The organism is Vibrio sp. J2-4 (genome assembly GCF_021728155.1).
In the GTDB taxonomy this organism is placed as follows: Bacteria; Pseudomonadota; Gammaproteobacteria; order Enterobacterales; family Vibrionaceae; genus Vibrio; species Vibrio diabolicus.
Genome location: NZ_JAKKCN010000001.1, coordinates 488,563 through 546,233 on the forward strand (window position 1 = coordinate 488,563; position 57,671 = coordinate 546,233).

Here is a 57,671-nt window from a genome sequence, read left to right on the forward strand (position 1 = left end):
GGTTAGCACGAGCACCAAAGAACTGCATTTGCTTACCAACAACCATTGGAGATACACAACATGCGATTGCGTAGTCGTCAGAGTTCATGTCTGGACGCATTAGGTCGTCGTTTTCGTACTGGATTGAAGAAGTATCGATAGACACTTTCGCACAGAACTTCTTGAAGCCTTCAGGTAGTTGCTCAGACCAAAGAACAGTGATGTTTGGCTCTGGAGAAGGACCCATTGTGTATAGTGAGTTTAGGAAACGGAAGTTTGTACGAGTAACTAGCGTACGACCGTCAAGACCCATACCACCCATAGACTCAGTTGCCCAGATAGGGTCGCCAGAGAATAGATCATCGTACTCAGGAGTACGTAGGAAACGAACCATACGTAGTTTCATTACGAAGTGGTCGATCATTTCCTGCGCTTGTTCTTCTGTGATGCGGCCAGCAGCGATATCGCGCTCGATGAAGATGTCTAGGAACGTAGAAGTACGGCCTAGAGACATTGCCGCGCCGTTTTGAGATTTAACAGCAGCTAGGTAACCGAAGTAAGTCCACTGGATAGCTTCTTGTGCAGTTTCAGCAGGACGAGAAATGTCACAACCGTATTTTGCAGCCATTTCTTTGATTTGACCTAGAGCACGGTGTTGCTCTGCGATCTCTTCACGAAGCTGCATTGTCATTTGTAGGTCTTCGCCGTTCTCGAAACGCTCTTGTAGAGAAGAGAACTGTGCGAATTTATCCTTCATTAGGAAATCAATACCGTATAGAGCAACACGACGGTAGTCACCGATGATACGACCACGACCGTATGCATCAGGAAGACCAGTCAATACGCCAGACTTACGACACGCCATGATTTGTGGAGTGTAGATGTCGAAAACGCCTTGGTTGTGAGTTTTACGGTATTCTGTGTAGATTTTCTTAACTTGTGGGTCAAGCTCGCGGTTGTAGGCTTTGCATGAGCCTTCAACCATACGGATACCACCGTTAGGGATGATCGCACGTTTTAGAGGAGCGTCAGTTTGAAGACCTACGATAGTTTCTAGGTCTTTTTCGATGTAGCCTGCATCGTGAGCAGTGATGGTAGAGATAACTGAAGTATCAAAATCAACAGGAGCGTGAGTCGCGTTCTCTTGTTTGATGCCTTCCATTACCTTAGCCCAAAGCTTGTTAGTCGCTTCAGTACCTTCAGAAACTAGGAAAGATTCGTCGCCTTCGTACGGAGTGTAGTTCTTCTGAATGAAATCACGAACGTTTACTTCGTTTTGCCAGTCGCCTGCAGCAAAACCTTCCCAAGCTTTAGCAAATTGCTCTGCCATGACATACCTACCTTTTTAGTAGAAAAAAATACGTACTGCTTCGCCGTTGAGCCAGCTATCCCCAAGTTAAAGAGGGGAACAGTACACTCTTATGAATAACAATATTTATAGTCTTAAATTTAAATGTTCGAGTTACAAAACTATAAATATTGTCACTAGTTTTAACGTTTCTCTTTTTAAGCAACAGTTAGAGGTTAAACTAAAATTTTTTTGCAAACCTTAAACTAAATCAATAAATCCTCAAAAATCTCGATAAAAATGGGGTAGCGACTAGCGCTACCCACACATTTTCTGAACTGTCAGCTTTACAGCCAAGCTTGGATGCCATATTGGCCTTCAAGCATACCAACTGCAAGCATAGCAACTAAACAGATAATAAGTACGCTTACTGGGATCACAATCTTGTCTACAAACGACAAGCGAGACGCGCGCTCTTTATCACCAATTAAGCCGTTGTTATCTAAAAGCATAGTTAGTGCCCAAGCTAGAACAGGGTTAACGACTGCTGAACCAAAGATACAGATGCCTGCTGCTTGTGAATCTTTTGAGTCTTTCACCATCTGCATGCCTGCTTCAAGTAGTGGCAGAGATACACCAACGAGAAGAGCAACGCGCATAACTGGTGGCCATACTGCAACATCCATAGGGAAACCAAGGATTGCAACAATAATACATAGAGAACCTAGTAAGATTGCACCGCCAGGAATAGGGCGCTTCGCGATTGCTGCAGGGATCATGTAAGTCCCCCAAGATGATGTGATGTTACCACCACCGACAGCGGTACCGACCATTTGGCGCACAGAACACATTGTCATTGTGTCATCAACGTCCATCAGTACTTTTTCACTCTTACGTGGGTAGTTCATTTCTTGGAAGATGCGGTGACCCAAGAAGTCAGGAGACCACATTGCTACAGCAAGAATTGCGAATGGTAGAGAAGCGATGAAGTGTTCCATATTAGGAAGACCAAGCATCCAACCTTCTTCTGTTGAACCCCACCAGTAGATTGGGTTTAGGTTTGGAAGACCCGTCTCGGTTACGAATTTAATATCGAAGCCTGCGCCAAGAACAAGTGCGATTGCAAGGCCAGTGAAGGCACAAACAGGGATTGCTAGCCAGCGTTTGTTCACTTTAGCAAGAAACGCGTACAGGCCAATGGTAACCGCAAGAACGATTAGACCGATGTAACCCATGCTACCTGCGGCAACTGTGTCGGATTGCAAACCAACAGCCCAAGCTTGAATGGAATTAATTTGGCTCATCGTTCCGGTTAAACCCAAGAAGATGAGAAGGCCACCAGCCGTACCTTCAGAGGTGAGGTTAACCAGTTTTGAACCACCTTTTAACAGGCTCAGAATTAAACCAAACACACCAATAAGAATTGCCAATGCAAGAGGGTGAGCACCAGCAAGCGCGATGGTACCAATAAGAGGGATCATTGGGCCGTGGTTACCTGCTAGGTTGGCTTTAGGGTTAATAAAGCCAGAAGCAAGTACACAGAAAAGAAGTGCAGGTATGAGCATCTCTACACGGGCAACTTCGATGGCGAAATCTTTGCCCAGGTTAACATGGTCCCATGCGGCAGTTAGGCCTTCAGCCCAAGACATCATTACCGCAGAGTACATCGCGATAATACCAATCGTACCGGCAAGTGCTGGAACAAGATCTTCAAGTTCAAAACGGAAGTCACGACCTGGCAAGTTTAAGCCGAAACGACGCGGCTTCATAATTTGTAGTTCGTGGTCTAGGTAGTCTGAACGGCTTGCGAACTCAGATGCTGGACGATGAAGCTCACGGTAGCTCTTGGTCTCGATATCTGAATCAGAGTGCGTTTTGTTAACTGCGTCTGACATAGATTCCTCATATATTTAAAAGTTATGAATTCTTCATTCAATTGTGTTAATCCGCATCCTGCGGCACGCTTATGCTAGCTATTATTAGATTTGTTACACGTCGACATTGTGCCTAAGCATAGCTAATAACTTATTGTGTTGAGGCACAAAAAAATCCTCATCTTTTGGCAGGAGTCTAGCAAGATAGCCATTTAGGGTGATTGATTTAGATCACTTTAAGAATGGTTGTGAAATAAAACTACAGAAAGTTTCTGGCATGCGAATGAGATGGTGAAATCTTGTGTAATTTCATTACACAAGTTGCATAAAATTAGAATTTGTTGCTCTTATCGTTCTGGGATGCAGGGTAAATATCAATATTCATGATGATTATATAAAGCTGGCTTTATTCTTGCTTTCTACAGGGCAAAGACGATTTTTTGGCTAATCATTGCCGCTCAGTTTAGGAAAAAGACATGAAACAGCTTAAAGTACTGCCACTAGTGGCAATCATCTCAGGGTTAATGGTCGGTTGTGGCGGCGGTGGCGGTGGCGGCGGTGGTGCTGCGCCGAAAACAGCGTTTACTTTTGATTTTGCTATACCAGCAACAATGACTGAAAGTGAAGCTACTGCGAAAGGTTGTACGGTGTATGACCACAAAACTGAGCTGAACGGTGATAAAACGGTTTTAACCTATAGCGCAGCGTCAAAAGAGCAAGTGACTAACTATGTTATCGGTTACTACTCTGATGCAGATGGCAAAAGAGCCGGAGACATCATCAAACCAACCACTGATAACTTTAAGTTTTATCTTGAAGATATTCCTGACGGCGGCTTTGTAACGTTTCAAGCAATAGAATTTAACGGTAGAGAAGCTCGCGTAAATACGTTTTCAAAAGAATTCTTACAAGATAAGAAACTACGTAATGCCACGTTTGCCCTTAACCGAGACTCTTTGAACAAGTGCTTTACTGGCGGTAACTTAGCAAGCAATAAGTTTACTAACCTAGATTACCGAAATGCTGAATCAGGTGGTGGAGACTACAACTTTGTCTCGCAAACCGATGTTTTCACGTCACCTAACCCTGATATGTTGCCTACCGATGAGCTTATGGGGCTTAAAGGTGAGCCTACGGCGTTGTTCCAGTATGAATCTGGTTCAAGCGACAAAGCGCTTTACCAGTATGGTATTGGTTCGTGGGGGACTGGTGAGATCGCCTTAGTCAGAGCGGATAATACGTCAAACATTTATTCGTCTTCTGATTATACTTACGACACTCTCCACATTGGTTTTATTACTAACGGCTTTGCGTATGATGCGCTGAAGCTAGATAAAACGGCCGTTGAATATAATCGCCCTAGTGCAACGAATAAAGAAACTTGGGTCTACATGGCGTTCTCAGAGAATCAAGTTAATGGTTGGGACTCTCTAATTAACGAAACGGTCTCTGATGGATGGGATATTGACGTTGATCCAAGCTCTTACTTAAATATTGATAACCTGCCAAACACAAAACCAAGTGTATCAACACAAGGAAGTGCAGACTCGGTGATTGATCTGGACATGGGTTTAACATCGTCTACAGAAGGCTTTACTCGTGTCGCTTACTTTGCGGCTTCAGGCGACTATAAAGTCACACATCGTATTTTCACAAAGAGCGACAGTGACTCTGTTGTTGTTCCTGAGCTCCATTACTACAATTTCCCAACATCAGCCGTTAACGGTTTGAAAGTTTCAGCTTCGGACGATTTTAATCGCACTGCTTTGGTATTGAGTGACGATAGCAATATCGACTCTAAAGTTTTCATGAGCTTCTTTTCTAATGGTGAAGCGTCAGAGCCTGAGCTAGATGAAGACTTGGATGGCATCATTACTTCTGAAAAAGAAGGCCTAGAAAATGAAGTGACATTACGTACTTCAAACTCATTGGTAGTCAGTCGTTTTAATTAATTCATTACGACCCTAAATAAGTTTCAATTAACACTTTTGTAAATTTATTAAGCCCCTTCTAAAGGGGCTTTTTTATATTTAATATTCAGCTTTTGAAGAATAAGTTGCTATATATTGCATATTAATTTGGCTATCGTATCTTTCTATTCGAATTATTTAGGTTAATAATTTGTTGCAAGTTTCAGGGTGTGGTGCTAATTTGTTCCGAATTAGAGAGGGCGGAGTCCCTTAATTGCAGTGACAAAAACACAGGGAGTAGAGCGCATGAATGATGTACCAGCGCTAGATATAAAAGACCTGCACAAAACATTTGGACAAAATGAAGTTCTCAAGGGAATTTCTCTTGCCGCGCACAAAGGAGATGTCATCTCCATCATTGGCTCTTCCGGTTCTGGTAAGAGTACCTTTCTTCGATGTATCAACTTGCTAGAAACGCCTACCGCAGGCGAAATTTGGGTGAATGGTGAATTAATCCAAATGAAGAACAACCGAGCAGGGGAATCCGTTCCTGCTAATGAAAAGCAAGTGCAACGTATTCGCTCACGTCTAGCGATGGTGTTCCAAGGTTTCAACTTATGGTCACACCTGACAGTACTAGAAAACGTGATTGAAGCCCCTGTTCATGTTCTAGGCGTACCAAAAGCCCAAGCGATTGAAAACGCAGAAGTCTTGCTTAAGAAAGTAGGCCTATATGAGCGTAAAGACTATTATCCTGGGCACTTATCTGGCGGTCAGCAGCAACGTGCCGCTATTGCCCGTGCGCTAGCAGTTGACCCTGAAGTGATGTTGTTTGACGAGCCAACCTCTGCGCTTGACCCAGAACTTGTTGGGGAAGTATTAGGGGTAATGAGAGATTTGGCAGATGAAGGACGAACCATGCTGGTGGTCACGCACGAGATGGCATTTGCGCGAGACGTATCAAACCATGTGATGTTCTTGCATCAAGGCTTAGTGGAAGAACAGGGAAATCCAGCTAAGCTATTTACAAACCCGGATTCAGAACGATTACAGCAGTTTATCTCATCCATTTACTAATATTTTTAGGCGGCAGACTATTGCCTCCTAAGCCAGCACAACAAACAAAACGAAATAAAATAGCAATCACAGGAGTATGGAAATGAAAAAGTGGTTATTAGCAGCAACGATCGCTGCAACGGCAGTATCTGGTGTCGCTCAAGCGAAAGAATGGAAAACAGTTCGCTTCGGCATTGAGGGTGCTTACCCTCCGTTTAGCTGGACAGAAACTGATGGTTCTCTGAAAGGCTTCGACGTAGACATGGCCAACGCGCTTTGTGAAGAAATGCAAGTGAAATGTAAGATTGTCGCGCAAGATTGGGATGGCATCATTCCTTCTCTATTAGCGCGTAAGTACGACGCAATCATCGCTGCGATGTCTATTACTGAAGAGCGTAAGAAGAAAGTCGATTTCACTGGCAAATACGCACTGATTCCAAACAAATTTATTGCCAAGAAGGGCGCGAATCTGGATTTTGACAACCTAGATGGCAAGAAAATCGCCGTTCAACGTGCAACAACACACGACAAATATCTGACAGATAACTATGGCGATAAAGTAGAAATTGTTCGTTACGGTTCTTTTGATGAGGCTTACCTAGATTTAGCCAATGGTCGTGTTGCCGCTGTATTGGGCGACGCCTCTGCTCTAGAAGAAGGTGTGCTTAATAAAGCGGGCGGCGACGCGTACGAGTTTGTTGGTCCGTCATTGACCGATCCTAAGTGGTTCGGTGAAGGTTTTGGTATTGCTGTGCGTAAACAAGATAAAGATCTAACGAAGAAATTGGACGCGGCGATAATTTCACTACGTGAGAAAGGTGTTTATCAAGAAATTGCTGGTAAATACTTTAACTACGATGTGTACGGTGAATAAACCGTAATTAAGCGACCGTTGGCTTGTTCCTAGAAGTAGTCAACGGTCGATTTTTTGAGTTTAGGGATTAGGAACTCACCTATGCTAGATTTACAAGGATACGAAGCTTCGATTTTAAAAGGGGCTTTAGTAACGATAGAAGTTGCAGTGCTTTCACTCCTTCTTGCCGTGATCTTAGGTATGCTTGGCGCATTAGCTAAGTTAGCACCTTACAAATGGGCAAGGGCGATTGCCACTCTTTACACCACCGTCATTCGCGGCATTCCAGATTTGGTTCTGATGATGCTGATTTTCTTTGGTGGACAAATACTTTTAAACAATAGCCTGTACTCCATTAACGAAACGCTCAATGAGTGGTTTGCTTCGAGCGATCCAAACCATGAATGGACGTCTTACTTACCCGACTATATTGATGTCAGCCCATTTATTGCAGGTGTACTCACGATTGGTTTTATCTTTGGTGCCTACATGGCGGAGACTTTTCGCGGAGCGATCATGGCGGTGGACAAAGGTGAACTAGAAGCGGCGAAAGCTTATGGTATGAGCTCAGCCTTATCGTTTAGAAGAATCTTACTGCCTCAGATGATTCGTCATGCATTACCTGGATTTGGTAATAACTGGTTAGTGTTACTCAAGACCACTGCGTTAGTTTCCATCATCGGCCTGGATGACATGGTGAGAATGAGCTCGTTGGCGGCAGGTACGACGAAAATGCCGTTTACCTTTTACATGGCTGTCGCGCTCATCTTTCTGTTTTTTACCAGCGTTTCGACCGGGCTACTCAAGCTTGTTGAGCGTAAGTTCAGTATTCATGCGAGGTAAGTTATGGATTTTTCTTTGATTATTGAAAGTTTCCCAACTTATCTTCAGGGACTTTGGACGACAGTTTGGCTGGTAGGATTAGCGTTGGTTATCGGTTTGTGTGTCTCGATTCCATTAGCCGTGGCACGTAATAGTACGAATTATGCCTTTAGCTTACCTTCTTGGGGATTCATTTACTTTTTCCGTGGAACACCGTTGTTGGTCCAGTTGTATTTGATTTATTACGGTATGGATCAGTTCTTTCCTGTGAAAGATACCTTGTGGGAAAACGCCTGGTTTTGTGCTTTAGTCGCTTTTATTCTTAATACGTCGGCTTATACAGCAGAAATTATTCGTGGTGCGATTAATGGCTTGCCCAAAGGTGAAGTAGAAGCTGCCAAAGCGTATGGGATGAGTAAGTTTATGACATACAGACGTATTATCTTGCCTAGTGCACTGCGTCGAGCATTACCAGCTTATTCAAACGAAGTGATTTTCATGCTGCACGGTAGTGCGGTCGCGGGTATCGTTACCATTATGGATCTAACTGGCGCTGCGCGCTTAGTTAACTCACGTTACTATGCGCCATTTGAATCTTTCCTTACGGCGGGGCTGTTCTACATGGCACTGACGTTTATGATCTTGTGGTGCTTTAAAGTGGCAGAGAAGCGCTTCTTGGCATACCTACGTCCTTTAAGTTAATAATTAGTGTCAGCAATGGTATCGAAATGGGTACCATTGCTTTTTGATGATTTTGTTATCTTCATTCCTATTTTTCCTACCGATACAAAAGACTATTTCTTTTTATTCATGTACTTACATTAATATTTGATAAACCCATTGTTTAGTAAGTAAAAATGAAAAAAACAATTCTATCGTTGGGCCTTGCCGCCGTTGCCACTGGATGTGGTGGGGGAGAGGGAGAGTCACAATCTAATGCTCAAGTAAAACCAACGCCAGCTCCAGTTCAACAAGCTCTGGAAACTGGTAATGCACTGCTCGTTTCTGATCCGAACGATTTCATCCGAGAAAGTCGGCAAGTTGTGGAAGGGCACAAGAAACAGTCGAATACGATCAAATCTGCAATTGCGAAAAACCTTTCTGGCCTTTATTGGGATCCAACCCATGATGCAGCGATCTTGGCACCTCAGTATGGGTTCAACGACACCATCTTGATGACCAACAAGGCCATGGCTAGCGGTTATAAAGATCAGGCGTTGTCAATTGGCGTTGCTGGAGAAAACGCTAATGGTCAACGTTATGCGCTATTAGGTAGCAACCCATTTAGAACGGCACAACGCTTTCCCGAGTCTTCGAATGCAGCGATGACTCAATGGCTAAGCAACCTGGTCACTTGGTTGTCAGGCGGAGCTACTTCAAACGTTGTCATCGCGCAAATGGATCAGTCTTATTACTTCCCTGATGAGCAAGCGACTCGGAATTGGTTGAAAGACAATGTTTCACAAGAGTTGGCGTTTAACGAGGCCAACCTATGCGATGGTTCGAAGCTACTTAGCTGCTTGCAAACCAATACTCCAAACTTATTGATCTTGTCACAGCATCTGCAATCTGGCGACACCAACCAACAAGTACTCGATGCTCTGGCATACGCTGAGCAAGCCCAAATTCCTGTTCTATACCTACATTGGGATGGAGGACTAACTGAACTTGGCCGAGACATTTTGGAAAAATTCCATGTTGATTATGTGGGAGATAACTATTGGCGTAAGTTAGGCTTGGTTGATTGGGCGCCTTCATCACTCATGAACTTCGTGCCAGACTCTGTTGCTACGCAACAAGCGCTGTTGTCTCGTTTTGAATCTCAAAACTTCAATGTTGACTTGTCACAGTGTGATGACAAATCTTGTCCTGACACTGCGAATATGGAAAGTCAATTTTATGCAGGGGCAAACAGTATTCGCCATCGGTTGAAAAAGCTTGATGAACAAAAAGTAGATTTGTTTAATCAAGATGGCTACCAATACGAAAAACTCATGGTATTGCTGGCTGATCACTATCGTCAAACGGTTGTGTTCCCAATGGACAAACAATCAACCCAAACGACCGAATTCCTAAAATCGTATTTTGCCGATTACGTACAATACAACAGCCGAAGCGTGAACCCAAAACAACCAAATATGGGGAACTTCAGCCGTAGTGAGTTTAGCCCTGAAGTAAAGAGAATCAGCGCAACGATTAATATGGAATCAAAGCGTAACTTCCGCTCTGCTGGTGTGTATGCGCTTCCTGGGGAGACCTTTACGGTCACGCGCAATGACAGTAATGAAGTGACGACTAAAATTGTCATCAACAGTTTAAGAAGTGGCGCAACTCATGAGTTCAGCAAAGATGGATACACGCGACCAAAAATGCTGACTTCTTTCGCCTATGAGGTGAAGCCGGGTGAAACCATCACGCTGACTTCACCTTATGGCGGGCCTATCCAGGTTCACTTTAACAATAATGATGTACCAGTAGCTCTAACATTTAGCCATGTAGCGCAACACCCTGTATGGAGAAGTGAAAAGGATAACGATGCGTTTATTCAGGAGCTTGAAGCGAATTTGTTCGATTGGGCTGAACTGATCACGCCTGGATTTGAGGTACACTCTAAACGTGACAAAATGCTTGAATCTGTCAACGATGAGATGTGGTCGACACCGGCTGAAATGGCGCTGGCGACAGAAGAGTATGTTCATAACTACCCACATGTCTTGGCTGGTTTCCAAGGGCCGGGTATCGATGAGGTTCCGGAAATTATCCAGTATGCCAAAAATCAAGGTTGGGAAATCGCCAATATTGATATGGTGAAGCATATGAACGCTGACCAAGCGACGTGTGGTTACGGCTGTTCTGGTAACCCATACGATGCTTACTGGTCATTCAGCCCACTCGGTCACGGTGATTTACATGAGCTTGGTCATGGCTTGGAAAAAGGTCGATTCCGATTTGCAGGCTGGGAAGGGCATTCAACGACCAATTACTATTCGTATTACAGTAAGTCTCGTTTCTTCCAGAATACGGGGAAAGTTTCAACTTGCCAAAGCTTGGATTTCAAAGGCCAGTTTGAATTATTGCAAGCAAGCCGAACTCAAGCGGATCCAAACGCTTACATGGCAGCGCAAAATCAAACTGGTTGGAGTTGGGGAGCTCGCGTTTACATTCAAATGATGATGGCGACGCAGCATGAAGGTGTACTGCAAAATGGTTGGCATTTATTGGCGCGATTGCACCTGATTGAACGTGAGTTTAACCGCTTGAAATCGGATGATGCGCTTTGGAATGAGAGACGATTGAGTATTGGTTTCGCCAACTACTCTCGTGAAGAGGCAAATAGCATCTCAAACAACGACTGGTTGCTTATTGCTCTGAGCTACATCTCTCAGCGAGACATGACGAGCTATTTAGATATGTGGGGCTTCTCGTTCGCAGAAAAAGCGAAACAGCAGGTTGTGGCGCTGAATCTACCGCCGATGCCTCTCACTTACTTTGCAAGCAGCAATACCGGCTACTGTCTGAACGAATTTGCTCAAACGCCAGTCAGTGTTGATGGTCAAACGGTTTGGCCGCTGAACTAGCTGAGTAGAAAGTAACTTGCATGAAAAAGGGAGACAGAGTCTCCCTTTTTCATGGGTTAAGCTTAGCGTTGAGTCCCGCTTATTGCTCAGTTATGTATTACTTGAACGTCGACCAAATTGGAGCGTGGTCTGAAGGTTTTTCAATACCGCGCAATTCATAATCGATACCCGACTCAATACATTTTTGCGCGAGAGAAGGGGTCGCCAAAATGACATCAATTCGTAGACCTCGGTTATCATCAAATCCGCGAGAGCGATAATCAAACCACGAGAATTGATCGTTCACTTCTGGATATAGCTTGCGGAAGGTGTCCTCAAAGCCCCAATCTAGCAAGGTTTTCAGCCATTCGCGCTCTTCCGGTTGGAATGAACATTTACCTGTTTTTAGCCAACGCTTACGGTTTGGTTCGCCGATACCGATATCTGCATCAATAGGGCTGATGTTGATGTCACCCATAACAATCAATTGCTCGTCACTATTGTGATGATCGTTTAGGTAGGTCATCAGATCTTTATAAAACTGACGTTTGTATGGGAATTTTGTTTCGTGGCTGATGTTATCCCCTTGAGGGAAGTAGCCGTTTAGCACCGTGACCTTTTCGCCGTTTTCATTTAAAAACGTTGCCATGATCATGCGCTTTTGGTGCTCTTCGTTATCCGTCGGGAACCCTTTTTGTACGTGTAGAGGTTCTTGCTTACAAAGCATTGCGACGCCGTAATGCGCTTTTTGACCATGGAAATACACTTTGTAGCCCATGGCTTCGACAGCTTCAATCGGGAATGCTTCATCGTGAACTTTAATTTCCTGAAGGCCAATCACATCTGGTTGGTGTTTGTCGATTAGCGCTTGGAGTTGGTGCAGTCGCGCACGTAGTCCATTGATGTTAAAGCTGATTACTTTCATTGTTTATCCTTTTTGAGGGCGTACTTTTTTATGAATAGTATCATTGTGCAAGAGCACTGAAAACGAGTCTCGGTGAAAGGAGCGAAACGTTGGGCTACTTTGCTTTTAATTTGTTTTCTAAGTCGTTTTGCACGATCTTCAAAGCGTTAAGCGCAACTTCTGGATCTATCTCATTGCTCTCAAGTAAATAGATCAAATCGACAGCCAATTTGATCTCTTCAGGTGCGTCATCTAAAGGCGAGGTTAGTTGATCGGCCATTATTGGTGTTTTTCCCTATGTGTAATTTGGTTCTCTAGTTTCAGAAGCGCTGCCTCACAACGTGCCAAACGTTGCTCGGTCGCTAGTAACACTTTCTGAGCCTCGGCACGCATAAAACTAGGAGCGGTTTCGACAGCACGTTCTTTTTCTAACACCATTTCGCGCAAGCGTCTTGCCCACTCTTGGTGTTGAGCGAGTTCCTGGTAAAGCACGTTAATAGGCTTGCGGAAATGGCTGCTATGTTTGATCTCATTCTTGCGAATTTTGGTGGTAGAAATCTCGCGTTGAATCGCACCGATTTGCGCTACTAACCGTTCAGTGAGGTACTCAGCACGCAAAGCGGTGAGCTTACCTTCATTTTGCTCACGCACAATCGCATCCAGCGTAGCTTTTGCTTCTTTTACGCAAGGAGTAAGTAAGCGAGAGCGACAACCAAATAAGCGCTCATCAAAAAGCGGAACATGGTGTTCGCCTCTTTGACGGTCAAGAACAGCGGCTTGCTTCGCCATTTGTTCTAGGTTTTCCTGGAGTTGAGAAATGTTCATGACAAACCTACAAACCATGCGTCATAAGCCAATTTTATGGCCAGTATACTGACGACAGTAACAAATACAGGGCGAATGAATTTAGAACCAAACCGAATGGCGGAATGCGCGCCAACAAAAGCGCCAGCCATTAAACATACCCCCATTGTTAAGCCTAGCACCCAGTTGATATGACCGAGGACTGCAAACGTAATCAAAGAGGTAAAGTTGCTGGTAAAGTTCATTGCTTTTGCTAAGCCAGAGGCGAGCAAGATATTCAGCCGATACAGAGCCATTGAACTGACCGTCCAAAAAGCCCCAGTTCCAGGCCCTGCGAGCCCGTCATAGAACCCTATGGATAATCCTTGCATGTACTGTTTTCTATGAAGTTTTGGGCAAGGCTCGGGAATTGGACTTTGATGAGGAGAGTGCGGTGTTTTATGGAAGACGGTGTATAACGCCGCCGCTAAAATAACAAGAGGTAACCCTTTTTCTAGCCAATCCGTGCTAATCGCGTCCACAAGTAGGGTACCTAATGTTGCTCCGACAAGCGTCGCTACAAATGCTCTTCCCCAGCATTGGGGCTTGAATAAACGTTTCTTGTAGTACGTAAATGCCGCAGTAGAAGAGGCAAAGGTAGCCGCAAGTTTATTGGTGCCTAGTGCAATATGAGGCGGCAAGCCCAACGATAGTAGAGCAGGTACGGTTAGCATGCCACCACCACCGGCAACTGCATCAATAAATCCAGCGACAAAAGCGACAAGCGCCAACACCAACAGCATAGTTGGCTCAATCATTTCCATAAATGGTGATTCTTCTAATATTCTATTTTACGTTTAAATGGAGGTAGTGAGTCGATTAAGGCTTGTCCGTATCGCTTAGTGACTAGGCGTCGATCAAGAATCGTTACTCTACCAGAATCTCTCTCTTTACGCAGTAAGCGACCTACGCTCTGGATCAGCTTTTTGCTTGCGTCAGGTACAGTTATTTGCATAAATGGGTTCCCACCTTTTTTCTCGATATATTCGGAGTGAGCCTGTTCGACAGGAGAGGTTGGAACACCAAATGGAATTTTTGTAATCACCAAGTTTTCAAGTAATTCGCCAGGTAAATCTAGCCCCTCAGAGAAACTGCCAGTACCAAATAAGATGCTGGTTTTATTTGATTCTATTAGATTTTTATGTTTTTTTAGAATTTCTTGACGTGAGCTTTCACCTTGAACTTGCAACGCCCAGCCTTTTTTTATGAACTCCGAAGACAGCGCCTTCGCAACTTGGTTCATCTGCCAATAGGATGAGAATAATACTAAGTTGGCTTTCTTGTCTTCCAAGTACTTAGGCAATATCTCGATAAGATATTCAGTAAATTGAGGCGCTGGTGGTTCATATTTCATCGCAGGGATGAGCAATTCTGCCTGGTTTTGGTAATCGAATGGTGACGCAAGCGCTAAAAACTGTGTGCCTGATTCTGGTTTTCCATCAATACCAACCTGATGGCAAAAGTAATGGAAGGAGTTTAATGCACGCATCGTTGCGGAAACTAAAATGGCGCCAATGCACCTGCTCCAAATTTGTTGGTCGAGTTGCCATCCAATTTCAAGCGGAGAAACACTCACAATGAAATCACCCTCGCGATCGGGGTGGGTTTCTAACCAGCGAGCCAAAGGCGCACCTTTTTCACGAGTTGGCTCAGCCATCAAGTGCCAGACTTGCGCTAGGTTTTCTAACCTTTGAATGTAGAAGCCGAGCTCTGCAAGCGCTGGTTCAGCCAATCTTGTCGCAAGCTCCCCATCTTTTACTCTTTCCGCAATAAGGTCGGCAATTTTTGCCACACTTTGATTTGCTTTTTTACTGAACTGCTTTAACTCTTTGGATTGGTTCTCTAGCCATTCTGGTAGTTCACCGTGCTCAAAGCGGTAGATACTCTCTTCAAATTGAGCTGGATCGAACTGTTTAGGCAGTTGAGTCAGTGCTGGTATCAAGTTCTGAACCGCGTCTTGAAGGTCGTTGCGAAATCGAGCTACGCGCTTCTCGTCTGCGAGCGACGAAAACTTGCTAATCGACTGATTTAACTTCTCAAGCCATGCTGCCGCACCTTTTAAGCTCGCAGATGCTGAAGCATGATCGCGGGCGACGTGAGGTAAGTGATGTGCCTCGTCAAAGACGTATATCGTGTTTTCTGGCTCAGGTAAGATTACTCCGCCCCCCAAGTCTGCGTCTGCCATGACGAGAGAGTGGTTCGCAATGATGACATCATTCTTATCCAGCTCCGAGCGCGCTTTTTGAAATGGACAGCCGCGATGGCCCGGTAGACTGTTATTGCAACTGTGTTTATCACTGACAATCAGTTGCCAAAGCTTATCATCGATGGTTTTAGGCCAAGAATCACGGTCACCATCCCATTTACCTTGCGCAAGAGAGCGATGCATTGTTTCCAACAGCTCTATATCTTTTTGCTTAGGCTTGGTTTCGAACATGGCTAACTGACCACCATCAGCACCACAAGATGAAGCAAGTTTTTCTGCACAACAATAGCGTTGACGGCCTTTTGCCAAAATAAAAGAAAACTCTCGGTCGGTAATCCGACGAAAAAGAGGGAGGTCTTTATTTATGAGCTGCTCTTGCAGAGCTACGGTCGCCGTTGAGATAACCACTTTTCTATTGTTATGTACAGCCACGGGGATGGCAGCCATTAGATAGGAGAGCGACTTACCAATTCCAGTCCCTGCTTCTGCAACCAGTATTCGGTTAGATTTGTGGTACTGACCGCACAGCGTTTTTGCAATCTCTGCAACAAGGTAGTTTTGTGCTCTTCTAGGTACAAAGTTATCAAGTTGATCTTGCAGGTTTTGATAGCTATTACGAATCGATTTTTGAATGTTACTGGTCAGCATACGGGCCTCAAATGCGTTGGAGGCGAATAGTAGCACACATCACTAGTTGTACAGTAGTTCACAAAACGGAATGCTTTTATGAGGAATGTAGATCTTCTTCACAAAAAAATATTGAACCTTATCTAAATGAAATTAATTTCATTATATGAAAAATATAAAACTCCAAATATGATATTTGTATGGTTTTTTATTCTATATATTGTGTTTTTTAGTATTTGTTTTGGGTTTAAAATCTCATTGTTAATGGTTTTATAAATTATGAAAAATCAAGAGGATTGATTAGATGTTCGTCGAATAAATAAAGATAAATTTTTCAAGTTATTGTTTTTAAATGTTATTTTTGTTTTTTTACATTGGTATTTAGAAAATTTGACAGCCAGAATAATCTTTTGCACTCTTAGCTCCAGATTTTGAGAAGGCGCTGTATAACGTTTTGTTAACGCTCTATCTCAAACATATAAAAAAAGGGAACCGGACAAGGATATCCCGAACTAAGAAAAGGCAGTGGATTAATTATGAAAAAAACTCTATTAGCACTAGCTGTAGTTGCGTCTGCAACTTCAGTGAACGCAGCTGAAGTATTCAAATCTGAAGAAGGTTCTGTAGATTTCTACGGTCAGCTACGTCCAACTCTTCTATTCCTAGACAGCACAGACCACACTGCAGAGCTAAACACTAGCTCTTCTCGTATGGGTGTAAATGGTGTTTACGTTGTAAACGACAACCTAAAAGTTCTAGGTGAAGTTGAAATCGGTGTTGCTCTAGGTGACAACTACGGTGCAGGTGCTGATTCAAGCGAGCGTACTGATGACTCAGTATACGTACGCCGTCACATCTTTGGCTTCGACATGGGCGATATGGGTACACTTCGTTTTGGTAAAGAAGGTACTTGGGCTGATGACATCTACGGAGCTGATTACTCATACTTCTTCGGTGGTTCTGCACTTCTTTACGGACACGCGTGGAACAACTCTTCTCAAATTAAATACGCTTACGAAAATGACGCATTCTGGCTAAAAGCTGGTTACGCGCTAGGTGAGAAAGATCAAAACGAAGAAATCCGCGAAGTATTCGTAGGTAAGTCTTTCAATGACCTATCTGTACACGCTGGCGTTCTTTCTTCTGAGAACAAGATTGCTTCTAAAGGTAACAACACTGAGAACCTATCTTTCGAAGTAACTGCTGAATACGCTCTAGATGAGCACACTCTAGGTGCTACGTACTACTACAACGAAAATGAAGACAAAGCAGCTAACGAGACTATCGATTCTCACGGTATCTCTCTAGCAGGCATGTTCGCTGTAGCTCCTAAAACAACACTTTACTCTGGCTACGAGCTAGTAATGTCATCTTCTGACAAATCTGGCAAGAAAGATGGCGACCAATCTAAGTTTTACGCTGGCGTTGAATACAAGTTCTCTAAATGGGCTCGCGTATTCGCAGAAGCGGGTTACAATTTTGATGGTGATAAGCTAGAAGCTGGTAAAACAACTGCAGAAACTGATTCTAAAACTGACTTCGGTGTTGGTGCACGTTTCTACTGGTAATCAATACCCAGTTTGATATTGTAAGACCCAGCTATATGCTGGGTCTTTTACTATGAAGATAAGGATGAAAAACTCTATGCAGTTATCATTAAAAGTGGCAATGGCGTTGTCTATTCTTGCCAGTACAAACCTTTATGCTGCAACGACTTTAGTGGTTCCAGAAGACGTGAAGTTACTGGCCGTCAATATGGAGAAGCCAAAACTTGAGGGGGGACTTTTCTCTAGTGAGAAGACAATTGAGATCCCCGACGGAACTAACCAAATTGTCTTCAAATATCAACCTGCTTTTGAAACAAACGAAAACCTTAAGACAGTTTACAGTGACGTGATCATCGCTAAGTTTGATGTTGAAAATGAAAAACTAAAGTTTGAACTACCAGAGTTTAAAACTCTTCGTCAAGCGCAAAACAACATCTCACCTTTAGATTGGCAACTGCTGGACACCAAAGGTCAACCTATTGCTTTGGTCGAAGATGTATTAGAGTCAGATGGTGTTCAAATTGGTCGTAATTACCCTCAAGAATCTCGTAACTACAATATTGCTGGCGGTATCGCGAGTGTTGCCGTTAGTTATGTAACTGTGAATCAGCATCAACAATCAGTAAGTGATATCGAGCCTCGAGTTGAGACTAGCGATACCCGAACAATAACAGTGCCTGAAGACAGTCCAATGGTTGATGTATTAAAGACGATGTACAATAAAGCGTCTCCAGCGGAAAAAGAGGCATTTAAAAACTGGCTAGCTGAGCAGTAATCCCTTAATTTGTTAGATAGGGTTTGACGGAAGAAGTTGAAACGCTTCCAAGAATCTAAAAAGCAGGCTTTAAGCCTGCTTTTATCTTTTCTGCCGTATTAGAGAGAGATTTCTCTCCATTCACCAGGCATTAGGTCGTTAAGGACGATATCACCCATCGAATGACGGATGAGGCGCAAAGTAGGGAAGCCAATGTGTGCAGTCATGCGACGCACCTGGCGATTTCTTCCTTCAATAATGGTAATGGCTAGCCAAGTTGTTGGGATATTTGCCCGAAAACGAACAGGAGGGGTTCTATCCCAGACTTGTGGTTCTGGAATCACTTCAACTTCGGCTGGTAGGGTCATACCATCTTTTAGCTCTACTCCCTTTCTCAATTTTTCAAGATCTTGCTCTTGAGGAGCGCCATCGACTTGAACCCAATAAGTCTTCGGCGATTTTGACTTTGGCTGCGTGAGCTTCGCCTGTAAGATGCCGTCGTTAGTGAGCACCATCAAACCTTCGCTGTCTCGGTCCAATCGGCCAGCCGCATAGACATCTTTGATTGGGATATAGTCCGCTAACGTTTTGCGACCATCACCATCGGTAAATTGACTGAGCGTGTCGTAAGGCTTGTTGAAAATAATGACTTTACGGTCTTTTGGATCCACTTTTGGCTTTTGGTTTCTTGCTGAGCGAACAGGGCGACGGTTTGTTTGAGTACGAGTCTTTGAGCTATTGCGAGCTCCTGAGTGTTTAAATCGGCCCGTTTGGGATTGATTGCGACCGCGACCTTTTTCATGACCTGTACGAGATGACATGTTAACTACCCTGCAAAAATGTAAATGAACTGTGTTTGAAAGTTTTAAGTTTTCTCATGATCGGATATGATTTGCGCGCCTAAAACTAACAAACGCGCACAGAATGATAGACTAATTCGTGTTATTTGTTTAATTATATCAGTGCACTCATGGATTCAGAGCCCAGAGCTTCAAACTACAACAAAGAGTGCGAACCGCATGTGGCGTTAGTGAGGAGACATGTACTGCTAACGTGCAGCAATGCGTCAATTAAACCAACTCAGACGCTGAGTTGATCAGCCAACAAGTTGATTAAAAAATAGGGAAATTTCATGCCTACAGAAAAACCTACAATTATCTACACCATCACTGATGAAGCGCCGGCGCTAGCAACTTATTCATTACTACCAATCATTCAATCATTCACAGCATCGTCTGGCATCAATGTAGATACTCGTGATATTTCACTAGCAGGTCGAATTATCGCTAACTTCCCAGAGCATCTAAAAGAAGAACAGCGCATTGGCGATGCGTTAACTGAGCTTGGTGAACTGGCTCAAACTCAAGAAGCAAATATCATCAAGCTGCCTAACATTTCTGCTTCAGTTCCTCAGCTTAAAGCGGCGATTAAAGAGCTTCAGGTGAAAGGTTACGATTTACCAAACTACCCAGAAGAACCGAGCACGTACGAAGAGAAAGCGATTAAAGCGGCTTACGACAAAATCAAAGGTAGTGCGGTTAACCCAGTACTTCGTGAAGGTAACTCAGACCGTCGTGCTCCAACTTCGGTTAAGAACTACGCGAAGAAAAATCCACATTCGATGGGTGCGTGGTCATCAGAATCTAAGTCTCATGTTGCGAGCATGTCAGACAATGACTTCTTTGGTAGCGAAAAGTCTACGACTATCTCTGGCGCAACAGAGGTCAAAATCGAGTTCGTCGGTAATGACGGTACAGTTAAAGAGCTTAAGCCGGCTTTCCCATTACTAGATAAAGAAGTCATTGACACTTCAGTCATGAAGAAGAAGGCGCTGGTTGAATTTTTCGAGAAAGAGATTGCTGAAGCGAAAGCACAAGACGTGCTGTTGTCTCTTCATATGAAAGCGACGATGATGAAGGTTTCTGACCCAGTCATTTTCGGCCATGCAGTAAAAGTTTACTACAAAGACGTTTTCGATAAATACGGTAAGCTGTTTGAAGAACTGGGCGTTGATGTAAACAATGGCATTGGTGATGTTTACTCGAAAATTGAGTCTCTACCTGAAGCACAAAAAGCAGAAATTGAAGCGGCAATTCAAGCGGTTTACCAAACTCAACCAGAGCTTGCGATGGTTGACTCTGATCGTGGTATCACAAACTTACATGTACCAAGCGACATCATTGTAGATGCTTCTATGCCAGCAATGCTTCGCTCTTCTGGTCAAATGTGGGGACCAGATGGTAAACAAAAAGACACCAAAGCGATGATACCAGATCGTAGCTACGCAGGTATTTACCAAGCGGTGATTGATTTCTGTAAAGAGCACGGCGCATTTGACCCGACCACTATGGGTAGCGTGCCTAACGTTGGCTTAATGGCTCAAAAGGCAGAAGAGTATGGTTCTCACGACAAGACATTTATTCTAGACGCAGCGGGTACTGTTCGCGTTGTTGATACTGCGGGTAACGTATTGTTAGAGCAAGCGGTTGAAGAAGGCGATATCTTCCGTATGTGTCAGGTGAAGGACGCACCAATCCAAGATTGGGTTAAGCTAGCAGTGACTCGCGCACGTGCAACAGGTGTTCCAGCCGTATTCTGGCTAGACGAAAACCGTGCGCACGATGCTGAACTCATTAAGAAAGTAAATACCTACTTACCAGAGCACGATACTGACGGTCTAGAGATTAAGATCCTATCTCCTGTTGATGCTTGTAAGTACTCGCTAGAGCGTATGAAAGCGGGTCTGGATACTATCTCTGTAACAGGTAACGTTCTTCGTGACTACCTAACAGACCTGTTCCCAATTCTAGAGTTAGGCACGTCAGCTAAGATGCTATCTATCGTTCCATTGATGAATGGCGGTGGTCTATTTGAAACAGGTGCTGGTGGTTCTGCTCCTAAGCATGTTCAACAAGTAGAAAAAGAGAATCACCTTCGTTGGGATTCTTTAGGTGAGTTCTTAGCACTAGCTGCATCCCTAGAACATCTAAGTGTGGTGGCAAACAACCCGAAAGCGCAAGTTTTGGCGGATACGCTAGACAAAGCGACTGGTGAGTTTTTAGATACCAACAAGTCTCCGTCACGTAAAGTGGGCGAATTAGATAACCGAGGTAGTCATTTCTACCTCGCACTTTACTGGGCGAAAGCACTTGCCGAGCAAACAGACGATGCTGATCTCGCTGCTGAGTTTGCACCGATTGCGAAAGCGTTGTCAGAGCATGAAGAAAAAATCGTCGCTGAGCTAAACAACGCACAGGGTGTGAAAGGAGAACTGGGCGGTTACTATCTGCTAGATGATGCATTGGTTTCTAAGTTGATGCGCCCAAGCGAAACCTTTAACGCGATCATTAACAAGTAAAATAGATGAAAAGAGCACGTCGCTTTCGGCGTGTTTCTTCTTTTATCAATACTTTGTATGTGGTCTATCTGTATTTCATAAGCTACAAATAGTAAGAAACCCGCTATCTTGGCGGGTTTATTTTTCTCTTCAGAACATCAAAATGACGTTTCGAGAGCAATATTTTTATTTTTCGACAGCGCTCTAATTATTTGGCTTGACCTTCAAGAGGCACGACGCTACTCGCGTGACAGCCTTTGGGACCTTTTTCAATCTCGTATGAGACTTGTTGGCCTGCTTTCAGTGTACGATAACCGTCCATCTGGATAGTTGAGTAGTGGGCAAAGATATCTCCCTCTTCTTCATCTGAACAAATAAACCCAAATCCTTTGGCATTGTTAAACCACTTTACTGTACCTGTAGCCATGCTTTTACATCCCTCATGCATTTTTTACTGAGTTGTTACAACAACCAAGTTATACCTTTAACCTGGTACTACTATTGTCAGCGAACGCTAACAAACATCTAGTCAATGAGAAATCACATTCACCAAGCTGCTTAAAAACAAATGGATTCAAAATGACGATTTATGCATCAACACTTTCCACTGTAGTCAATGAATCCCGACAGTCAATAGCATTAAGCAACAAACAGAAACATAATTGAAAACAAATCACTTTTGAGATTAACAAATTTGCAAACAGTTTTTCGTATATACGCGGAAGTTTGGTCAATTAGCCTGCAAAGTAGTATTCACTGGAAAAACCATACTGTTCGTGTTGCTTATGATAGATGAATCCTCTAACTGAATAAAAAATGAAGTTTTCGTGATAATTACCCCATTCTCAGTTAGGAAGTGTGATCTCGGTAGAAGACTGAGAGATGTTTCGCAATAGCTCGGAGGGGGTAAAAAGAAAGTTATTTTATAAGTAAAAATGTGTAACTTATCGACAAGCATCTTTTATTTGCGCCCCCTCAAGACCTGCATTAGTCTCTATATTAGGTAGCAACTTTTATCGATCAAAGATCGAATTCGGTGCCATATCTCACTACACCGCGCTGCACGCTTGTGGTAGATTGTTTTTATAGGTCGAAAACATCAACCCTTTGATACGATATCTTTGAATTGCCATGAGTAAAAATTTTGAATGGGTCACTCCGGACTCTGATCTTCTGGAGCGAGAAAGTACGAAAGTTCAGCCACCTAAGCTGTACAACGTTGTACTAAATAATGATGACTATACACCTATGGATTTCGTCATAGAGGTACTTGAGCGATTCTTTTCACATGACATTGATAAAGCGACTCAGATCATGCTCAAGATTCACTATGAAGGAAAGGCAATCTGTGGCACATACAGTGCAGAAATTGCCGAAACAAAAGTAGCGCAAGTTACGATGTACGCAAGGGAAAATGAACATCCGCTACTTTGCACTATGGAGCAAGCGTAAACAAAGAAGACTTGCTCGAACAACCCAAGTTGTTTTTTCGGGAGGTACTTATGCTAAATAAAGAACTAGAGTCAAGCCTTAACGGTGCATTTGCTCGGGCGAGAGATAAACGCCACGAGTTTATGACTGTCGAACACCTCCTACTTGCATTATTGGAAAATGATGCAGCTAAGGAAGCCCTTTTAGCTTGTAAAGCGGATCTTGACGCTTTACGTAACGAGCTCGATATATTCATCGATCAAACTACGCCTCTTATCCCAGACAGTGATGAGACGCGTGAAACTCAGCCGACTTTGAGTTTTCAACGTGTGCTACAACGCGCCGTCTTTCATGTACAGTCGTCTGGCCGCAACGAAGTAACAGGTGCAAACGTGCTTGTGGCGATCTTCAGTGAGCAAGAGTCGCATGCCGCCTACTTACTGAAGAAAAACGACATCTCCCGATTAGATATTGTTAACTTTATCTCCCATGGTATTACTAAAGCGTCAGGTGCAAGCGAAGACCCATCATCAGATTCGTTCAGTTCAGAGAGTGTCGAAGAGCCGAATTCTGAAGAACGTTTGGAAAGCTTTGCGACTAACCTTAATCAGGTCGCTAAAGATGGCAATATCGATCCACTGATTGGTCGCGATAAAGAGCTAGAGCGCACTATTCAAGTACTTTGCCGCCGCCGCAAGAATAACCCATTACTAGTGGGTGAAGCCGGGGTAGGTAAAACAGCCATCGCAGAAGGTCTTGCTTGGCGAATTGTAGAAGGGCAGGTCCCGGAAGTTATTCAAAACAGCGTGATTTACTCATTGGATATTGGTTCTCTATTGGCTGGTACTAAGTACCGTGGTGATTTTGAAAAACGCTTCAAGGCGATTTTGAAACAGCTTGAAAAAGAAGAAGATGCAATTTTGTTCATCGATGAGATACACACAATCATCGGTGCGGGTGCGGCTTCTGGTGGTCAAGTTGATGCCGCAAACCTTATCAAACCTCTACTAAGTAGCGGTAAGTTGCGTTGTATCGGCTCGACTACATACCAAGAATACAGCAACATTTTCGAGAAAGAGCGTGCGTTGTCCCGTCGTTTCCAAAAGATAGACGTTGTAGAGCCTTCTCTGGATGACACAACTAAAATCTTGATGGGCTTGAAGCCGAAGTACGAAGCACACCATGAAGTACGTTACACTAATAAAGCACTGCGTGCCGCGGTAGAACTTTCGGCGAAATACATCAATGAACGTCATTTACCAGATAAAGCCATTGATGTCATTGATGAAGCTGGCGCTCGCAGTCGTCTTGCTCCTGCAAGCCGCCGTAAGAAAACGGTTGGTGTTGCCGATATCGAAGCGATGGTTGCCAAGATGGCACGAATCCCAGAGAAGTCGGTTTCTTCTTCAGATAAAGACATCTTGAAGAACCTAGATAGCAAGATGAAGATGTTGGTATTTGGTCAAGATAATGCGATTGATGCATTATCCGAAGCGATCAAGCTGACACGTGCAGGTTTGGGCGTGGATAACAAACCAGTTGGTTCATTCTTGTTTGCTGGCCCTACTGGGGTGGGTAAAACAGAGGTGACGGTGCAGCTATCTAAGCTTCTAGGGATCGAGCTACTTCGTTTTGATATGTCGGAATATGGTGAGCGTCACTCCGTGAGTCGCTTAATTGGTGCACCTCCTGGTTATGTCGGTTACGACCAAGGTGGCTTGCTGACAGACGCTGTTATCAAGCACCCACATTCAGTCGTATTGCTTGATGAGATTGAGAAAGCGCATCCAGATATCTTTAATTTGCTATTGCAAGTGATGGATAATGGTACGCTAACGGACAACAACGGTCGTAAAGCAGACTTCCGTAATGTCATCCTCGTTATGACAACCAACGCGGGTGTGGCTGAAACTGAGAAGAAATCAATTGGTTTGATTCAGCAAGACAACAGTCACGATGCGATGGCGGAAATTAAGAAGGTATTCACTCCTGAGTTCCGTAACCGTCTTGATAACATCATCTGGTTTAACAGCCTTGATGAAAGCGTTATCCATCAAGTTGTTGATAAGTTTATTGTTGAACTGCAGGTGCAACTTGATGCTCGTGGCGTATCAATGGAGGTATCGCAAGATGCACGCCATTGGTTAGCGAATAAAGGTTATGATAAGGCGATGGGTGCTCGCCCAATGGGACGTGTTATCCAAGAGCAACTTAAGAAACCTTTGGCTAATGAATTGTTGTTTGGCTCTCTAGTCGACGGCGGCACTGTGAAAGTAACGCTAGTAAACGACACACTTAAATTTGAATATTTGAGTGAGAAAGAGGCTGCGATGCATTAATTGCTCCGTAGGGAAGTAAAAGCGCACGATTTTATCGTGCGCTTTTTGTTTGTCTGAACCTACTCGGAAATAAAAATCATGCAATAAAAAACGGAGCAAACTGCTCCGTTTTTTATTGCATCCGAAAATCAGAGATTAACGAGCGCGGAAGACGATGCGGCCTTTTGACAGGTCGTATGGAGTCATCTCTACAGTTACTTTGTCACCCGTTAGGATACGGATGTAGTTCTTACGCATCTTGCCAGAGATGTGAGCAGTCACAACGTGACCGTTTTCAAGTTCAACACGGAACATAGTGTTTGGTAGAGTGTCAAGGACCGTGCCTTGCATCTCGATTACGTCTTCTTTAGCCATTTAATCCTCTTTAGAAATTAGGCAATATTAGCGGGCTATATTCTGCCGCTAAATAGTAATTATGTAAAGTTGAGGCGTATTCTACCCTCGCCAACGCTGATTTACTAGCCTTTGGTGGCGTTGAAAGCGTGTTTTGTAGTTCATTGCTGGACACTCATCAATCTGATAACCCAAATAAAGCCACTGTTGTTTGTTTTCTTGGCAGTATTTTATTTGATAGAGCACTGCCAAAGTGCCAAGAGATAACGGGTAGTCAGGGTCAAAAAAAGTATAAAACGCACTCGAACATTGAGTCATTACATCCGTTACCGCAATGGCGAGTAATTGATTTGACTCATCGTAAATATGTAAAAATGAAGTGGTCAACCAGCTGGTTTGGGCAAACCGAGAAAACTCATCACGCTTTGGTGGGTACATAGTGCCGTTTTTATGCCGTTTGCAGATGTACCGACTGTAAAGCTCAAACCATTCCTCATCCATTTCAGGTTTCATTTCCCAGCGTAAAAACTGTGCTTTACTGAGCAGCCTCTTCTGGCTTTTTGATAGCGTCACGTCCGGAATCGAGACTCGAATTGGCTGACAAGCATTACAATGCTCACAGTGCGGTTTATATATGGTATCTCCGCTACGACGAAAGCCGTTGGCCATCAGCAGTTGATAGTTTTCTTTAGTATGCAGCCCTGCATCAAGTGCCACCGCCACACGCTCTTGCCGTTCAGGCAAGTAACTGCAAGGGTGATTATTCGTTAATCCAATTCGAATATGTTGTATATCCGTACTCATACTGAATCCTGCAAAACTTGGGGCTTATAGGTATCAAATAGTGTTTGTTTTTCTCTTAAAGATAGTAGTTTTTGCATAAACTCGTTACGCTCTAGTTCAAATGCGCCAAGTGATGCCAAGTGCGAGTTCATAACCTGACAATCGATTAATTGACCTTGCTTTGACGCCAAATGGTTGCATAAGTACCACAATGCAATTTTAGATGCGTTATCTTTTAGGCTAAACATCGACTCTCCGCAAAAAAGTTGACCAACGCAGATGCCATATAGTCCCCCAATGAGCTCGTTGTCATGCCATACTTCTACAGAGTGACAGTGACCAAGTTTAGCTAACTCAATATAAGACGCTTGCATGTCCTCGTTGAGCCAAGTTTCCTCTGCAGGACGTGTTGATGAACATAGTCTAATCACTTCTTCTGTCGCGAAATTGAGCGTTACTTTATAGTTATGTTTACGCTGAAATTTTTTGAGACTTTTAGACGGTTTAAACTCTAAGGGATCAAAAACAGCGCGTGGGGAAGGGCTCCACCATAGAATAGGTTCTCCAGGACCATACCAAGGGAAAATGCCTTGATAGTAACCATTGAGGATTCTCATGGGATCTAAGTCACCGCCAAAAGCAAGCAAACCATTGGGATCGCTGAGTGCTTTGTACGGTGAGGGAAAGTTGAACGTATCATCGAGTTCAGTTAAATAAATAGCCATAAGAAGTCGTTACCAACATTAGAGTCAGAGGAGTTTATGATGACCTGGTCAAGAAATATTGTGAAAGTATGGCTTTGGATCATACTGTTTTTCCCACTTGCCGCCAACGCAGCATATGAAAGAAATGTTGCCAAGCCGGTAAATGAAGTGGTGTATGGGAAGATTGACTCTGTCCGTTATATTACTCAGCAAGAGGTCGTTCAATCGAAAAATAATGGTTGGAAAACGCTACTTGGTGCCACAATAGGCGGTTTAGTCGGCAATCAATTTGGTGGTGGTACTGGACGAGAAGTTGCGACGGCAGTTGGTGCACTTGCTGGTGCAGCGGTTGCACAAAACCAAAGTAATTACCAATACACGGTTGAATATAAGTTAGTTGAGCTACTCATCAAAGTGAAGGGCGACAAGCTGATTAATGTTATCCAAGATGTTGATAAAAATATGCTATTTAGTCGAGGGGATGAAGTTCGTATCTTATATTTTGATGATGGAGTCAGGGTTGATATCGCTTATTAATCCTACGTTATTTTAACCTAAGGTAGCCTAACCAGGCATGCACAGTAGGGCTGGCTTATCGTCAAATAAAATCGAAATAGCTTGCTGTTTCGTCGCGCCTCTTTCGCTCTTATTTACATCGCTGGCTCTGCATCTTTAGGCTACTTGAGTATATTCATAAATTAGCGCCGATTTGCTCTGGTTTTGTCGTGTTTTTTTGGGTAGTCTGAATTCACGAAGAATTGTTTAGCTCTCATAAAAAATCGTATGTTGAGGGCACAAAGGATTATCAACTTTTAATGGAAAGCCTAACGTTACAACCTATCAATAAAATTCAAGGGGAAGTGAATCTTCCTGGCTCTAAAAGCGTTTCTAATCGAGCTCTTTTACTTGCTGCTCTTGCTAAAGGCAGAACTCGCCTTACTAACCTCCTCGACAGTGATGATATCCGTCATATGCTGAATGCGCTGACTAAACTCGGCGTTCAATACCAACTTTCCGAAGATAAAACAGAATGTCTCGTTGAAGGCCTTGGGCGTCCGTTTTCTGTCTCAGAACCGGTAGAGTTATTTCTCGGTAATGCTGGCACTGCGATGCGACCATTAGCTGCGGCTCTTTGTCTTGGAGAAGGGGAGTATGTACTGACGGGCGAACCTCGTATGAAAGAGCGCCCAATTGGTCACCTTGTCACGGCACTGAAAGATGCTGGTGCGAACGTTGAGTACATGGAAAACGAGAACTTTCCGCCTCTCAAAATAGTCGGTACTGGCCTAAAAGCAGGTACAGTTTCTATCGATGGATCCATTTCAAGTCAGTTCTTGACCGCTTTCTTAATGTCTGCGCCATTGGCTGAAGGTGAAATTCGCATCAACATCGAAGGCGAGTTGGTTTCTAAGCCTTATATCGATATCACCCTGCATATCATGAAGCAGTTTGGGGTCGATGTGATCAACAACGATTATCAAGAGTTTGTGATTCCTGCCGGTCAGCAATACATCGCTCCAGGTGATTTCTTGGTTGAAGGTGACGCGTCTTCTGCTTCTTACTTCTTAGCGGCGGCAGCCATCAAAGGCGGAGAAGTTAAAGTCACGGGTATCGGTAAAAACAGCATTCAAGGTGATATTCAATTTGCTGATGCGCTTGAAAAAATGGGTGCAGAAATTGAATGGGGTGATGACTACGTAATTTCACGTGTTGGTCAATTGAAAGGCATCGATATGGATTACAACCATATCCCTGATGCTGCAATGACCATCGCGACAACAGCGCTATTTGCCGAAGGCACTACTGCTATTCGTAACGTTTATAACTGGCGTGTAAAAGAAACAGACCGTTTGTCAGCTATGGCGACGGAATTACGTAAAGTTGGTGCGGAAGTGGAAGAAGGGGACGACTACATCATCGTCAAACCTGTCTCTCAGTTAAAGCATGCTGCGATTGATACTTACGATGATCATCGAATGGCGATGTGTTTTTCGCTGGTGGCACTTAGTGATACGCCTGTGACGATTAACGATCCAAAGTGTACGTCGAAAACGTTCCCTGACTACTTCGACAAACTTAAGGCTTTAAGCTGCTAAATATCCTGACCTGAAACAGGAAAGCCAGAGTGAATAACACTCTGGCTTTTTTTGTTTTCCGCTACTATTTAACCAGCGTAAATTCCTTGGAAAGGTGATGCGCTAAGTATTTGAACATATTGAATACTGCAGTCGTATTTGAAGTTGGTAAACCTTTGTCATCAAGGAAGTATTCACCTTTAAAAACTAAAACACCTTCTTTTTCTTCTACGCTTGTTGCTCGCATCCCTTCGATGTAATCATCGTGCTCTTGGATGATTTGGTTAGCGATCAAAAGAAGGTCGAACTCTTCGATAAACGTTCTATCAGACATACTTTTTCTACCATTCATTTCAGTTGAGAACGCTGAGTATACCTACAACTAAAATGGGTTTGCATGATTAATTCAGTCAATCGTTCACTTAGCCTAAACAGATCAATTTTTAGAGTGTAAGTATGATTAGTTGGAGGAGTATGACAGAGCCACTGAACGAAACTATTTTGTGATGCGTAACAAAATTTATTGCATTGGATTAGCGGATGCTAAGTTTGCCTGTTTAGATATGCCGCTCAATACCTTTCAGAACCCTGTCTCTTTGAAGTATAAAGACGATGAATTGTCAACCAATCGGATCTGAATTTCAAAAAAGCAGTTGATCTTCTTTTCATCTCGCACAATAGTAAAAAAAGAAGCAATGAAATAGAACATTATGCGGGTGGCCTTTAAACAAGGTTTCTACCCGCATTATTATGAAGGACGTTAGAGTCAGTTATGGGTAAATCACTCGTTATAGTGGAGTCACCAGCCAAGGCAAAGACGATAAATAAGTACCTTGGTAAAGACTTTATTGTTAAGTCTAGTGTTGGTCATGTGCGTGATCTGCCTACGGCCGGTCAAAGCACTGGTGAGAAAAAAGCCGCAGCCATCTCAACAAAAGGGATGAGTCCGGAAGAGAAAGCGCGCGTTAAAAAAGAGAAAGACCGCAAAGCGTTGATCAAAAAAATGGGGATTAACCCATATCATGACTGGGAAGCGAATTACCAAATCCTTCCAGGCAAAGAAAAAGTTGTCAACGAACTACAAAAACTCGCCAAAGACGCAGATTGCGTTTATCTCGCAACCGACTTGGACCGCGAAGGGGAAGCAATCGCATGGCACCTTCGTGAGATCATCGGTGGCGATGAAGAGCGATACAAACGTGTAGTTTTTAACGAAATTACGAAAAACGCGATCCAACAAGCTTTCCAGACACCTGGTGAGCTGAACATGGATGGTGTAAATGCCCAACAAGCACGTCGCTTCATGGACCGTGTCGTTGGTTTTATGGTTTCACCTCTACTTTGGAAAAAAGTGGCTCGTGGTTTATCTGCTGGTCGCGTGCAGTCTGTTGCGGTGAAACTATTAGTTGAGCGTGAGCGTGAGATTAACGCGTTTGTACCAGAAGAATTCTGGGATATTCATGCGAATACGAAAACGAAAGACAAAGCGGACTTTAAACTACTTGTTGCTCAGAAAGATGGTTCTGCGTTTAAGCCAGTTAATGAGGCAGAAACCAAAGCAGCGATGTCTGTTCTTGAGAATGCAAGTTACGAAGTATGTAAGCGTGAAGATCGCCCGACGAAGAGCAAGCCTTCAGCACCTTACATCACCTCTACGCTTCAACAGGCAGCGAGTACACGTCTGGGCTACGGCGTGAAAAAGACTATGATGCTAGCTCAGCGCCTCTATGAGGCCGGTTACATCACTTATATGCGTACGGACTCGACTAACCTAAGTGCCGAGGCTGTGGACGCTGTACGTGACTTTATTGGTTCTGAATTTGGTGATAAGTACTTACCAGCGAAACCGCTGACGTATGGCAGTAAAGAAGGGGCACAGGAAGCGCACGAAGCGATCCGTCCTTCAAATGTGGGTGTTAAAGCGGAAGACCTGCAAGGTGTCGATGCTGATGCGCACAAACTTTACGCTTTGATTTGGAATCAGTTTGTCGCGTGTCAAATGACGCCAGCAGAATACGATTCAACAACCATCAGCGTAAAAGCAGCAGAATACACGCTTAAAGCGAAAGGCCGTATCCTTAAATTTGACGGCTGGACTCGTGTACAACGTCCAATGGGCAAAAACGAGGATACAATCCTTCCTGCGGTACAACTTGGCGATAAGCTAAGTTTAGAGTCACTTGACCCTAAACAGCACTTTACAAAGCCACCTGCGCGCTACACTGAAGCAGCACTGGTTAAAGAGCTGGAGAAACGAGGTATTGGTCGTCCGTCGACTTACGCATCGATCATTTCTACGATTCAAGATCGTGGTTACGTGAAAGTTGATCAGCGCCGTTTCTACGCTGAAAAAATGGGTGAAATTGTTACTGACCGCCTTGATGACAGCTTTAACGATTTGATGAACTACGACTTTACTGCGCGTATGGAACAGAAATTGGACCAAATCGCTGAAGGTGAAGTGAACTGGAAAGCTGTGTTAGACAACTTCTTTGCTGATTTTACTGGCGATCTTGAAAAAGCGGAGCTGGATGAGTCAGAAGGCGGTATGAAGTTAAACCACATCGTCATGACGGATATCGAGTGTCCGACGTGTAGCCGTCCAATGGGTATCCGTACTGCTTCGACAGGTGTGTTCTTAGGCTGTTCTGGTTACGCGTTACCACCAAAAGAGCGTTGTAAGACAACCATCAACTTGGGTGACGAAGAGGGTATTATTAACGTTCTAGAAGAAGACGTTGAAACGGCCGCGCTTCGTGCTAAAAAGCGTTGTCCGATCTGTGAAACGGCGATGGACGCATACCTGATTGATGACAAGCGTAAGATGCATGTTTGTGGTAATAACCCGAACTGTGAGGGCTACCTTGTTGAATACGGCGAGTTCAAAGTCAAAGGCTATGATGGTCCAGTTGTTGAATGTGACAAATGTGGCTCAGATATGGTGCTTAAGAACGGTCGCTTTGGTAAATACATGGACTGTACGAGTGAAACGTGTAAGAACACTCGTAAGATTCTGAAGAATGGCGAAGTCGCGCCACCGAAAGAAGATCCTGTTCATTTCCCCGAGTTACCATGTGAAAACTCAGATGCGTATTTCGTACTTCGTGATGGTGCTTCAGGTCTATTTATGGCGGCAAGCAACTTCCCTAAATCGCGCGAGACACGTGCTCCTTTGGTTGCTGAACTGGCACGTTTTGAAGAGCGTTTACCTGAGAAGTTCAAATACCTAGCGACCGCACCGCAAGAAGATCCTGATGGTCGTCCTGCAGTTGTACGCTTTAGTCGCAAAACAAAAGAGAACTACGTTCGTTCGGAAGAGAACGGCAAACCATCTGGTTGGACAGCGCTCTTTGTTGAAGGTAAGTGGGAAGTCACAGATAAGCGTAAAAAAGCGAAAGCATAAAAATGCACCATTAAGGTAATGTAAAAAGGCAGCGATATCGCTGCCTTTTTTGCGTAGGGGCCGACAGTTTTCTCCTGCGCATTCTTCCTTTAATCGACCTTTCCTCACTTTAACAAGCACCATTGTCGCTAGAAAACACCAGAGTCACGATTTATTGGTAGCGAACGTATTTTTTATGTAAAAAACATTCGTCGTAACTTTCATTTTGCGTTCATATATTTGTTATATATTAAGCTCAAAAAGTCGGTGGTGTAGTGAATCCGTTCGTAAATTGTTTTCATAATGTAATCGTTTGCTTTTGCATGTGTGATCTAGATATCGTCTTGAGTAAGCAAGAACTGTATGGAACACAGAATGGCGTATTAAAAATTGTAATTTAGAACCTGCTTAGATAATTTATTACAAAAATTAGTGCAACTGTGTGCATTTTGCGTCGAAAAATAAGAAAAGAGTGGACGTTGCATACTGGAAGTGCCGTAGCTTTTTTATCGTGTTGTAAGAGTTCAAAGAAACTCCTGATACGGTTACTAAATGTATTCGCTTGACTCCCCGAGTATGACTCATTCAAGCGAGTACCAAATCCAAGCTATAACGATATGGAGAACAACAAATGGCTGGTGTTTTGGGAATGATTCTTGCTGGCGGTGAAGGCTCTCGTTTGAGACCTTTAACAGAATCTCGTAGTAAACCTTCGGTACCGTTTGGTGGTAGCTATCGATTGATCGATTTTGCTCTAAACAATTTTGTAAATGCGGATTTAATGCGCATTTACGTCCTCACCCAATTTAAATCTCAATCTTTGTTCCATCATTTAAAAAAGGGCTGGAACATTAATGGCATCACTGACCGCTTTATCGATCCTATTCCTGCTCAAATGCGCACTGGTAAGCGTTGGTACGAAGGAACGGCAGACGCGATCTATCAAAATCTCCGTTTTATGGAATTAGAGGAACCAGAGCAAGTTTGTATTTTTGGCTCTGACCATATCTATAAGATGGATATCAAACAAATGCTGAACTTCCATTCAGAAAAGCAGGCTTCTCTGACGGTATCTGCATTGCGTATGCCACTAAAAGAGGCGTCGCAATTTGGGGTTATCGAAGTGGACAGTGAAGGTCGCATGATAGGCTTTGAAGAGAAACCAGCAAACCCGAAGTCAATTCCTGGCGATCCTGATTACGCTTTAGTTTCAATGGGTAACTACGTTTTTGAGGCTCAGGTGTTATTCTCTGAGTTGGTTGAAGATGCGGATAATGAAGCTTCATCACATGATTTTGGGAAGGATATTATTCCTAAGATGTTCCCTCGAGGTGACGTGTTCGTGTATGACTTCAGTACTAACAAAATCAGCGGTGAAAGAGAAGAGGTGTACTGGCGTGACGTGGGAACCATTGATGCGTACTGGGAAGCGCACATGGATCTGCTAGAAAAAGACGCACCGTTTTCACTATATAACCGTAAATGGCCGCTGCATACTTATTATCCTCCATTGCCGCCAGCGACATTTACAGACTCTGATAATGGCCGTGTTCAGATCATCGACAGTTTGGTATGTAATGGCAGTTACGTCAGAGGCTCAAGAATAGAAAAGTCGGTGCTTGGGTTCCGCAGTAATATTGCATCTGCTTGCGATATCAGCGAATGTATCCTTCTTGGTGACGTGAAAATTGGCGAAGGCTGTGTTTTACGTCGTGTGATTGTCGATAAGGATGCCGATATTGCTCCTGGTACTCAGATTGGTGTGAATCTTCAAGAAGATAAAAAACACTTCCACGTGTCTGAGGAGGGCATTGTTGTTATTCCGAAAGGAGCTCGAGTTGGCTACTAACAACTTATCTATTCTGTTTGTAGCTTCTGAGGTCGAAGGTCTCATTAAAAGTGGTGGCTTGGCAGATGTTGCCAAGGCACTACCGGAAGCCCTTCAAAACCTACAGCAAGACGTAAGAATTACCATCCCCGCGTACAGCAGTATTGATAAACTCGCTGACGCAGAAGTTGTATTAGAAACAGAACTAACATCATGGCCGCATACGGAGTATCGAGTTCTGCGGCTCATGCTAGGTCAAAATCCTGTTTATCTGATTGATTGTCAGCCGTATTTCAATCGACCATCGATGTATGCGGAGAACAACCAAGCGTATACCGATAACGGTGAGCGCTTTGCGTTTTTTAGTGCGGCATGTTTAGACATGTTGCCGAAGCTTGCTTTTCAGCCGGATATCATACACGCGAACGATTGGCACACTGGTCTTGTTCCATTTTTGCTCAAGCACAGGTATAGCAATGATCCGTTTTTTGCTCATACTAAAAGCGTCATTTCAATTCACAATGCGGTCTTTAAAGGCGTATTTAGTTATGAAGACGTGCAGTGCTTGCCAGAGTTTCATTGTCGAAACGTTCCCGATGCTGCGGTGAGTGCAACGCATATTACTATGCTCAAAGCTGGTGTAATGAATGCCGATAAGATAAACGCGGTCAGCCCTACGTACGCAGAGGAACTCAAAACAGAGCTTGGCAGTCATGGAATGGCTTGGGAGTTTCAGCAACGCGCGCAGGACTTAGTTGGTATTTTGAACGGTTGTGATTACAGTGCTTGGAACCCGGAAACGGATACTTACTTGCCAGTTAATTACTGCGCTGACCAACAAAGTATGACGCAAGGCAAGAAAGCGTGTAAACAAGCATTACAACTGCGGCTAAATTTGCCTGAAAAAGATGTAGCCATGTTCGGTATGGTTTGTCGGTTGACCCAGCAAAAAGGTGTGCATTACTTGTTGCCTGCTTTGGCCGATTTTTTGAAGCACGATGTTCAACTAGTTGTCGTTGGGACCGGAGACCCTGTACTAGCCGCTCAGCTAGAAGAGGTTGCTGCACAGTTTTCTAGTAAATTTGTCTTCGTAGAAGCTTATGATAATGAACTTGCGCATATCGTTGAAGCGGGTTCTGATTTCTTTCTGATGCCTTCTGAGTTTGAGCCGTGTGGTTTGAATCAAATCTATAGTATGGCTTACGGTACATTGCCGATAGTACGTGGTGTCGGTGGTCTAAAAGACAGCGTCAACGATTATGATGTGAACTCTTCTGAAGCGACGGGGTTTGTTTTTTTCGAACCGACACCGCAGGCATTGTTGTTAACGATGCTAAGGGCACTATTGCTCTATGCTCAAAACGAACCTGAAGTGAATAAAGTACAGTTGCACGCGATGCAACAAGATTTTTGTTGGCAAAAGGCCGCAGAAGCTTATTTGCAACTTTACAATTCGGCGTTAAATTGACTTAAAATTGTAACGAAAGGCACCGAATGAGGTGCCTTTATTATCTTGAGTAAGGGGAGTGTGGTAGGATGGCTTTTTACTCAATAGCACGACCTTTTTGATACTTGAATATGACCCAGCCGCTACTTTTTCATAAAACCTATTTGCACCCTACTAGTCATGAGTGGGTTGTATTTGTGCATGGTGCTGGCGGTAGCTCTTCTATCTGGTTCAAGCAAATCAAAGCTTACAAGCAACATTTTAACTTATTGCTGATCGATTTAAGAGGTCATGGAAAGTCAAATCAGTTACTTAAAGAGCTCATTGCCAGCCGTTATACCTTTACGGAAGTTACCCAAGATATTTTGAAAGTATTGGACCATTTAAAGATCCAATCCGCTCATTTTGTCGGTATGTCACTTGGTACCATTATTGTTCGAAACCTTGCTGAATTATCAGCAGAGCGCGTGCGTTCAATGGTACTCGGTGGTGCTGTCACAAGGCTCAATACTCGTTCTCAAATATTGGTTAAATTAGGTAATTTTTGTAAGCACATTCTGCCGTACATGTGGCTCTACAAACTTTTTGCGTACATTGTTATGCCACAGAGAAGCCAGCGAGAGTCTCGCCATCTTTTTATTCGTGAGGCCAAGAAGCTTTGCCAAAAAGAATTTAAACGTTGGTTTATTCTTGCTGCTGATGTAAATCCTTTAATGAAGTATTTTAAAGATCGAGAGTTACCCATTCCCACACTCTATTTAATGGGCGACAGAGATTACATGTTTATTAAGCCTGTTAAAGAAATGGTTGCGGCGCATAAGCTTAGTGTTTTACGAGAGATCCCCAACTGTGGTCATGTCTGTAATGTTGAGCGGCCTGAAGATTTCAACCAACATTCCATCGAATTTATTAAGCAGCAAACGGTTTCTGCTTAGCGCTGAATAAATCGATTGAGTAGGAGTAGGGGAGTTATTAAGGCTCCCCTATTTGATGTCCACATTGCCAACAAGCACCAAACTGCCCCTCGTTTACCTCATGGCACTTCGGGCACTGCCAATCTTGATACTCATTTCCATCGGATTGTTTGCGGTAGGCTTGTACTATTCCTTCTGCTTTTACTCGTTGTTTGGCGTCAAAAAGCCAGACATAAGGATCGGTATCATCACTAAACGGCAGCTCTCCTTTTAAACCGAAAATACCTTCTCCGCGGACTTCACAATAGACTTGCTCGGTTTTCAATAATTCGCACACGATATGCGCTTCTGCTGGGTTTTTAGCGATAAATATTTTCATCAAACACGTCCACTTACGAATTATGAGTTTTGCTGACTCGGTGTCGGCCTTACTTTATTCATAACCCATTTAGTGATGATTGGAAACAGCCCCAGTAATGCAAAAGAGGCCAATACCGCAGGTGAAATAATGCCTGACAGGCTTTCAATTGTTGCTAACTGAGTACCGGCGTTTAAGTAAACTGCAGTGCCTGGCAACATACCTACTTGGCTAGTAAGGTAAAATCGACCTACAGACATTGGCGTTAAGCCCATCAACAAGTTGATAAGAAAGAAAGGGAATACCGGAATGAGACGCAAGGAAAATAGATAAAATGCACCGTCTTTTTCGACACCTTGGTTAATTGCGATTAACTTATTACCAAACTTGTTTTGTACCCAGTCACGCAGCAAATATCGGCTGCTTAAAAATGCTAGCGTTGCACCCATAGTACTGGCGAAAGAAACCAGTAATAAGCTCGTCCAAAAACCAAATAGAGCCGCACCAAGTAATGTAACCACAGCAGCCCCAGGAATAGAAAAAGCGGTAATTGCAATGTAGGCAAAAAAGTAAATAGCTGCCGAAAAAACAAAGTTCTGATCGATGTATGTGGTCAGCGCTTCTTGTTGGGCTTTTGCATTTTCCAACGTTAAATACTGACTAAAGTTAACGCCTAAAAAGATAATGATCGCGACCAGGATTAGGCCTAATATCAGTTTCTTATTCATATTTATGATTCCAATTTGGGATATATGTAATAAGACAGAAGGAAAGTCGAAAAAATTTCACAAAAAAACCGCAGATTAGACTGCGGTTTTACAAGATAGTTTTTAAGGCCGACTTTTATTGGAGGCCATTCATCAACTCATCTCGGCGAGCTTGAGGTACAACGCTCCAATGAGTACCGTTAATAGCCCCTTCTAGTGCCCATAACAGTTCAATGTTGACGGTTGCAGAGTGCGTATCTCTTATCGCTTTATAAGCGTTAAGTGCACCTTCCTCTTCCAGTTTTTCTACTGACTCAATGCCTGCTTTTTTCAGCATGCGTTCAGTCGCCAGTCGTAAGTTAGGCAAATCTTTTAAGCGATTAGGCTTTGTAGTTGCTTGCTGTTCTTTTTCAAGCTTTGCCTTTTTCAACGATTGGTTAGCTACTTCGATTAAGCGTTCGCTAGACTCCCATAAATCGTTGGAAATTGCGTAGTACTTAGTAACGACTGGGAAGCCACGTTTTTTATAAACGTAAGGCTTTAGCCCTTGTTTCTCGAAGTCAGATGAAGTTTGTTGGTCTGCTCTTATATGAAGCTGATTATTTACAACTAGTGCAAACATTGTTTCATCAGCGAATAGTCCGAAGCCACCAAACATTGAGCGCGACTTGATATTACCAAGTGCCTCAAATAGCTTCATAGAGTCTTTGAGTATCGGTTTATCCATGTTTTGTTATCTCGGTGTAATTAATATTACGCCACCAAAAGTCAGGTCCGAGAGAGTAGCAAACATGCGCAAAAGCAATGTCATTACAGGGTAAAGTCATCGCTTGCACACTTGCCATCGGTAACCCCGCTACCTTCCATATAGTACTATGGTTCAGGCCGGAGGCTTTGCGTCCCACCCTTTCGAATGGTTTGCCCTGTGCGTGACAGAGTGAGCATACTTCGTATATTGAATTAACATCACGTTTTACCCGCAAAAGTGTGATTTTGGTTCAATAAAAAGTGTCGGTAAGCGCATGTTTGTGCATATTTGAGAATAAGGCGGGATGATCTCGAGGTTGTGAGGGAGTGTGATTTACCTACATATAAAACAGAGACTTAGAGATTCGAGATTTTTTGTCTAACAAACCTAAGTCAGGGAAAAGTTATTTAGAGATAAAAAATAAGCGCCCTTTTAGAGCGCTTATTTGACATCGTTATATTTGGCGAATTTTAGTTCATTTTCTTCACGGTGTTTCGAATTACAAGCTCAGGTTGCATTTCGAAAATTCGCTTTTCGTGTTCTTTATCTTTGATTCGCTCAAGTAGGATCTCGAACGCATTTTTACCCACACGACGTTTAGGTTGGTGGATAGTTGTTAACGGTGGAGAGAAGTATTCCGCAAGCTCGATGTTGTCGTAGCCGATCACTGAAATATCATCAGGAACTTTGATACCGTTTTGTTGTAGGCGGCTCATTAGGCCCAGAGCCATTGTGTCGTTAAAACAGAATACCGCTGTCGGACGTTTGTCCATTGCTGTAATTTTATCTGCGACTAATACGGCCGTATCACATTCAAAGTTACCTTCAAGGATCCAGTCCTCATTTACAGTTAGGTTTGCTTCGCTCATCGCGCGACGGAAACCTGCAATGCGCTCTTGGCAAGCAAGTTTTTCAAAATGACCGCTTAGACAAGCAATATCAGTATGGCCATTGTCGATCAGATGTTTGGTTGCGATGTAGCCACCTTCTTCTGAGTTATCCATGATCTTGTCCGCTTGTGAGCTTTCTGGACCCCAATCCATGACCACTTTAGGAATGTCGGCATGACGGTCAAGCATCTCTTTAAGCTCTTCGGTTAAGTCAGAACACATCACTAGGATGCCATCAACACGTTTTTCAGCCAGCATACGGATGTAATCGCGTTGTTTTTCGTAAATCCCACCCGTATTACACAGAATCAGAGTGTAGCCTTGGCGGTAACAGTAGCTCTCAACCCCGTCAATCACTTCTGAGAAGAATAGGTTGGTTGACTGCGTTACTAACATGCCAATCGTACGAGTTGAGTTGCACTTTAGGCTGCGTGCAACCGCACTTGGCGCGTAATTCAACTCGTCCACGGCTTTCATTACTTTTTCTTGCGTTGCTTCTGCAACGAAACGCGTTTTATTGATAACGTGCGAAACTGTCGTAGTGGAAACGCCGGCTAAGCGAGCAACGTCTTTTATAGTGGCCATAAATGGTGTCCTGTATCGAGCTACTGAAATATGTCGTGTTGGATGTACCTGATGCTCTAATGGTTTTACACCCAGCAATCTAAGGTTGGCGCTAAGTGTTTCGGCAGCGGTTGGTCCAAGTACGACAAAAGGGTACGTAGCAGCATCGGTCGATGAATTTTATCTTTTTTCTATCTGATGAGAAATTGCCATCAACCTGTTAAAAAACACAAAAACCGCTATATTTCAGCGGTTTACATATAAATCATATTTAATCGTTTGCGCTCACATTTTAGCCCTATGTGGACTGGCTAGCAATGTTTTCAGCAAGAGATTTGTGTATTTGAAGTCACATTTTGACTGCTAAATAACCAAGCGTCTTTGAGCTAAGTTAAGGCAAACGAATAATATACCCAACTTACTTACATTCAGTTATTTCAGGTATACAGGAAGCCCGATAGGCGGGCTCCTTAAAAAATAGGCGGCAATTATTCCCCAAGAAGGTAAGCGCTGTCTAGTTTACAAAATGCAACTAATAGTTTCGCGACGCTCGAGTAGAACCCAAATTCGTCGAATTGTTTACATTTGTCTGCAAACTGAGGTAGCCAAGACATCAACTGTTGCTGGATAAAGTCGTTTTGTTTAACGAAGGCTTCTTCCATGTGTTTTTCTTGCTCAAGTTCGTTTGAGCGGATAATCATGTTGCCGAGAAAGTCGAGTTCAACGGCTAAGTGGTCAGCAGGCTCTTTTAGATTTTCATCTACTTGAACGCCAAATTCTGCCATCAACTTTTCCATTTCCTCGGCTGGCTTGTCATTCAGCAAACCTGATTCACCGATGTACATCGATGCGTAAGGAAGAGCGCCGTATTTTTCTGTCTTCAAAAACAGTTCACAAAAGTCAGCAGCAAGCTCCAATTGAGCGTCTTCACGATCTTGCAATCGGTTTAGCGCATCAACGAGGCTATCAACGGCTGGTTTCAGTGACTCATTTTCACCTAAACCTGCTAGAAAACTGCGAATTTCAACACTGTGGTAGGCTTCCAGCTCTTTCTCTGTTAGCTCTTTTGCGAACAAGCTCGAAAACCACCAGTAAATTTCAGCGCGTTTTTCATTAAAAGCTTTCACTTCTTGCATTTTGGGCTCCTGAATGATGCTTCAAGTTGTGCATCACAAAGTCAATTAGGGATATCCCCTAAGTGTAATCAATTAAAATGAATAGCAGTAACTATAATTATTATGTTTTATGGTCAAAAATTAACGTTTATTAATAGCGATGGGTAAGCTTGTTTTGAATCAATAAAAACGCTAAATCTTGCTTTTTAATGTATCTATGACTAGAAATGTTACTAGTTATGAATAGAATACGTCTTGGATAATAAGAAGACAGAAAAGTGGTGTAAATGAGCTATCACGTATTAGTCGTAGAAGATGATGTTGTAACTCGTAGTAAGCTTGCGGGATATTTCCAAAATGAGGGTTACCAAGTCAGCGAAGCAGAGAGTGGCGCAGAAATGCGTGAGGTCCTGCAAGCGGGCGATGTAGACCTGATCATGCTGGATATCAACCTGCCGGGTGAAGACGGCCTGATGCTTACTCGTGAATTACGTAGCCAATCGGATATTGGTATCATATTAGTAACAGGACGCACGGATAGCATTGATAAAATCGTAGGCCTAGAAATGGGCGCTGACGATTATGTGACAAAACCTTTTGAACTGAGGGAATTGTTGGTTCGCGTTAAAAACTTGCTGTGGCGTATTTCAGCAGCGCGTAGCGGTAGCGCGAAAGCGAACGAAACCAGTGAAGAACATATTGTACGTTTTGGAGAGTGGACATTCGACATTCAACGTCGTGCGCTGAGCCGTAACGGCGAACCCGTAAAATTGACCAAAGCAGAATACGAACTTTTGGTGGCGTTATCGTCTTACCCTAACCAGGTGTTAAGTCGCGAGCGTATTTTGAATATGATCAGCCACCGAGTTGATGCTCCCAATGATCGTACTATTGATGTTCTTATTCGACGTATGCGCGCAAAAATGGAGTTTGATCCAAAGAACCCGCAAATTTTTGTGACGGTGCACGGCGAAGGCTATATGTTTGCTGGTGATTAAACTGAACAAACCTAAGTCTTAAAAAGAAAAAGGAGAGCTTCGGCTCTCCTTTTTGTGGTTTCAAGATAGTACTACTTTGCTTCAACCATTGGTGTTTGGCCGACAGTATCACGCAATCTTTGCCAAATGCTGCCCAAGTACTCATGCCAATAAAGCTCCGTTTGTTCTAAGTAACGCGCTTTAGGTGAGTATTTATCCCAAGGTTGACTGATTTCGCTAATAGCTAAGAAGTTGGTCGGGGCTGGGATTGGTTTAATGCCTGCTGCGTTGAACTCATACAATGCACGGCTCATGTGGCTCGCAGAAGTGACTAACACAATCTCCTTTTGTTGAACGAATGCAGCCGCTTGACGCGCCTCTTCCCACGTATCTTTCGCATCTTCTAATAAAATGATATCGGATTTCGCGACTCCCAACGCAAGGGCAACGTTCGCCATCATTCTCGCATGGCTAATTTCAGAACCGCCAGCATAGCCAGACAAAATTAATTTAGCACCTGGATACATTCTTAAAATACGAATGCCTTCAGTTAAGCGCATTAATGCTGCACGGCTTAACTGCGAGGTGGGTGGAATTTCGTCATCGATAACATGACCATTCCCTAAAACCATCACGTAGTCGATGGTGCCAGAAACTGGCAAAAAGGCTTTATGCTCTCGCTCTAATGGCATAAGAAGCTTGGTTGAAACAGGTTGGAAGGCAACAAGAAAAATGCCAACAAAAGAGAATAGAACAACGAAGCAGCCAGTTTTACGTTTTGTGGTAAAACTAATGAGAGCAAGACCCAACAAGCCTATCAGCAGCAATGCCGGAAGTGGCATAAGCAAGGCTGACACTACTTTTTTCAGCTCAAACATACATAAATAGTCCGAAAAAACATCAATTGATAATAAAAATGAGGGTACCCCTCTTTATTCCTGCTTTCCTTGTGCCAGAATAGCGGCACAATCCGTTATGATAACTCAGCAGAAGTGACAGAAGACCGCAATTTCGACGATATCGCCCACAAATTTGCAAAAAATATTTACGGCTCCGACAAAGGGGAGATCCGCCAAATCATTGTGTGGGAAGATTTTCTACAGATTCTAAGTGAATTAGATGCTGACCAGCAACCCCTAGAGGTGTTGGATGCTGGTGGTGGTTTGGCACAAATGTCGCAAAAGCTTGCTAAGCTCGGACATCGAATCGCTTTATGTGATCTATCTTCGGAAATGCTGCAGTTGGCTAAGCAGGATATTGAAAAAAACGGTTTGCTTGAGCAGTATCGCCTGATTCATTCGCCTGTCCAATCCATTGGTGAGCATATGGATGAACAGGTGGATCTTGTTATGTTTCACGCCGTCATGGAGTGGTTGGTCGATCCTAAGGCCGCACTTGAAACGGTACTAGAACAAGTAAAACCGGGAGGCATCGCATCAGTGATGTTCTATAACCACCATGGTTTAGTCTATAAAAACGTGGTTTGTGGCAACATTCCTCATATATTAGACGGCATGCCTCACCGAAAAAGATTTAAACTACAGCCGCAAAAAGGCTTAAAACCTGAAGAAGTCTACCAATGGATAGAAGATTCAGGCTTTAGTATTTGTGGCAAATCTGGTATCCGCTCATTTAGTGATTACATAGGTAATATGCAATACATGGGCGATTACGAGTTTGAAGATGTGTTGGCGCTAGAAAAACAACTTTGTCGACAAGAGCCATACCTCTCATTAGGCCGCTACATTCATGTGTGGGCTAAAAAGAACGATAAACAGGAATAACAATGAGTGAGATGACTCTCAATGCTGCAGAGCAACCAATCGATGAGTTGGTTGGCTGGGTTAAGCAGCACGATTTCTCGTTGAACCTGACCACAGAGCGATTGGCATTCTTGATAGCCATTGCCGTACTGAGTAATGAAAGGTTCGATGAAGAATTGGGTGAAGGTGAATTGCATGATGCGTTTGCCATCGTCACTCGATTATTTGATGAGACTGGCGAAGCCTCCGCTTTTCGTGCGAACAACGCCATCAACGAGATGGTCAAGCAGCGCCTTATTAGCCGTTTTGTCAGTGAGATTACCGACGGAGCGAGCATTTACCGCTTGTCGCCTTTAGCGATAGGAATTACCGATTACTATGTGCGTCATCGTGAGTTCTCGAAACTGCGCCTTTCTATTCAACTGTCTATGGTGGCAGATGAAATGGCGAAAGCGATTGAGGCAGCACAAAAAGGTGGCACACCGGGCCACTGGAAGAAAAACGTATACGGAGTTTTAAAATATTCTGTAGGCGAAATCTTCGATCAAATCGATCTTAACCAGCGTGTGATGGATGAGCAGCAGCAATCTGTAAAACAACAAATTGCCGACCTGCTAAATAAAGACTGGCGCGAAGCGATCAACAACTGTGAAGCGCTCCTATCAGAAACATCAAGCACGTTGCGTGAACTTCAAGATACGCTGCAAGCCGCCAGTGATGAACTGCAAACTCAGATCCTAGATATTCAAGAAATTGTTTACGGCGATCCTGAGCTGGAGTTCATCGAAGAAGCGTTGTTTGGTCTGCAAATGAAGCTGGATCGAATCACAAGCTGGGGCCAGCAAGCGATCGACCTTTGGATTGGTTACGACCGACATGTGCACAAGTTCATCCGTACTGCAATTGATATGGATAAGAACCGTGCGTTTAGCTCGCGTCTACGTCAATCCGTCAAAGATTACTTCGATGCGCCTTGGTATCTGACTTATGCAGATGCGGAAAGGCTTTCTGACCTTCGTGATGAGGCCCTAGTCCTGCGTGATGACGAGGTAACGGGTCAAGTTCCGATGGAAGTAGAATACGAAGAGTTTCAACAAGTCAATGATGAGTTGTCTGAACGAATTGGTGACATGCTAAAAGCGCATAAAGATCAAGGCACGCCAATCGACTTGAGTGTGGTATTGCGAGATTACCTTGCACAGCATCCTTACACTCATCATTTTGATTTAGCTCGCATTATCGTTGATCAAGCCGTACGTCTGGGGTATTCAGAATCGGATTACCAAGCGATTCAACCGGACTGGAAAGCAATCAACGAATTTGGGGCAAAGGTACAAGCGAATGTCATCGACCGATACTAATGAATACATGTCAGATAAACTGGCAAAAGCAATTTCTAACCCTCTGTTCCCAGCGCTAGACAGCATGCTACGAGCAGGGCGTCATATCTCAAGTGAAGATCTGGATAACCACGCGTTGTTATCGGACTTCGAACTTGAGCTTTCTTCTTTCTACCAACGCTACAACACCGAATTGGTGAAAGCGCCAGAAGGTTTCTTCTACCTTCGTCCACGTTCAACGTCTCTGATTGGCCGTAGTGTTCTTTCTGAACTGGATATGCTGGTGGGTAAGGTACTGTGTTTCCTTTACCTAAGCCCAGAGCGTCTTGCGCACGAAGGCATCTTCACTAACCAAGAACTGTACGACGAACTGCTTGCTCTAGCAGATGAAAATAAGCTGATGAAGCTAGTGACGAACCGTGCGACTGGTTCTGACCTTGATAAAGAAAAGCTGTTTGAAAAAGTACGTACGTCACTTCGTCGTCTGCGTCGTCTAGGCATGATCATCAACATCGGTGAAACCGGTAAATTCAGCATCAGTGAAGCGGTATTCCGCTTTGGTGCCGATGTACGTATTGGCGATGATATGCGTGAAGCGCAATTGCGTCTGATCCGTGATGGTGAAGCGGTAGTGCACACCAAAGAGCCAAGCCAAGGCAGCCTATTGTCTGAAGAAGATCAAGACGACCAAGCCCAAGAAGAAACAACAGAAGAGGGTGAAGCATGAGCATGATTGAACGCGGTAAATACCAATCGCTGACCATGGTCAACTGGAACGGCTTCTTTGCCCGTACGTTTGACATCGATGGTCTGGTCACCACGCTATCAGGTGGTAACGGTGCAGGTAAATCAACCACAATGGCGGCGTTCATCACCGCATTGATTCCTGACCAAACGCTACTGCACTTCCGTAACACGACAGAAGCAGGCAGCAGCCAATCGTCTCGCGACAAAGGTTTGTACGGTAAGCTACAGCCGGGCGCATGTTATGCGGCGCTAGACGTGGTGAACTCACGTAACCAACGCCTATTGTTTGCAGTAAAACTGCAGCAAGTTGCGGGTCGTGATAAGAAAGTAGACATCAAACCGTTTGTTATCCAAGGTCTTCCTAGCCATGTGAAACCAACGGATATCTTGGTTGAAAGCGTATCTGCGACTCAAGCTCGTGTACGTCAAATCAACGAAGTAAAAGAATCGATCGCGGAATTTGAAGGTGTTCAATTCAAAGCGTTCTCTTCTATCGTGGATTACCACGCACAAATGTTTGAATTCGGTGTAATTCCGAAGAAACTGCGCAACTCTGGTGACCGCTCTAAATTCTACCGTCTGATCGAAGCATCGCTTTACGGTGGTATTTCAAGTGCGATTACGCGCTCGCTACGTGACTACCTTCTGCCACAAAACGGCGGCGTGAAGAAAGCATTCCAAGATATGGAATCGGCGCTGCGTGAAAACCGCATGACGCTAGAAGCGATCAAAACTACGCAAGCAGACCGTGACTTGTTCAAACACTTGATTACAGAGTCGACCAATTATGTGGCAGCGGACTATATGCGCCATGCCAACGAGCGTCGTAAAAAACTAGAACAAACACTGTCTTTGCGTTCAGAGTTATTTGGTTCTCGCGAGACCTTGATTGAGCAAAACAATCTGCTTAACCGCGTTCAAGAAGAGCTGGAACTGCTGATCGAATCAGAATCTTCTTTAGAGCAAGACTACCAAGCGGCGTCGGATCATTTGCAACTGGTGCAAAACGCGCTGCGTCAGCAAGAGAAGATAGAACGCTACCAAGAAGATCTTGAAGAGCTGAGCGAGCGTCTTGAAGAACAAATGATGGTAGTGGAAGAAGCGCAAGAACGCGTGATGATGGCTGAAGAGCAAGCGACCGTTGCAGAAGAAGAGGTGGACAGCCTTAAGACGCAACTTGCTGATTACCAGCAAGCTCTTGACGTTCAGCAAACTCGCGCGCTTCAATACCAACAAGCCGTTCAAGCGCTGGAGAAAGCGAAGCAGCTACTTGGCGATGACAGCCTAACGGCAGAATCCGCACAAGCGTTAGTGGCGGAGCTTAAAAACAAAGAGTCAGAAAATACCAATACGTTGTTGTCTGTGAAACATAAGCTCGATATGTCATCAGCTGCGGCAGAGCAGTTTGATACTGCATTGAAGCTTGTACAGAGCATCGTTGGCCCTGTTGAGCGCAAAGAAGCCTCTGAGCACGCAAAATCGGCAATCGCTAAAGCTCGAGAATCACAGCAAATTGCACAAAACGAACAGCAATGGCGAGCACAACACCGTGATCTCGAACGCAGCCTTAACCAGCAACGTCAAGCGCGTGAACTGGTTGCTGAATACAAAAAGCAATATCACGTCGAGCTAACCGATGAAGTTACGTTTGAACAAGAACGTGAACGTCATGCGATGCAAATCGAATCACTAGAGATAGCTCAAGAAGAAGTTCGTGATCAGCGTGGTGAACAGCGCCGTCTAGAGCAAAACGCGACGGCAGAAATCAGTAAGCTTGAAGCGATAGCGCCAGCTTGGATTGCGGCGAACGATGCACTAGAGAAATTACGTGAGCAGAGCGGGACAGACCTTGAAGATCGTCATGCGGTAATGAACCACATGCAGGTCGTTCTTGAGCAAGAAAGGGCGCTGTCCTTAGCTAAAGATAAGCTTGCTGAGCGCCGTAGCCAGCTAGACGCTGAGATTGAACGTCTTGCTTCTCCTGGTGGTTCAAACGACCCTCGCCTGAAAGGTTTGGCTGATACTTTAGGCGGTGTATTACTGTCTGAGATCTACGATGACATCACGATTGATGACGCGCCTTACTTCAGTGCGATGTACGGTCCGGCTCGTCACGCTATCGTTGTTTCTGACCTGTCAGGTATCGAAGAGAAACTGGTAGAGCTAGACGACTGTCCAGAAGACTTGTACATCATTGAAGGTGACATCGATGCCTTTGATGACAGCTCGTTCGATGCAGAAGAGTTAGAGGGCGCGGTTTGTGTTCGCATGAACGATCGCCAAATGCGTTACTCTCGCTTGCCTGAGATCCCATTGTTTGGTCGTGCAGCACGTGAGCAGCGTCTAGAGTTGCTGCGTAACGAACGAGAAGAAGTGGTAGAGAAGCACGCAAAAGCGGCGTTTGACTCTCAGAAAATGCAGCGTTTGTACCAAGCATTTAACCAATTTGTGTCTAACCACATTCAAGTGGCTTTTGACGCTGATCCAGAACAAGCACTGGCAACCATTCGTGATAAGCGTAACCAAATTGCTCGCGTGCTGGCGGATCTGGATGCAAAAGAGCAGCAGCAACGCTCTCAGCTTCAAACTAGTAAGCAAGCACTGTCTTCTCTGGACAAGCTAGCATCACACATGGTGCTTGTTGAAGATGAATCATTGCAAGCGCGTTTTGATGAGCTAGAAGAGAAAATCGCTCAGCTTGCAGAGGCGAAAAACTTCTTAAATAATCATGCAAAAGCCGTCGCGCAACTAGAGAATATTGCGTCTGCGCTTGATGCTGACCCAGAGCAATTTGATGCACTAGAAGCAGAATACAAAGCGGCAGATGAACAGTTACAAGATCTTAAGAAGCAAATCTTTGCACTCTCGGACCTGGTTGAACGTCGTCACTACTTCGCTTACTCAGATTCAGTAGACCTACTGAACAAGAGCAGCGAACTGAGTGAGCAGCTAAAAGCTAAACTGGTTCAAGCTGAACAGACTCGTACTCGTTCTCGTGAAGAGTTGAAGCAAGCACAAGGACAAATGAACCAATACAACCAAGTATTGGCGTCTTTGAAGAGTTCGCATCAAACTAAGCAAGAAACCGTACAAGAGTTCAAACAAGAGCTGCAAGAGTATGGCGTAAATGCCGACGAAGGTGCGGAAGAGCGTGCAATGCGCCGTCGTGACGAGCTGCACGAACGCTTACATACTTCACGTAGTCGTAAGAGTGAATACGAGCGCACGATAACGTCGACCGAGCTTGAGATGAAAGGCTTAGCGAAACGTCTGAAGAAAGTGCAGAAAGAATACGCAGAGCTGCGCAAATTTGTCGTTGCAGCGAAAGCGGGTTGGTGTTCAGTACTTCGCTTAGCGCGTGAAAACGATGTTGAGCGTCGTCTACACAAACGTGAACTGGCGTATATGTCGGCAGATGAATTGCGTTCCATGTCGGATAAATCATTGGGTGCGCTGCGTCTTGCTGTTGCAAACAATGATGACTTGCGTGATGCACTCCGTTTGTCTGAAGACAACGCTCGCCCAGAGCGTAAAGTTCTGTTCTACATTGCGGTATACCAACACCTTCGTGAGCGTATTCGTCAGGATATCATCCGTACTGATGACCCAGTTGAAGCAATCGAAGAGATGGAAGTGGAACTGGCGCGTCTAACGGAAGAGCTAACGCAACGTGAAAACCGCCTAGCGATCAGCTCTGAGTCGGTAGCGAGCATCATCAAGAAGACGATTCAGCGTGAGCAAAACCGTATTCGTATGCTGAACCAAGGCTTGTCGAACATCTCGTTCGGTCAGGTCAAGGGCGTACGTCTAAACGTGAAAATTCGCGAAAGTCACGAAGTGCTACTGAACGGTCTAGCGACACAACAAGAGCAGCATAAAGATCTGTTCGAATCGACTCGCTTTACCTTCTCTGAAGCAATGGCGAAACTGTTCCAACGTGTGAACCCACATATCGATATGGGTCAACGTTCTCCTCAGGTTTTGGGTGAAGAGCTACTGGATTACCGTAACTACCTAGAGCTAAGTGTAGAAGTGAACCGTGGTACAGATGGTTGGCTACAGGCTGAGTCTGGCGCGCTATCAACAGGTGAAGCGATCGGTACCGGTCAGTCAATTCTATTGATGGTCGTGCAAAGCTGGGAAGAAGAGTCTCGTCGTCTGCGCAGCAAAGACATTGTGCCTTGTCGTTTGCTCTTCTTGGATGAAGCAGCGCGTCTGGATGCGAAATCGATCGCGACATTGTTCGAATTGTGTGACCGTCTAGATATGCAGCTTCTTATCGCGGCACCAGAAAACATCAGCCCAGAGAAAGGTACTACCTACAAGTTGGTGCGTAAGGTGTTTAAAGACCATGAGCATGTACACGTAGTTGGTCTACGTGGTTTTGGTCAAACGGATAAGCCTAAGACCGAAGCGCAAGAGATGATTGAAGAGTTTGAATCGTAAACTTCGAATCTAGCAAAACGCCCGCATTTATTGCGGGCGTTTTTGTATTTGTTAGAGGGAGGCTTCAAAGCGTATAAAATAAGCCGAGACTGTAGGACGACAGTCTCGGCTTATTAATAGAACTTAGCGGGGAGGCTAAGTTTTATTCCTCTGAAATATCGTCTCTGATATCGATCATTTCAGCAAGCTCTTCAAGTGCTTGGACAGAAAGCTCAGACAAGCGTTGTAAATGCTGGTCTAAGCTCTCTTGTTCTTCAAGCTCTGGTTCATCGTTATCTGTTTCTTTTGTTAGCATTTCTCAACCTCTCAAGTTGAGTAAGGGGAGACCTCATCATACTCAAAAGTTAAAGGAGAAAAGAAACGATCTATGTTGATTCTGTTAGCTCGATCATTGATTCAAGTTATAGGTGAGATAGGTTTGTTTAATAAGACGAGTAGGTAGACGGTTTTGGAAACGGAAACAAAAAACGCCAGCAATCCGAACAATTACTGGCGAATGATATTGTTATTGGCGATTAGAACTGTGGTTTTACCCCAAACTGCTCCGCTGCGTAGGCGACACGTTCAATCGGCTTTGGATACTCGGCAGGTGTGCCGAGGCTCTCTATGTGTTTCAAACGAGGAAGCAAGCCTGCACCATTAGCGATTTGGATTGCTAAGCCAGGACGAGCGTTGAGCTCTAAAACCATAGGCCCTTCTTCTTTATCTAACACCATATCAGTGCCCATGTATCCCAACCCTGTCATCTCCCACGCACTAGACGCAAGCTCAAGCAAGCGCTCCCAGTGCGGGACTTGGAGGGTAGAAAGGTCTTTGCCTGTATCCGGATGGTGGGTGACTGGATGGTCGAATTGCACCGCTCGGATTGCTTTACCTGTGGCGATATCAATGCCCACGCCCACAGCGCCTTGGTGGAGGTTTGCTTTACCGTCCGACGCCGCCGTAGAACAGCGCATCATTGCCATAACAGGGTAGCCTTTAAATACGATGATTCGAACATCAGGCACGCCTTCATAACTGAAGCCATCAAAACAATCATCAAACTTAATCAGGTTCTCAACGACTGCGACGTCGTTTTTACCACCAAGAGAGAAAAGGCCAGCAAGCGCATTACTGATATGACGTTCAACTTCGTCCTTACCAATTGTAGAGCCGGAAGGTTTAGTATAGACCCCATCTTTATGCGAGGTAATAACTAAAATACCCTTACCACCACTACCTTGAGCGGGCTTGATAACAAAACCAGGCCAATCTTGCACCATCTTATGGATGGTCTTTACTTCTGCTTGGTTATGAATAACGCCGATTAGGGCAGGGACTGTCGCCCCTGCTGCCTGCGCAATGATTTTAGTCTTGAGCTTGTCATCAACTAATGGGTATTTAGAACGATCATTGTAACGGCCGATATAACTGTGGTTACGTTTGTTCATTCCCATGATGCCTTTATGGCGAAGCTTAGCTGGCGAAGTAAAACTTTCGAACATCGTTTAGTCCTCCGCTAGTGGTTTGAAACGACGTAACTCAGTTAGACGGTAACCTGTGTAAGTACCTAGCAATAGAATACCGGCCAGAACAATCAACTGTAGACCAATGAAATTAAAGGTTAGGTGCTGAATGTATGAGTTCGTCATCGCTAAGTAAACCAATACTGCGGTGAGCAGTGAGCCCCCACCTTGCAGAGCGACTTCTTTCGCGCCTTCTTCTTCCCATAGGATAGACATACGTTCAATTGTCCAAGACAAGATGATCATCGGGAAGAACGTAATTGTTAAGCCTTCCGTTAAGCCCATCTTAAATGCGACTACTGTGAACACCGAAATGATCATAATAACGGTAATAATGACCGCTGATATCCGTGCTACAAGCAGTAAGTTCAACCTCGATAAGTAACTTCGAATAATCAAGCCTGTGCCAACGATCAGTAAGAAACCGACAATACCCGTTAATAGCTGGGTTTGAACAAACGCAACAGCAATCAGTACTGGCATGAAAGTACCGGATGTTTTTAGACCGATAATCACACGCAAGAACACCACGATAAGGGCACCGATAGGGATTAGCATGATAGTCTTAAACATCGCTTGTTCTTCAAGAGGCAAGCTATGAATTGAAATATTCAGCAGCCCATCAGCTTCTATCTTGTTGTTCGTCGCTTGCTGTGGAGTCATTTCTTGTTTGATCATTGAGAAATGAACTTGGCTATTTTTACCACCAACAAGATCAAGCAGGGATACATTCGACTCATCCCAAACTAATAAGTTTGGTTTCACAGCTTTCTGCTCGGAATTCGGTGAGAACAGCACCCAATCTTTACCTGACCAAACCTGAACCATTGGTTGAATGGTTTGGCGTCGACGGCCATCTTCTAATTCAATCACACCAACTGTTTTGCTTTGGATGCCAGCCGTTAGCAGAATATTGTGCAATGCATCAGTACGGCTGAAGTCATTCAGTAGTAGCGATGAGTTTTGACTGTCTGGGTCATTAAGCGCTTTGATGAGCTCACGAGTAAAGGTCACATTGTCGGCAGAGCGACTCATCGCACGCTCTACAAGGGCATTTGCCGCCGCGGCTTGTGGAGCTGATAGCGTTGGTGGCGTAATGTCTTCAGTTGGTGGTAGAGGCGTAACTTTAGCCTGAGGGTCCACTAAGAACTGCGCTTTGTAGTAAATGGTTTGAGGACCTTTGGCCTGACGAATTGACCACTCGGCACGACGTCCAGAATCAGAATTAATGTAGGAAACGCCATAACCAGAAGAGGAAGCGGATTCACCGATAAGCGTATAACCACTTTGTGTATGAGGTGCTGCGAGTGAAGCTTTGACTTCATTGCCGTTAGCATTGAACTCAATACGTGCCTCTACATCCCATACCTGACGAGTTTCGCCTGGTGTCCAAGGCACGCCGTAGTTTTCATGTCTGAAAACACTCAAAGCAATGCCCGCAATCACCAATAAGATGATTGAAAGGTAAAACGGTATTTTTGACGTCATAATCTACCTTATTATTTTTTATCTTCGTCCGTTTGGATATAGGTACGACTTACATCGACAAGTGCGATGTCGCGCATAAATTCTCTACCCAGTAAAATAGGATGGTTCATATGCGAGCGATCTGCCAACGTAAATTGCGCTTTTTCATGAATTTTTCCAACGCGCACCCAAAGTTCGACTACAGCGCGACGTTCTAGTTCTTCACTGGTAACTTGGCGAATTTTTACGTAACGAATGACTGGCGCTTCGATCCAAGTATTTTTTTCTTCTTCAGATTTACTGGTATCTGCCAGGTGGAATCGAACCCAGTTTTTGCCGTTTCTTTCGAACTCTTCAATATCAACTGCATTTAAAGATGAGGTTGCGGCACCGGTGTCGACACGTGCATCAAAAGTCTGCTTAATGGAGTCGATAGTGACCTTTTCAATTGAGCCAAGGACAATATCATGAGTTGGTGTTGGTTCCACAGGAGCAGGAGATTGGACAATAATCGGCTCTTTTGGCTTTTTCACTTCTGCCATTGCTTCATCACGAAATGTCAGAAGTTCAACCTGTAGTTTATCGACTTGTTCTTCAAGGCTGTCGATATAGTCCGATTGGTTGCTGAGCTGAAGCTCTAAGTTAGTAATGCGATTATTGACATTCGCTTCTGAAGTTTGAATAGCCGCTAACGTTTCTTGGTGGTACTGTTCGCCTTTGGTTAGTGAGCATCCAGATAGTAAGGCGATGGCAACAATCGGGGTCAATCGTAATAACATTGAAAACCTTGGGATTGGATTAAGTTGTTTATTTTTTAGGAGTTTAGCTCATATCGATAAAGCCTCACAAGTAAGAATGTTTCTCTATTACTTATTGTTTGAGGAATAGTGATGAAAAGCTAAAAATCAAGGACATAAAAGCGCATCCTTATTTAGAGCGTGCTTATGTTTTGATGTAACAAATGGACTCGAAAAACAAACACGCTCAGTACGAGGAAAGAGGGTAATGTCTTAACTCGTAAAATGAGTTAAGACAATGTCAGGAATCTCAGCGAATTATGGTTTGCGAGCGACAAGAACCGCGCGGCGAGGGGCAGGGTAACCTTCTACAGTCTTGCTTGGGTTGTTCGGATCTAGATAGTCTGGTAGAGAGTTATGCGTCATCCAATCTGTGGTACGTTGTTCATCAACTGAAGTGACGTTTTCATCAACGATGCGCACATCTTCAAATCCTACCGACTCTAACCACACTTTCAGCGCTTTTGCTGAAGGGAAGAAATAGACATTACGCATTTGTGCGTAACGAGAAGTTGGAACCAACACTGCATTCTCATCACCTTCAATCACGAGTGTTTCCAATACTAGTTCACCACCAGACATTAATTGATCTTTTAGCTGCACCAAGTGATCCAGTGGAGAGCGACGGTGGTAAAGTACGCCCATGCTGAATACCGTGTCGAACGCTTCTAACTTAGGTAGTTGTTCAATACCCAACGGCAGTAGGTGCGCACGTTGGTCATCGCCCATTAGTTTACGAATTGCTTCGAACTGAATTAGGAACAGGTGAGATGGATCGATACCGACGGTTAAGCGTGCACCTTCACCCAGCATGCGCCACATGTGGTAGCCGTTACCACAACCAACATCGAGTACGCTGCGGTTCTTTAATGGAGAAATATGCGGAAGCACACGGTCCCATTTCCAGTCACTGCGCCACTCAGTATCAATATGAATGCCGTGTACGTGGTATGGCCCTTTGCGCCATGGGTGGAATGTGCGAAGTAAGTTCTCTAATTTCTTCAGCTCACCTTCATGGAAAGGAGTGTCGTTGCTGATGGTCACTGAATTCTTGATGTCAATTTGATCCGGTGAGCCTTCTGGGATCTTGTTCAGTGCTTTCAACCAGCGACCAAAGTCACCGTGCTCTGCATTTTGCCAATCCGTTAGCTGTTGTGGTAGCACATTGAGCCAAGGTTGAAGACGTGTGTCTTGGGCAATCAATTGGTAGAAGTTTGCAAAGTTAAACATAGTTAGTTAATCGCTGAGTTGATGGTATTAAAATTATTAAATAACAGCCTAAAGTGGCGTGATTCAGGGCCTTTGTATGCAAGGTTTATTTAATTGCGAACATAGAGCCAAAGTTAAAGCATTGGAACCAAACATCGTAGCTAGAAAAGCCAATTTTAGCGAAACGCTCTTTATGCTCTTTCTTTGAATCTGGGCGCATTACGTTTTCTATCGCGCTGCGCTTTTGGCTGATTTCTAGTTCGCTATAACCATTTGCACGTTTAAAGTCGTGGTGAAGGTCAATTAATAGCTCGTTTGACACTTCATCTTCGAAGACGAATTTCTCCGACAAAATCAAAATTCCGCCAGGACGTAGACCTGCATAGATTCGTTCAAGCAGGGCGTAACGATCGTCTGGAGAAAGAAATTGCAGAGTAAAGTTCAGTACGACAACTGATGCGTTTTCAATATCGATATTACGAATATCCGCTTCAACCACATCTACAGGAGTATCGCTTCGGTACGCGTTGACGTGAAGTTTACAACGCTCAACCATCGCAGGAGAGTTGTCCACTGCGATGATTTGGCAACCTTCTTGTTTGATATGGCGACGCATAGACAATGTTGCAGCACCCAAAGAGCAACCTAGGTCGTAGATGTTTGAGTGAGGTTTTACAAAACGCTCTGCCAGCATACCAATTGCAGAAATAATGTTGCTGTAACCCGGCACCGATCGTTGAATCATGTCAGGAAATACTTCCGCTACGCGTTCATCGAACGTGAAATCCCCAATTTTATCGATTGGAGCCGAAAAAATAGTATCTGGATTGCTCTTAGGGTTCATAACCAAGTCTCTGCATACAAGCCGCCTGAAAACGTCAGGCACCAAAAAAGGCGCGTATTTTATGGGAATTTCACGCCTCTGTCATGTGTTGCGTTAGAACATCTGCAACTGCGAGTTGCCATCGTTAGCCGGGAAAGATGCCAAGTCAGGAAGTGTTATACGCTTTTGTATATCTTTATACAGATTGGCTGCCAACTCCGGCGCAATTATATTGTCCGCAGTATGGATCATGACATACGGCTGTTTACCTTCTGCAATCCATTGCGGCAACTTGCTGAGCCATGGTGTAAAAAACTCGTAATTTTGCTGTTCTTCTGGATGACCAATAAAGCGAACCAAAGGATGTAAAGCGGTAGCAATGGCGTGGACTGGTACTCTTGGTTTTTTCATTTGCGCATCAATGATCGCTTCATTGTCTGGCTTAGCGGCAAAGACAGGGCGGCTATCCATAATAATGCGGTCAATGTTATTTTCTACTAACCATTGGTTAAGCGCTCGCTCTTCTTCACCTTTGGAGAAAAATGCCATATGACGAACCTCAACACCAAGAGGGAAGTTAGGTGGAAAGCTCGCACAGAACTTTTTCAGTCGATCAAGGTGCTCAGGGCCAAATGCGGCTGGCAATTGAATTGTCCATTGCCCCACACGGTCATGCAACGGCTCCATAACTTTCATGAAGTCTCTCAGTTGTTCGCTGCAACCTCTTAGCATTTGCTCATGAGTGATGGCTTTAGGAAGTTTGAAAGTAAAGCGAAAATCATCGTGGGTTGCTGCTCTCCAGTTTTGCACCGTGTTGAGCGTCGGCGTGGCATAAAATGTCGTGTTGCCTTCTACGGTATGGAACACCTGTGCATACTTTTCTAAACGTTCAGCGGGCTTTGTCCCGCTGCCGTAAAAGCTTTGCTGCCATTGATTATGCGACCACATTGTCAATCCAAGTCGAAGAGGTAAGTTATCCATTATTCTTTACTGCTTGCTACTCGTGTGAATACTTTACGAGAGTTTTGCTGAAATAGGTAATTTCACGCTATAATCCCCACCAATTTTTTCGCTTTGGTGCGCTTTTGAACATTTGTTGTACTAAAAAGCACCAGTGAATGATAAAACACACTTAATTGTATGTTGAGTAGTCGATTTTCGTGGACATTCAGCGTATAACTGAATCTTTACTCTGCTTGGCAATGAGGCTGACAGAGCGTAGTTAACAACATTTGAGAGATTGGGAATTTCATTATGCGTACCCATTACTGTGGTCACCTGAACAAGTCCCTTGCAGGACAAACTGTAGAACTTTGCGGCTGGGTTAACCGTCGTCGTGATTTAGGCGGTCTTATTTTTATTGATATGCGAGATCGCGAAGGTATCGTTCAGGTAGTTGTTGATCCAGATATGGCGGATGCG

General features: G+C 44.1%; 49 protein-coding genes and 1 riboswitch (2 of these 50 only partly in view). Of the genes, 23 read left to right on the forward strand and 26 right to left on the reverse strand.

Annotated features, from left to right (window positions below):
* Both pflB and L3V32_RS02235 read right to left on the reverse strand, forming a co-directional pair.
* Nucleotides 1-1,309: the 5' portion of a formate C-acetyltransferase gene (gene pflB, locus L3V32_RS02230; RefSeq protein ID WP_005390666.1), read on the reverse strand. It extends 968 nt beyond the left edge of the window; the window shows 1,309 of its 2,277 coding nt (coding positions 1-1,309); it begins with the start codon at nucleotides 1,307-1,309; its stop codon lies off the left edge, out of view.
* A 305-nt stretch (nucleotides 1,310-1,614) separates the two neighbouring features.
* A complete protein-coding gene (locus L3V32_RS02235) occupies nucleotides 1,615-3,162 on the reverse strand; it encodes a DUF3360 family protein (protein WP_005390668.1) in 1,548 nt (515 codons plus the stop codon).
* A 455-nt stretch (nucleotides 3,163-3,617) separates the two neighbouring features.
* On the opposite strand from L3V32_RS02235, the gene L3V32_RS02240 reads away from it, so the two are divergent.
* The 6 genes from L3V32_RS02240 (at nucleotide 3,618) to L3V32_RS02265 (ending at nucleotide 11,360) form a co-directional block, all read left to right on the forward strand.
* Nucleotides 3,618-5,093 carry a 54K polar flagellar sheath protein A gene (locus tag L3V32_RS02240; protein WP_104969228.1) on the forward strand — a complete coding sequence of 492 codons (1,476 nt, stop codon included), beginning with the start codon at nucleotides 3,618-3,620 and terminating at the stop codon, nucleotides 5,091-5,093.
* A gap of 264 nt (nucleotides 5,094-5,357) precedes the next feature.
* Nucleotides 5,358-6,128 carry an ABC transporter ATP-binding protein gene (locus tag L3V32_RS02245; RefSeq protein ID WP_005378438.1) on the forward strand — a complete coding sequence of 257 codons (771 nt, stop codon included), beginning with the start codon at nucleotides 5,358-5,360 and terminating at the stop codon, nucleotides 6,126-6,128.
* An 82-nt stretch (nucleotides 6,129-6,210) separates the two neighbouring features.
* Complete coding sequence (locus L3V32_RS02250) at nucleotides 6,211-6,981, forward strand: ABC transporter substrate-binding protein (RefSeq protein ID WP_012841998.1); 771 nt, start codon at nucleotides 6,211-6,213, stop codon at nucleotides 6,979-6,981.
* Between the two features lie 81 nt (nucleotides 6,982-7,062).
* Entirely contained in the window at nucleotides 7,063-7,803 is a 741-nt protein-coding gene (locus L3V32_RS02255) for an ABC transporter permease (protein ID WP_006742137.1), read from the forward strand.
* A 3-nt stretch (nucleotides 7,804-7,806) separates the two neighbouring features.
* Nucleotides 7,807-8,484, forward strand: a complete 678-nt coding sequence (locus L3V32_RS02260; RefSeq protein ID WP_005390676.1) for an ABC transporter permease — start codon at nucleotides 7,807-7,809, stop codon at nucleotides 8,482-8,484.
* 155 nt (nucleotides 8,485-8,639) lie between these two features.
* Nucleotides 8,640-11,360 (forward strand): ImpA family metalloprotease, encoded by a 2,721-nt coding sequence (locus L3V32_RS02265; RefSeq protein ID WP_237283742.1) that lies wholly within the window; start codon nucleotides 8,640-8,642, stop codon nucleotides 11,358-11,360.
* 97 nt (nucleotides 11,361-11,457) lie between these two features.
* On the opposite strand, the gene xthA is transcribed toward L3V32_RS02265, so the two are convergent.
* From xthA to dinG, 5 genes are all read right to left on the reverse strand, one after another.
* A complete protein-coding gene (xthA, locus tag L3V32_RS02270) occupies nucleotides 11,458-12,264 on the reverse strand; it encodes an exodeoxyribonuclease III (protein WP_048626179.1) in 807 nt (268 codons plus the stop codon).
* 94 nt (nucleotides 12,265-12,358) lie between these two features.
* Nucleotides 12,359-12,523: a pleiotropic regulatory protein RsmS gene (gene rsmS / locus L3V32_RS02275; RefSeq protein WP_237283743.1), complete on the reverse strand. Its 165-nt coding sequence runs from the start codon at nucleotides 12,521-12,523 to the stop codon at nucleotides 12,359-12,361.
* Nucleotides 12,523-13,068: a primosomal replication protein gene (locus tag L3V32_RS02280; RefSeq protein ID WP_012841995.1), complete on the reverse strand. Its 546-nt coding sequence runs from the start codon at nucleotides 13,066-13,068 to the stop codon at nucleotides 12,523-12,525. Before L3V32_RS02280 ends, rsmS begins: the two co-directional genes overlap by 1 nt.
* Complete coding sequence (locus L3V32_RS02285) at nucleotides 13,065-13,850, reverse strand: TSUP family transporter (protein WP_005390688.1); 786 nt, start codon at nucleotides 13,848-13,850, stop codon at nucleotides 13,065-13,067. The genes L3V32_RS02280 and L3V32_RS02285 overlap by 4 nt, the downstream gene beginning before the upstream one ends.
* Before the next feature lie 14 nt (nucleotides 13,851-13,864).
* Nucleotides 13,865-15,940 carry an ATP-dependent DNA helicase DinG gene (dinG, locus tag L3V32_RS02290; protein WP_164666223.1) on the reverse strand — a complete coding sequence of 692 codons (2,076 nt, stop codon included), beginning with the start codon at nucleotides 15,938-15,940 and terminating at the stop codon, nucleotides 13,865-13,867.
* 515 nt (nucleotides 15,941-16,455) lie between these two features.
* On the opposite strand from dinG, the gene L3V32_RS02295 reads away from it, so the two are divergent.
* Both L3V32_RS02295 and L3V32_RS02300 read left to right on the forward strand, forming a co-directional pair.
* Complete coding sequence (locus L3V32_RS02295; RefSeq protein ID WP_006742133.1) at nucleotides 16,456-17,487, forward strand: porin; 1,032 nt, start codon at nucleotides 16,456-16,458, stop codon at nucleotides 17,485-17,487.
* A 76-nt stretch (nucleotides 17,488-17,563) separates the two neighbouring features.
* Nucleotides 17,564-18,241 carry a DUF2057 family protein gene (locus L3V32_RS02300; protein WP_104972064.1) on the forward strand — a complete coding sequence of 226 codons (678 nt, stop codon included), beginning with the start codon at nucleotides 17,564-17,566 and terminating at the stop codon, nucleotides 18,239-18,241.
* A gap of 98 nt (nucleotides 18,242-18,339) precedes the next feature.
* On the opposite strand, the gene L3V32_RS02305 is transcribed toward L3V32_RS02300, so the two are convergent.
* Entirely contained in the window at nucleotides 18,340-19,041 is a 702-nt protein-coding gene (locus L3V32_RS02305; protein WP_114322518.1) for a pseudouridine synthase, read from the reverse strand.
* Nucleotides 19,042-19,352: 311 nt separating this feature from the next.
* Here L3V32_RS02305 and L3V32_RS02310 point away from each other — a divergent pair, with 311 nt between their 5' ends.
* Complete coding sequence (locus L3V32_RS02310; RefSeq protein ID WP_237283744.1) at nucleotides 19,353-21,578, forward strand: NADP-dependent isocitrate dehydrogenase; 2,226 nt, start codon at nucleotides 19,353-19,355, stop codon at nucleotides 21,576-21,578.
* Nucleotides 21,579-21,765: 187 nt separating this feature from the next.
* Here the strand turns inward: L3V32_RS02310 and cspD are convergent, their stop codons facing one another.
* On the reverse strand, nucleotides 21,766-21,984 hold the full coding sequence (gene cspD, locus L3V32_RS02315; protein ID WP_005378407.1) for a cold shock domain-containing protein CspD: 219 nt from the start codon (nucleotides 21,982-21,984) through the stop codon (nucleotides 21,766-21,768).
* 704 nt (nucleotides 21,985-22,688) lie between these two features.
* Between cspD and clpS the strand changes: the two genes are divergently transcribed.
* Both clpS and clpA read left to right on the forward strand, forming a co-directional pair.
* Entirely contained in the window at nucleotides 22,689-23,009 is a 321-nt protein-coding gene (gene clpS / locus L3V32_RS02320; RefSeq protein ID WP_031780157.1) for an ATP-dependent Clp protease adapter ClpS, read from the forward strand.
* Nucleotides 23,010-23,059: 50 nt separating this feature from the next.
* Nucleotides 23,060-25,327: an ATP-dependent Clp protease ATP-binding subunit ClpA gene (gene clpA / locus L3V32_RS02325; protein WP_005390700.1), complete on the forward strand. Its 2,268-nt coding sequence runs from the start codon at nucleotides 23,060-23,062 to the stop codon at nucleotides 25,325-25,327.
* 135 nt (nucleotides 25,328-25,462) lie between these two features.
* Here the strand turns inward: clpA and infA are convergent, their stop codons facing one another.
* The 3 genes from infA to aat form a co-directional block, all read right to left on the reverse strand.
* On the reverse strand, nucleotides 25,463-25,681 hold the full coding sequence (infA, locus tag L3V32_RS02330; RefSeq protein ID WP_001040192.1) for a translation initiation factor IF-1: 219 nt from the start codon (nucleotides 25,679-25,681) through the stop codon (nucleotides 25,463-25,465).
* 81 nt (nucleotides 25,682-25,762) lie between these two features.
* A complete protein-coding gene (locus L3V32_RS02335; protein WP_134646945.1) occupies nucleotides 25,763-26,464 on the reverse strand; it encodes an arginyltransferase in 702 nt (233 codons plus the stop codon).
* On the reverse strand, nucleotides 26,461-27,168 hold the full coding sequence (aat, locus tag L3V32_RS02340; RefSeq protein ID WP_047008549.1) for a leucyl/phenylalanyl-tRNA--protein transferase: 708 nt from the start codon (nucleotides 27,166-27,168) through the stop codon (nucleotides 26,461-26,463). Before aat ends, L3V32_RS02335 begins: the two co-directional genes overlap by 4 nt.
* 39 nt (nucleotides 27,169-27,207) lie before the next feature.
* On the opposite strand from aat, the gene L3V32_RS02345 reads away from it, so the two are divergent.
* Together L3V32_RS02345 and aroA are read left to right on the forward strand one after the other, a co-directional pair.
* Entirely contained in the window at nucleotides 27,208-27,684 is a 477-nt protein-coding gene (locus L3V32_RS02345) for a glycine zipper 2TM domain-containing protein (protein ID WP_005390705.1), read from the forward strand.
* A 278-nt stretch (nucleotides 27,685-27,962) separates the two neighbouring features.
* Nucleotides 27,963-29,243, forward strand: a complete 1,281-nt coding sequence (aroA, locus tag L3V32_RS02350) for a 3-phosphoshikimate 1-carboxyvinyltransferase (RefSeq protein ID WP_005390707.1) — start codon at nucleotides 27,963-27,965, stop codon at nucleotides 29,241-29,243.
* A gap of 64 nt (nucleotides 29,244-29,307) precedes the next feature.
* On the opposite strand, the gene L3V32_RS02355 is transcribed toward aroA, so the two are convergent.
* Nucleotides 29,308-29,556, reverse strand: coding sequence for a YciN family protein (locus L3V32_RS02355; protein ID WP_005387884.1), 249 nt, complete (start codon nucleotides 29,554-29,556; stop codon nucleotides 29,308-29,310).
* A gap of 438 nt (nucleotides 29,557-29,994) precedes the next feature.
* Between L3V32_RS02355 and topA the strand changes: the two genes are divergently transcribed.
* The 4 genes from topA (at nucleotide 29,995) to L3V32_RS02375 (ending at nucleotide 36,814) form a co-directional block, all read left to right on the forward strand.
* Nucleotides 29,995-32,625 (forward strand): type I DNA topoisomerase, encoded by a 2,631-nt coding sequence (gene topA / locus L3V32_RS02360; protein ID WP_005390711.1) that lies wholly within the window; start codon nucleotides 29,995-29,997, stop codon nucleotides 32,623-32,625.
* A 610-nt stretch (nucleotides 32,626-33,235) separates the two neighbouring features.
* Nucleotides 33,236-34,453, forward strand: a complete 1,218-nt coding sequence (gene glgC / locus L3V32_RS02365; protein ID WP_005390714.1) for a glucose-1-phosphate adenylyltransferase — start codon at nucleotides 33,236-33,238, stop codon at nucleotides 34,451-34,453.
* Nucleotides 34,443-35,900, forward strand: coding sequence for a glycogen synthase GlgA (glgA, locus tag L3V32_RS02370; protein WP_237283745.1), 1,458 nt, complete (start codon nucleotides 34,443-34,445; stop codon nucleotides 35,898-35,900). Before glgC ends, glgA begins: the two co-directional genes overlap by 11 nt.
* Nucleotides 35,901-36,010: 110 nt before the next feature.
* Complete coding sequence (locus L3V32_RS02375; RefSeq protein WP_006742124.1) at nucleotides 36,011-36,814, forward strand: alpha/beta fold hydrolase; 804 nt, start codon at nucleotides 36,011-36,013, stop codon at nucleotides 36,812-36,814.
* Nucleotides 36,815-36,851: 37 nt separating this feature from the next.
* Here the strand turns inward: L3V32_RS02375 and L3V32_RS02380 are convergent, their stop codons facing one another.
* From L3V32_RS02380 to torD, 5 genes are all read right to left on the reverse strand, one after another.
* Nucleotides 36,852-37,172, reverse strand: coding sequence for a DUF2007 domain-containing protein (locus L3V32_RS02380; protein ID WP_225462357.1), 321 nt, complete (start codon nucleotides 37,170-37,172; stop codon nucleotides 36,852-36,854).
* A 20-nt stretch (nucleotides 37,173-37,192) separates the two neighbouring features.
* Complete coding sequence (locus L3V32_RS02385; protein ID WP_046874737.1) at nucleotides 37,193-37,879, reverse strand: TVP38/TMEM64 family protein; 687 nt, start codon at nucleotides 37,877-37,879, stop codon at nucleotides 37,193-37,195.
* A 115-nt stretch (nucleotides 37,880-37,994) separates the two neighbouring features.
* Nucleotides 37,995-38,585 carry a TfoX/Sxy family DNA transformation protein gene (locus L3V32_RS02390; protein ID WP_005390721.1) on the reverse strand — a complete coding sequence of 197 codons (591 nt, stop codon included), beginning with the start codon at nucleotides 38,583-38,585 and terminating at the stop codon, nucleotides 37,995-37,997.
* 116 nt (nucleotides 38,586-38,701) lie between these two features.
* Nucleotides 38,702-38,791, reverse strand: a riboswitch (cyclic di-GMP riboswitch).
* A gap of 285 nt (nucleotides 38,792-39,076) precedes the next feature.
* Nucleotides 39,077-40,081: an HTH-type transcriptional repressor PurR gene (purR, locus tag L3V32_RS02395; RefSeq protein ID WP_005390722.1), complete on the reverse strand. Its 1,005-nt coding sequence runs from the start codon at nucleotides 40,079-40,081 to the stop codon at nucleotides 39,077-39,079.
* A gap of 467 nt (nucleotides 40,082-40,548) precedes the next feature.
* Nucleotides 40,549-41,196, reverse strand: a complete 648-nt coding sequence (gene torD / locus L3V32_RS02400; RefSeq protein WP_006742122.1) for a molecular chaperone TorD — start codon at nucleotides 41,194-41,196, stop codon at nucleotides 40,549-40,551.
* A 266-nt stretch (nucleotides 41,197-41,462) separates the two neighbouring features.
* Between torD and torR the strand changes: the two genes are divergently transcribed.
* Nucleotides 41,463-42,173: a two-component system response regulator TorR gene (gene torR, locus L3V32_RS02405; protein ID WP_005390726.1), complete on the forward strand. Its 711-nt coding sequence runs from the start codon at nucleotides 41,463-41,465 to the stop codon at nucleotides 42,171-42,173.
* A 71-nt stretch (nucleotides 42,174-42,244) separates the two neighbouring features.
* Here the strand turns inward: torR and elyC are convergent, their stop codons facing one another.
* Nucleotides 42,245-43,030 (reverse strand): envelope biogenesis factor ElyC, encoded by a 786-nt coding sequence (gene elyC, locus L3V32_RS02410; RefSeq protein WP_006742121.1) that lies wholly within the window; start codon nucleotides 43,028-43,030, stop codon nucleotides 42,245-42,247.
* A 114-nt stretch (nucleotides 43,031-43,144) separates the two neighbouring features.
* Between elyC and cmoM the strand changes: the two genes are divergently transcribed.
* The 4 genes from cmoM to mukB are packed head-to-tail and all read left to right on the forward strand — an operon-like array spanning nucleotide 43,145 to nucleotide 50,448.
* Nucleotides 43,145-43,936 (forward strand): tRNA uridine 5-oxyacetic acid(34) methyltransferase CmoM, encoded by a 792-nt coding sequence (cmoM, locus tag L3V32_RS02415; RefSeq protein WP_012841987.1) that lies wholly within the window; start codon nucleotides 43,145-43,147, stop codon nucleotides 43,934-43,936.
* 2 nt (nucleotides 43,937-43,938) lie between these two features.
* On the forward strand, nucleotides 43,939-45,276 hold the full coding sequence (mukF, locus tag L3V32_RS02420; RefSeq protein WP_048626187.1) for a chromosome partition protein MukF: 1,338 nt from the start codon (nucleotides 43,939-43,941) through the stop codon (nucleotides 45,274-45,276).
* On the forward strand, nucleotides 45,257-45,982 hold the full coding sequence (gene mukE, locus L3V32_RS02425; RefSeq protein ID WP_006742118.1) for a chromosome partition protein MukE: 726 nt from the start codon (nucleotides 45,257-45,259) through the stop codon (nucleotides 45,980-45,982). The genes mukF and mukE overlap by 20 nt, the downstream gene beginning before the upstream one ends.
* A 2-nt stretch (nucleotides 45,983-45,984) precedes the next feature.
* Nucleotides 45,985-50,448 (forward strand): chromosome partition protein MukB, encoded by a 4,464-nt coding sequence (gene mukB, locus L3V32_RS02430; protein WP_237283939.1) that lies wholly within the window; start codon nucleotides 45,985-45,987, stop codon nucleotides 50,446-50,448.
* A gap of 142 nt (nucleotides 50,449-50,590) precedes the next feature.
* Here mukB and L3V32_RS02435 read toward each other — a convergent pair whose 3' ends face one another.
* The 7 genes from L3V32_RS02435 to L3V32_RS02465 form a co-directional block, all read right to left on the reverse strand.
* Entirely contained in the window at nucleotides 50,591-50,743 is a 153-nt protein-coding gene (locus L3V32_RS02435; RefSeq protein WP_005390736.1) for a hypothetical protein, read from the reverse strand.
* Between the two features lie 220 nt (nucleotides 50,744-50,963).
* Nucleotides 50,964-51,932 (reverse strand): alpha-L-glutamate ligase-like protein, encoded by a 969-nt coding sequence (locus L3V32_RS02440; RefSeq protein ID WP_005390739.1) that lies wholly within the window; start codon nucleotides 51,930-51,932, stop codon nucleotides 50,964-50,966.
* Between the two features lie 3 nt (nucleotides 51,933-51,935).
* The gene (locus tag L3V32_RS02445; RefSeq protein ID WP_005390741.1) at nucleotides 51,936-53,441 is read right to left on the reverse strand and encodes an inactive transglutaminase family protein; all 1,506 of its coding nucleotides are present in this window, start codon (nucleotides 53,439-53,441) and stop codon (nucleotides 51,936-51,938) included.
* An 11-nt stretch (nucleotides 53,442-53,452) separates the two neighbouring features.
* On the reverse strand, nucleotides 53,453-54,199 hold the full coding sequence (locus L3V32_RS02450; protein ID WP_012841986.1) for an ATP-dependent zinc protease: 747 nt from the start codon (nucleotides 54,197-54,199) through the stop codon (nucleotides 53,453-53,455).
* A 276-nt stretch (nucleotides 54,200-54,475) separates the two neighbouring features.
* On the reverse strand, nucleotides 54,476-55,447 hold the full coding sequence (cmoB, locus tag L3V32_RS02455) for a tRNA 5-methoxyuridine(34)/uridine 5-oxyacetic acid(34) synthase CmoB (RefSeq protein ID WP_237283746.1): 972 nt from the start codon (nucleotides 55,445-55,447) through the stop codon (nucleotides 54,476-54,478).
* Between the two features lie 85 nt (nucleotides 55,448-55,532).
* Complete coding sequence (gene cmoA, locus L3V32_RS02460; protein ID WP_012841984.1) at nucleotides 55,533-56,270, reverse strand: carboxy-S-adenosyl-L-methionine synthase CmoA; 738 nt, start codon at nucleotides 56,268-56,270, stop codon at nucleotides 55,533-55,535.
* Between the two features lie 93 nt (nucleotides 56,271-56,363).
* Complete coding sequence (locus L3V32_RS02465) at nucleotides 56,364-57,197, reverse strand: DUF72 domain-containing protein (RefSeq protein WP_237283747.1); 834 nt, start codon at nucleotides 57,195-57,197, stop codon at nucleotides 56,364-56,366.
* Nucleotides 57,198-57,503: 306 nt separating this feature from the next.
* Between L3V32_RS02465 and aspS the strand changes: the two genes are divergently transcribed.
* Nucleotides 57,504-57,671, forward strand: the 5' end (the start) of a protein-coding gene (aspS, locus tag L3V32_RS02470) for an aspartate--tRNA ligase (protein WP_012841982.1). Its footprint extends 1,611 nt past the window's final position; the window shows 168 of its 1,779 coding nt (coding positions 1-168); the start codon lies at nucleotides 57,504-57,506; the stop codon falls past the right edge of the window.

What these genes read in the sequence shown, in the direction of transcription:
- L3V32_RS02235 (WP_005390668.1), bottom strand. Translation starts at nt 3,162, where the DNA reads ATGTCAGACGCAGTTAACAAAACGCACTCTGATTCAGATATCGAGACC.
- L3V32_RS02240 (WP_104969228.1), top strand. Translation starts at nt 3,618, where the DNA reads ATGAAACAGCTTAAAGTACTGCCACTAGTGGCAATCATCTCAGGGTTA.
- L3V32_RS02245 (WP_005378438.1), top strand. Translation starts at nt 5,358, where the DNA reads ATGAATGATGTACCAGCGCTAGATATAAAAGACCTGCACAAAACATTT.
- L3V32_RS02250 (WP_012841998.1), top strand. Translation starts at nt 6,211, where the DNA reads ATGAAAAAGTGGTTATTAGCAGCAACGATCGCTGCAACGGCAGTATCT.
- L3V32_RS02255 (WP_006742137.1), top strand. Translation starts at nt 7,063, where the DNA reads ATGCTAGATTTACAAGGATACGAAGCTTCGATTTTAAAAGGGGCTTTA.
- L3V32_RS02260 (WP_005390676.1), top strand. Translation starts at nt 7,807, where the DNA reads ATGGATTTTTCTTTGATTATTGAAAGTTTCCCAACTTATCTTCAGGGA.
- L3V32_RS02265 (WP_237283742.1), top strand. Translation starts at nt 8,640, where the DNA reads ATGAAAAAAACAATTCTATCGTTGGGCCTTGCCGCCGTTGCCACTGGA.
- xthA (WP_048626179.1), bottom strand. Translation starts at nt 12,264, where the DNA reads ATGAAAGTAATCAGCTTTAACATCAATGGACTACGTGCGCGACTGCAC.
- rsmS (WP_237283743.1), bottom strand. Translation starts at nt 12,523, where the DNA reads ATGGCCGATCAACTAACCTCGCCTTTAGATGACGCACCTGAAGAGATC.
- L3V32_RS02280 (WP_012841995.1), bottom strand. Translation starts at nt 13,068, where the DNA reads ATGAACATTTCTCAACTCCAGGAAAACCTAGAACAAATGGCGAAGCAA.
- L3V32_RS02285 (WP_005390688.1), bottom strand. Translation starts at nt 13,850, where the DNA reads ATGGAAATGATTGAGCCAACTATGCTGTTGGTGTTGGCGCTTGTCGCT.
- dinG (WP_164666223.1), bottom strand. Translation starts at nt 15,940, where the DNA reads ATGCTGACCAGTAACATTCAAAAATCGATTCGTAATAGCTATCAAAAC.
- L3V32_RS02295 (WP_006742133.1), top strand. Translation starts at nt 16,456, where the DNA reads ATGAAAAAAACTCTATTAGCACTAGCTGTAGTTGCGTCTGCAACTTCA.
- L3V32_RS02300 (WP_104972064.1), top strand. Translation starts at nt 17,564, where the DNA reads ATGCAGTTATCATTAAAAGTGGCAATGGCGTTGTCTATTCTTGCCAGT.
- L3V32_RS02305 (WP_114322518.1), bottom strand. Translation starts at nt 19,041, where the DNA reads ATGTCATCTCGTACAGGTCATGAAAAAGGTCGCGGTCGCAATCAATCC.
- L3V32_RS02310 (WP_237283744.1), top strand. Translation starts at nt 19,353, where the DNA reads ATGCCTACAGAAAAACCTACAATTATCTACACCATCACTGATGAAGCG.
- cspD (WP_005378407.1), bottom strand. Translation starts at nt 21,984, where the DNA reads ATGGCTACAGGTACAGTAAAGTGGTTTAACAATGCCAAAGGATTTGGG.
- clpS (WP_031780157.1), top strand. Translation starts at nt 22,689, where the DNA reads ATGAGTAAAAATTTTGAATGGGTCACTCCGGACTCTGATCTTCTGGAG.
- clpA (WP_005390700.1), top strand. Translation starts at nt 23,060, where the DNA reads ATGCTAAATAAAGAACTAGAGTCAAGCCTTAACGGTGCATTTGCTCGG.
- infA (WP_001040192.1), bottom strand. Translation starts at nt 25,681, where the DNA reads ATGGCTAAAGAAGACGTAATCGAGATGCAAGGCACGGTCCTTGACACT.
- L3V32_RS02335 (WP_134646945.1), bottom strand. Translation starts at nt 26,464, where the DNA reads ATGAGTACGGATATACAACATATTCGAATTGGATTAACGAATAATCAC.
- aat (WP_047008549.1), bottom strand. Translation starts at nt 27,168, where the DNA reads ATGGCTATTTATTTAACTGAACTCGATGATACGTTCAACTTTCCCTCA.
- L3V32_RS02345 (WP_005390705.1), top strand. Translation starts at nt 27,208, where the DNA reads ATGACCTGGTCAAGAAATATTGTGAAAGTATGGCTTTGGATCATACTG.
- aroA (WP_005390707.1), top strand. Translation starts at nt 27,963, where the DNA reads ATGGAAAGCCTAACGTTACAACCTATCAATAAAATTCAAGGGGAAGTG.
- L3V32_RS02355 (WP_005387884.1), bottom strand. Translation starts at nt 29,556, where the DNA reads ATGTCTGATAGAACGTTTATCGAAGAGTTCGACCTTCTTTTGATCGCT.
- topA (WP_005390711.1), top strand. Translation starts at nt 29,995, where the DNA reads ATGGGTAAATCACTCGTTATAGTGGAGTCACCAGCCAAGGCAAAGACG.
- glgC (WP_005390714.1), top strand. Translation starts at nt 33,236, where the DNA reads ATGGCTGGTGTTTTGGGAATGATTCTTGCTGGCGGTGAAGGCTCTCGT.
- L3V32_RS02375 (WP_006742124.1), top strand. Translation starts at nt 36,011, where the DNA reads ATGACCCAGCCGCTACTTTTTCATAAAACCTATTTGCACCCTACTAGT.
- L3V32_RS02380 (WP_225462357.1), bottom strand. Translation starts at nt 37,172, where the DNA reads ATGAAAATATTTATCGCTAAAAACCCAGCAGAAGCGCATATCGTGTGC.
- L3V32_RS02385 (WP_046874737.1), bottom strand. Translation starts at nt 37,879, where the DNA reads ATGAATAAGAAACTGATATTAGGCCTAATCCTGGTCGCGATCATTATC.
- L3V32_RS02390 (WP_005390721.1), bottom strand. Translation starts at nt 38,585, where the DNA reads ATGGATAAACCGATACTCAAAGACTCTATGAAGCTATTTGAGGCACTT.
- purR (WP_005390722.1), bottom strand. Translation starts at nt 40,081, where the DNA reads ATGGCCACTATAAAAGACGTTGCTCGCTTAGCCGGCGTTTCCACTACG.
- torD (WP_006742122.1), bottom strand. Translation starts at nt 41,196, where the DNA reads ATGCAAGAAGTGAAAGCTTTTAATGAAAAACGCGCTGAAATTTACTGG.
- torR (WP_005390726.1), top strand. Translation starts at nt 41,463, where the DNA reads ATGAGCTATCACGTATTAGTCGTAGAAGATGATGTTGTAACTCGTAGT.
- elyC (WP_006742121.1), bottom strand. Translation starts at nt 43,030, where the DNA reads ATGTTTGAGCTGAAAAAAGTAGTGTCAGCCTTGCTTATGCCACTTCCG.
- mukF (WP_048626187.1), top strand. Translation starts at nt 43,939, where the DNA reads ATGAGTGAGATGACTCTCAATGCTGCAGAGCAACCAATCGATGAGTTG.
- mukE (WP_006742118.1), top strand. Translation starts at nt 45,257, where the DNA reads ATGTCATCGACCGATACTAATGAATACATGTCAGATAAACTGGCAAAA.
- mukB (WP_237283939.1), top strand. Translation starts at nt 45,985, where the DNA reads ATGATTGAACGCGGTAAATACCAATCGCTGACCATGGTCAACTGGAAC.
- L3V32_RS02435 (WP_005390736.1), bottom strand. Translation starts at nt 50,743, where the DNA reads ATGCTAACAAAAGAAACAGATAACGATGAACCAGAGCTTGAAGAACAA.
- L3V32_RS02440 (WP_005390739.1), bottom strand. Translation starts at nt 51,932, where the DNA reads ATGTTCGAAAGTTTTACTTCGCCAGCTAAGCTTCGCCATAAAGGCATC.
- L3V32_RS02445 (WP_005390741.1), bottom strand. Translation starts at nt 53,441, where the DNA reads ATGACGTCAAAAATACCGTTTTACCTTTCAATCATCTTATTGGTGATT.
- L3V32_RS02450 (WP_012841986.1), bottom strand. Translation starts at nt 54,199, where the DNA reads ATGTTATTACGATTGACCCCGATTGTTGCCATCGCCTTACTATCTGGA.
- cmoB (WP_237283746.1), bottom strand. Translation starts at nt 55,447, where the DNA reads ATGTTTAACTTTGCAAACTTCTACCAATTGATTGCCCAAGACACACGT.
- cmoA (WP_012841984.1), bottom strand. Translation starts at nt 56,270, where the DNA reads ATGAACCCTAAGAGCAATCCAGATACTATTTTTTCGGCTCCAATCGAT.
- L3V32_RS02465 (WP_237283747.1), bottom strand. Translation starts at nt 57,197, where the DNA reads ATGTGGTCGCATAATCAATGGCAGCAAAGCTTTTACGGCAGCGGGACA.